This is a genomic window from Brevundimonas pondensis (assembly GCF_017487345.1).
GTDB classification, from domain to species: domain Bacteria; phylum Pseudomonadota; class Alphaproteobacteria; order Caulobacterales; family Caulobacteraceae; genus Brevundimonas; species Brevundimonas pondensis.
Genome location: NZ_CP062006.1, coordinates 2,542,533 through 2,596,953, shown reverse-complemented (window position 1 = coordinate 2,596,953; position 54,421 = coordinate 2,542,533). Strand labels below are relative to the sequence as shown.

The following is a 54,421-nucleotide window of genomic DNA, read 5'->3' as shown; positions in this document are numbered from 1 at the left end:
GCGCCGACTTCAACGGGGCGATGGCCAGGCTGCAAAGCACCATGGGCGTCATCGTCGACCGCTCCAGCGCTATCGGCGCCAGCGCCCATGAGATTTCACAGGCCTCCAACGACCTGTCGCGCCGCACCGAGCAGCAGGCCGCCGCCCTGGAAGAAACCGCCGCCGCCCTGGAGCAGATCACAGCCACTGTGTCGCGCTCGGCCGAGAACGCCGTCGAGGCGGGCGGCGTGGTTCAGGCCGCCCGCAGCGAGGCCGTCGAGGGCCAGGCCGTCGTCGGTCGCGCCGTCACCGCCATGGGCGAGATCGAACGTTCGTCCAACGAGATCGGCAACATCATCGGCGTCATCGACGAGATCGCCTTCCAGACCAACCTGCTGGCCCTGAACGCCGGGGTCGAGGCCGCCCGCGCGGGCGACGCCGGTCGCGGTTTCGCCGTCGTGGCTTCGGAAGTGCGAGCCTTGGCTCAGCGTTCGGCCGAGGCGGCCAAGGAGATCAAGACCCTGATCTCGGCCTCCAGCCGTCAGGTCGGCGAGGGCGTGCAACTGGTCGGCGACACCGGCGAGGCCCTGAAGCGCATCGGCGGTCAGATCGAGCGCGTCACCGCCATCACCGGCGAGATTGTCGCCTCGTCGCAGGAACAGTCCAGCGGCCTGCAACAGGTCAACACCGCCGTGGCCCAGATGGATCAGGTCACTCAACAGAATGCTGCGATGGTCGAGGAAGCCACCGCCGCCAGCCATTCGCTGGCCCAGGACGCGCGCGAACTGGATCGGATGATGGGGCAGTTCTCGCTGGAAGACGCGGCGATGGACGCGCGCGGTCAGCAGCGGATGCTGGAACGCGCGGTGGCCTGAGTCGGTCGCACGTCTGAATGAATGGCCCTCTCCGGTTCGCCGGAGAGGGCCTTTTCGTGTCAGGCCGCCTGTTGCAGCACCAGGGCGTCCAGCGCCTGAACCAGGTCGGCCAGGATGTCATCCTGATGCTCCAGACCGACCGACAGGCGGATCAGGCCGTCGGTGATGCCGGCGGTGACGCGGGCGTCAGGCGTCATGGCGGCGTGGGTCATGGTGGCGGGATGGGCGATCAGGCTTTCGACGCCGCCCAGCGACTCCGCCAGGGTGAAGATGTCCAGAGCCTCGATCAGGTCGCGCACGGCGTCCGTGCCGCCGTTCAGCTCGAAGCTGAGCATGGCGCCCGGTCCCGACTGCTGGCGTGCGGCCAGGACGTGGCCCGGGTGGGACTTCAGACCTGGATAGTGAACCGCCTTGACGGCCGGGTGCTGTTCCAGGGCGGCGGCGACCAGGCCGGCGGTGGCCTGCTGACGCTCGATGCGGGTGAACAGGGTCCGCAGGCCGCGCAGGGTCTGGTAGGCGTCGAACGGAGATCCCGTCACGCCCAGACAGTTGGCCCACCAGGCCAGTTCGGCATGATCGGCCGGATCGGCCGCGATCACGGCGCCGCCGACCACGTCGGAGTGGCCGTTGATGTATTTGGTGGTCGAGTGGACGACGATGTCGGCGCCCAGTTCCAGCGGGCGCTGCAGGGCGGGCGACAGGAAGGTGTTGTCGCACACCACCTTGGCCCCCACGGCATGGGCGCAGCGACAGACATCGGCCACATCCACGACGCGCAGCAGGGGGTTGGACGGGGTCTCGATCAGCACCAGCTTGGCGCCGTCGGCCAGCGCCGCGTCCAGAGCCTCTGCGTCATTCTGATCGACGAAGGCGACGCGGAAGTGGCCCTTCTTGGCGCGCGCCGCCAGCAGGCGGTGGGTGCCGCCGTAGCAGTCGTGCGGGGCGATCAGCAGTTCGCCGGGGTTCAGCAAGGAAAGCGGCAGATCGACCGCAGCCATGCCGGTGGCGGTGATGACGGCGCCGGCGCCGCCTTCCAGCTCGGCCAGAGTCTCGGCCAGGACGTCGCGGGTCGGGTTGCCCGAACGCGAGTAGTCGTAACGACGCTTCTGGTCGAAGCCGGCGAAGGAATAGTTGGACGACAGATAGAGCGGCGGCATGACCGCGCCGTGGGCCGTGTCCGTATCGACGCCCGAGCGGGCGGCGATGGTGCGGGGATCGGCAGGGCGGGCGCGGCTCATTGGTCGATGTCCTTCAGTACGGAAGTCAGGATGTCGGCGACCAGGGCGTCTTCCTTCAGGAAGGCGTCGTGGCCGTACAGGGAGGGGTGTTGTTCGAAGCGCCAGAGGTTGGGCAGGCGCGCGGCCAGCTCCCTCATGTCGTCGATGGGGCAGAGGCGATCGGTGGTGAAGCCGACCAGGGTGACCGGGGCGGTGATGGCCTCGGGCTCGACGCGGTGGCGGTCGATGGAGTCCGACAGGCTCAGCCAGCGCGAGGGCGTGGTGCGGTCGCGATAGGCCCGGCCGCGCGCTGTCAGATAGTCGCAGACGGGATAGGCTTGCCCTGCGTGGCTGGGGGCCTCGGAATCGAAGCGGTCGCCGAACTCGTCGGGGGTGCGATAGGTGGTCATGGCCAGTTCGCGCGCCAGACCCACGGCCTGATCGATGCGGCCGGTGTCGAGGCCCAGTTGCAGGATGCGGCGCTGGATGCCGCGCCAGGCGGTGGCCAGCGGGTGAGGGCGGTGGGCGGCGGACACCACCACCAGCTGCTCGGCCCAGTCGGGGAAGAGTTCGCCGAACGCCAGCGCGATCATGCCGCCGTAGGAACAGCCGATGAAGGCCGCGACCTTGTCCACGCCGAGGTGATCCAGCAGCAGGGCCAGCAGCCGCGCCTGATCCTGGGTGGTGATGGTCAGCGGGGTCCTGGCGTCCTTGACGCCTTCGCCGAACTCCGGGGCGAAATCAAAGGCCAGGACGCGGAAACGGGTCAGGTCGATGGGGGCGCGGACGCCCACGGCGCCCGACCACCAGCCCAGGCCCTTGGTCTCGGTGCGGTGGACATAGCGATCGGCCGAGATGCCGCCGGCCACCACGATCAGGGGGGCGCCGGCCTTGCCGTGCAGGCGGCCGACGACCTGCTTCTGGTTTAGCGTTCCGCCGAAATCGAGCTCGAAGCCGTCGGGGATGGGAACGACGACGTCATGGGCCCCGTCGCGCGACAGCAGCTCGGACGGACGGCGTGCGGAACCGGACCGACAGGCGGGCTCTTCGGCGGGGGCGATAGGGTCGATCAGGGCCAGGGTCATGGGTCTCGGTCACTCAGCAAAACAACTCGCCAAGGAACCCAAGCAGTGACAGACCGTGGAGCTTCGCCTCGTCGATGCTCCACCCATCTCTCGCGGTTTTCAGGTCGCCCTGAAAACCCCGCAGGAGTTGGCACCGTTTCGGGCGGAACCCGATGGTTGCCCCGGCGTCAAAGGGCCTAATCCCTCAGCCGGTCTTGATGAGTGACCTAACGTTGCGGTTGCGAAGGGCTCCGGTCAAGCGAAATAATTCACCCCATTTCAGGCTGAATGCCTAATTCGCCGGTGAGATCGCGCTTTTTTGGCGCTTCGGAGAAAAATTTGTTCTTTTCGGGGTTGACGCGGTGCGGGGTCGTGGAACACCCTGAGGCACGATCTTCAACCGGACGCCGCCTGTGCTCGACCACTTCGCCAGCATGATGATGACCCTGATCGCCGTCGCGGCGACGGGTCTCTTCGCGTCCATGATTACGACCACCGGTACCACCACCATGCCCTCGCGGGCGGGGACCGGATGATGCGCGCCGTCTAGGCGAAAAACGCAAAAACCGAACACCCCGCCCGGACCCCCGGGCGGGTTTTTTTATGGCCCGAACCGACACCGACCTCCCTGCCAGACCCCGCCTTCAGGATCACCCCGATGCCCGCTTCCGCCCTCGCTCTCGTCGCCGATAAACAGAAACCCCAGGCCGCCTTCGACGCCGAAGTCGTGGTGCTGAAATTCGGCTCCTCCGTCCTGCGCAACGCCGCCGAAGCCCCGGCCGTGGCCTCGGAAATCTACGGCCATGTCCGCGCTGGGCGTAAGGTGGTGGCGGTGGTTTCGGCCCTGTCGGGCCACACCGACCGCTTGTTGGCCGACGCCCGCGCCCTGGGCCTGGACCACGAGAACGAACTGCTGCCCGCCTATGTGGTGCTGGGCGAGGAGAAGGCGGCGGCCCTGGTCGCCATCGCCTGCGACCGGGTGGGGCTGGACGCGGTGGGTCTGTCGGTGCGGGAACTGGGTATTGTCGTCGAGGGGCCGGCGCAGCACGCCCGCCCGGTCAGCCTGAAGGGCGAGCGCCTGCACGACGCCTTGGCCGAGCATGAGGTGGTGGTGGTTCCCGGCTTCGGCGGCGTGCGGTCGAACGGTCGGGTGGCCCTGCTGGGGCGCGGCGGATCGGACCTGACGGCGGTGGTTCTGGCCGCCGAGCTGGGCCTGGATCGGGTGCGTCTGGTCAAGGATGTCGATGGCCTCTACGACCGTGATCCGGCCTCGGAAACGGGCACGCCGCTGCGTTACCGCCGGGCCAGTTGGGAGACGGCGCGCCAGCTGGGCGGGGCCCTGGTCCAGCACGACGCCATCGATCTGGGCATGCAGCACGGGGTGGAGATCGAGGTCGCGGCTCTCGGCCGCGCCGAGGGCACGGTGGTCGGCGAGCGCGGGGCGCCTCCCGGGCCGGTCCAGCCGAACGCGCCGCTGCGCGTGGCCGTGGCCGGCTGCGGCGTGGTCGGCGGCGGGCTGCTGAACCGCCTGCTGTCTGACAAGCGCTATGAGGTGGTCGGGGTTCTGGTCCGCAATCCGGCCAAGAAGCGCGACGTGTCAGCCCCCGCCGACCTGTTCACCAATGACGTAGAGGCCTTGCTGGCCCAGAAGCCGGACCTGCTGCTGGAGGCCCTGTCCGAAGGCGAGGCCGGGCACGCCCTGATCCGCCGCGCGTTGGAGGCCGGCTGCGACGTGGTCAGCGCCAACAAGCAGGCCGTGGCCCGCGACCCGGCGGGACTTCAGGCCCTTGCCGCCGCCAACGGCTGTCGCGTCGCCTGGTCGGCCTCGGTCGGCGGCGGGGCGCCCATGATCGAGACCCTGCGCGCCGCCCGCGCCGCCGGTCCCGTCGCGGGCTTCGAGGCGGTGCTGAATGGCACGGTCAACTTCATGCTGCAGCGCCTGGGCGAGGGCGCGGCCTTCGCCGACGCCCTGTCGGACGCCCGCGTGGCGGGCTTTGCGGAAGAAGACCCGTCCTCGGACCTGGAGGGCCACGACGCCGCCGCCAAGGTCAAGCTGCTGTCCTTTGAAGCTTTCGGCCGCGCGCCCGCCGATCTGCCGCGCGATGAACTGTCGGCCGAGACGCCGCTGGGCGACAGGCCGGTGCGTCAGATCGGCGCCTGCCATGATCGGGGCGGCGAACTGGACGCCTCGGTGCGGCTTGACGGCGATCTGAAAGACGCGCTGTTTCAGTCGCTGAACGGAGAGAGAAACGCCTTGAAGGTCTATGGTCAGGACGGCCGCGTCTGGACGTGCAAGGGGCGCGGCGCCGGGCGCTGGGCCACGACCGAGAGCGTTCTGGCCGATGTGGCCGATGTGGTGCGCGCCCGTCGCGCGGCGGCGGAGCTGGTCTGAACATGGCTGTCTTCACGCCCGTCACGCCGCATCAGGCCGCAGACTACCTCATGCGTTACCCCCTGGGCGATCTGGTCGCGCTGACGCCGATCGCCGAGGGTGTCGAGAACACCAACTACAGGCTGGAGACCACGTCCGGCGCCTATGTCCTGACCCTGTTCGAGGGGCGGACCGATGCGGCCTCGCTGCCGTTTTGCCTGGGGCTGACCCGGCATCTGTCGGCGCGCGGTTTCCCCACGCCGTCGCCGGTGGCGGACCACAAAGGCGAGATCATCGGCCATCTGAACGGCCGCGCCGCTGCCATCCTGAACTGGGCGCCCGGCGCCTGGAAGCGCCAGCCCTCGGACAAGGAGCAGTATCGCGCAGGTCAGGTGCTGGCCCTGTTGCATCTGGACGCCGCCGACTTTGCGCTGGAGCGCCAGAATCCGGTCGGACCCGAGGCCTGGGCCGCCCTGGCCGCGCGCTGCGACGGGCCGGCCAAGGGCGTCGATCGCAAGATGCTGGGGCAGATCAAGGCCCTGCTGCCGCGTCTGGCCGAGCCATGGAGCGATCCGGCCCTGCCGCGCGGGCCGATCCACGCCGACTACTTCCCCGACAACGTCCTGTTCGCCACCAACGAGCATGGAAAGTGCGACGTCGGCGGGGTGATCGACTTCTATTTCGGCTGCACCGACGTCCTGGCCTACGACTTGGCGATTGCGCTCAGCGCCTGGGGCTTCGACGCCGAGGGGCGGCCCATGCACTCGGCCCTGCGCGCCTTCCAGAAGGGCTATGAATCCGTGCGGCCCCTGACGCCCGCCGAGGCCGAAGCCCTGCCGGGGCTGGGGGCTGCGGCGGCGGTGCGCTTCACCCTGACCCGCCTGCACGACCGCCTGTTCCACGACCCCGCCAACCTGGTCACGCCCAAGGACCCCGCGCCCTTCTTCCGGCGGCTGGACTACTGGAAGGCGGCGGAGACGGTGTGAGGGAGGGCGGCTTCTCGTGGCTGGGGCGAGGGGTCGCTTTCGACCCGTTGCGGACGTTACCCTGGCTCGAGATCGAAGGTCTTTACGCCAAACGCCATCCGAGCAACTGACCCGAACCCAGCATTACATCCACGACGTCGCCGATCAGGCTGACCTCTTGTGATCTTCCGCTCGCTCGGAGAACGTCCAACTCGTGGCCGTTCGCCAGCCGAACTCGACGACCCCCTAGAGGAAGAAGGGCGACCACTTGCGCGGCCATGGTGATGGGGTGATGCCCGGCGGGGGTCTTCCTCGCCGTGATCTCGTGAAGCTTTATGGTAGCCATTGCGCTACTCCCACTGGTGGGTCCTGGAACGATCGGCAGATGAATATCTCGGAGCCAGAAGGCTTCCCGACGACGATCTAGCTGTGTGAAAAGGATGTGCGCATGAGCAGTCGTGAGCCCTGCCACAATTCAAGCGCAGGGGCGACGTGGCGCGAACACGCCATTTCCGCAACGGCGCATTCGTCCGAAAGACAGTCAACTTCGGTCGCGCCGATTAGCTCGCTCGCCAGACCCAAGCGAAATATGCGGTAGATATCCATAAGACAACTCCTGCCTTCAGGCGGGAGTGTGCGGCGTGCGTTACCGATCTCTTCCAGTCGCCGACGCCCGAATATTCTGGTCCGCGATATACCAACCATAGCATAATTTCCGGCTTAACCCGACACTATTTTGTTCACAGTCCATACCTCCTAATGCAGAGGCTGCTTTCGCGATTCATGCAACCAAGTCTGCTTTCCACCCCTTAGCTGTCGTTCACTCGGTCTGCCAGCAGTTCTCCATGCAACGATCTCGCCCCGCGGGATTTTGAGGCAGGGGGGCAGGCGAGGAGGCTGAAAATGGCGGCGCGTGCGGACGTTTGGCCGGAACTGACGGCGGCGCGGTTGTGGCCGACGATGGAGACGCTGCAGCTGTGGGCGCAGATCGTCGGCAAGACGCGGTTGTCGCAGACGCCCTGGCTCAACCACGGCTGGCATGTGACGCTGCGGGTGTCGGCGCGGGGGCTGACGACGGGTCTGATCCCGCACGGCGCGGTCGGCTTTTCGATGGAGTTCGACTTCATCGCCGGGGCCCTGGTCATCCGCGTCAGCGACGGAGGCGAGCGGCGGATCGTGCTGAAATCCGGGACGGTGGCCGACTTCTACGCCGGGGTGCAGGACGCCCTGACCGCCCTGGGCGTGGCCTGTCACATCGACCTGACGCCCAACGAAATGGCCGAGGCGACGCCCTTTCCGCTGGACGAGCAGTTTCGCACCTATGATCCCGAGGCGGCGCGTGACTACTGGCGAGCCCTGGTGCAGGTGAACCGGGTCTTCGGCCTGTTCCGCACGGGATTCCTGGGCAAGTGCAGTCCCATCCAGCTGTTCTGGGGGGCGTTCGATCTGGCGGTGACGCGGTTCTCGGGGCGGCGGGCGCCCTTGCATCCGGGCGGGGTTCCGAACCTGCCTGACGCAGTGACGCGCGAGGCCTATTCCCACGAGGTGTCCAGCGCGGGCTTCTGGCCCGGCGATCCGGGGCGCGAGCCGGCCTTCTACGCCTATGCCTATCCCGCGCCAAAGGGGTTCGAAGCGGCGCCCGTCTCGCCGGTCGCGGCTCATTGGGACGCGGGATTGGGCGAGTTCATTCTGCCCTATGCGGCGGTGCGGGCCGAGGATGATCCCGACGCCGCCCTGTGCGCCTTTCTGGAGACCACCTATCAGGCCGCCGCCGATCTGGCGGCCTGGGACCGGGAGGCGCTGGAGTGCCCGCGTGGGACGCCGCGTCACCCCCGATGGGTGGGCTAGGGCCTAGCTGGCGAAGCCCTTCACCGCCGCCAGGGCGGCTTCGGCCGTGTTGTCGATGATGGTCAGGCGCTCGGGCTGGTCGCCCAGGGCGCGGATGACGGGGGCGGGTTCCGGCTCGAAGCCCAGCACGTCCGAGACAAAGGCGCCGAACTTGGACGGGTGGGCGGTCGACAGGGCGACGACGGGGCCGTCGGCGCGATCCAGCTGACGCGCGGCGGCCAGGGCCACGGCGGTGTGCGGGCAGACGACGCGGCCCCAGGCGGCGTGGGCGTGGGCGATCTCGGCCTGGGTCGTCGCCTCGTCGATGGAGACGGCGGAGACCTCGGCTTTTAGCGCGGCCAGCAGGTCCGGCGGCAGGGTGACGGACCCGTCGCGGGCGAAGGTTTCGAACACGGCGCGGGTCGCCTCGGCGTCGCGGCCCGAAGCCTCATAGACCAGACGCTCGAAGTTGGACGGGGCCTGGACGTCCATGGAGACGCTGCCGCTTTCGACGGCGGGGCGGCGGGCATAGACGCCCTCGTTGAGGGCGCGGGCCAGGGCGTCATTCTGGTTGACGGCGGCGACGAAGCCCTTGACCGGCAGGCCCATCTTCTTCGCGGCGATGCCCGCGAAGGCGTCGCCGAAATTGCCGGTCGGCACGACGAAGGTGGCCGCCTGACCCAGCTGGGCCGTGGCCGAGACGTAATAGGGGATCTGACCCGCCAGTCGGCCCCAGTTGATCGAGTTGACCGACGACAGGCGGCGGCCGTCGCGCAGGGATTCCTCGGCCAGCAGACCCTTTACCAGACGCTGGCAGTCGTCGAAGTCGCCGCGCACGGCCAGGTTCAGGACGTTGTCGGCCTGGACCGTGGTCATCTGCTTGCGCTGCACCGGCGAGACGCGGTCCAACGGGTGCAGCACCACCAGATTGATGCGCTCGGCGCCCGCAAAGGCGCGCACGGCGGCGGCGCCGGTATCGCCGCTGGTGGCGGTCAGCAGGGTCAGCTTCTGGCCGGTCGCGGCCAGGGCCTCGTCCGACAGGGCGGCGACCAGCTGCATCGCCAGATCCTTGAAGGCGGCGGTCGGGCCGTGGAACAGCTCCAGCACGAAGAGGTCAGGCTCCAGTTCCACCAGAGGCGTCACCGCCGGGTGGTCAAAGCCCTTGGTCAGGCGCTCCAGCGCCCGGTCCAGCGCGCCGGACGGCAGGGCGTCGCCGATGAAGGGCGAAATCGCCTCTTTCGCCATCTCCGCATAGGTCCGGCCCGGACGCGCCGCGTCGGCGGGCAGGACCGGCCAGGCCTGCGGCATATAGAGGCCGCCGTCAGGCGCGATGCCGCGCAGCAGGGCGTCGGCGAAACTGGTCGGGGCGGCGTCGCCGCGCGTCGAAAGATAGCGGTCAGGGGAGGCGGTCATGTCGGGTCGTTTCTAGCTGTCAGTCTGTGCTTCGTCATGATTATTTTGCGTTTGCGAAGGGATTTTCGCGATTTTGCGCAACAAGATGGCGATCGCGGCCGTGCGTCGTCGTCGGGACTGGCGCATCGCCGCCGTCCGGTCCATGTCAGGGGCGATGAGACGCCGTTCCTTTCTGATCCGCGCGGGCGCGGCGGCTGTCGCTGTCGGCGGCGGCCTGTGGCTCAAGGACCATGTGATCTGGCGTCGGCCGACGCTGCGGTTTCCCGAGGGCGGGACCAGCGGCTGGTCGCCCTTCGTCGTCCATGACGCCGCCACGCCGACGGTGCGGGTGCGGATCGCCGGGCGCGAGGTCACGGCCCTGATCGACAGCGGGGCCCAGTATTCGGTGATCGACCGGCCTCTGGTCGAGGCCCTGGGTCTGACGACCTTCTTCGACATGCCGATGGTGGCCTACGGCGTCGGCGGCCAGCCGCAGGTGGGGTGCGGGGTGACGCTGGACATGACGGTCGGATCGCTGAACGTCGGCGGCCTGCGCGCCGCCATCCTCGACCTGGGGCCGCTGGCGCAGGCGGCGGGACTGGGCGCTCCCCTGGTGCTGGGGCAGGACATTCTGGGCGAGGCCGTGCTGGAGTTGGACCTGAAGCGCCGTCGCGTGCGTCTGGTTGATCCGGCGGGCTATGTCGTTTCGCCCGCCTTGCGGCCCGTTCCGGTCAAGCGCAGCGGCACGGCCCTGACCGCCGAGATCACGGTCGAGGGAGCGGTGATGCGGGCTGTGATCGACACCGGCTTCTCCTCCCTGATCGCCCTCAGTCAGGGCGCGGCCGAGACGGCGGGCCTGCTGGACGGACGACCCGAAACGGCAGGGGCCAGCATCGTCCTGGGCGGAGTGGCGCGGGCGCGGGTGATCGAGGCGAAGACGGTGACCTTCGGCGACGACCTGTGGCGCGGGGTGGCGACGCCCGTCTTCGCCAGTTCGCCCCTGCCCAACTATCCCGACGCCCTTCTGGGCGTGGCGGTCTTCAAGGACCGGCAAGCGACCCTGAATCTGGCGCGAGGCCGTCTGTACGTTTCGCCGATGATGGATCTGACCGTCGGTCAGATGTGAAGTTTTGTTACAATCTCGACCTTTGCGGTGCTTGTGATCGGCGGTAACGCAGCGAGTATGACTGTTGTCGTCCCAGGCGCGCCCGTTGCGGCGCCCCAAAGACTCGAGAGCCTGGACTTGCTGCGCGGCTTCGCCCTGTGCGGCATCCTGCTGGTCAACATCATCTCCATGGGCGGCATCTGGGAAGCCTATGTCCCGCAGACCGCGCCCAGTCTCGGCAATCCCGACTGGATGGCCTGGCTGGTGCAGCACGTCTTTCTGCAGGGTTCGATGCGGGGGCTGTTCACCCTGCTGTTCGGCGCGGGGATGCTGTTGATCACCCTGCGAGGCGGCGACGGCAAGGGGACGATCGAGGCGGCCGACGTCTATTTCCGGCGCTGCATGGCCCTGCTTGTGCTGGGGGTCGGCAATGTGACGATCCTGCTGTTCCCGGGCGATATTCTCTATGTCTATGGTCTGTCGGGCTTCTTTCTGTTCGCCTTCCGGGCGGCGCGCCCGCGTACCCTGATCCTGGTCTCGGTCCTGTTGATCGCCTTGCTGACGGGGATACAGGGCGCGAGCGCCTACAAACGGGCCGTCGAGACGCGCGAAGGCCGCGCCTTGGTTGAAAGCCACCTGCCGGTTGAACGCCTGAATCCGAAGCAGCGTGAGACGCTGGACGCCTATCAGGCGGCGGTCGCGGCGCGTCAGCCGTCTCGAGAGGCCCGTCTTGAGCAAACCGAGTTGCGCACTGGCGGTCCGGTCAGCCTGCTGAAGTGGAGCGTCCACACCTGGATCGACTACGCCGCCTCCAGCTACACCATCATCCTGGTCATGGAATGCGTGGCCTTCATGCTGCTGGGCATGGCTCTGTTCAAGCTGGGGGTGCTGACGGGCGCTCGCTCCTTGCGCTTCTATCTCCTGCTGACGGCGGCGGGGTATGCGGTGGGCCTGGCCATCAACGGCGCCCAGGCGGCCTCGCTCTGGCGCAATGACTTCTCACCCGAACTGTGGCTGACGCGCGGCAGCTATGAAGCGGGGCGTCTGGGCATGACCCTGGGCCATGTGGGCCTGATTCTGACCCTTTGGAAGTTGAACGCCTTCGGTTTCATCGGGACAGGGTTGAAAGCCATGGGGCGGATGGCGCTGAGCAGCTATCTGGCCCAGTCGGCGATTACGTCCCTGCTGTTCTATGGCTTCAATCTGTGGGGGCGCTTCGACTGGTGGACCCTGTGGGGGATCGCCGCCCTCATCTGGGTGGTGCTGGCGATCGGCAGCCTGATGTGGCTGCGTGTCTTCGCCTTCGGGCCGATGGAATGGGCGCTGCGGCTGGCGGCCTATGGCAAGGTTCCGCCGATCCGCCGCGCCCCCGCCGTTACAGTCCCTTGAAGGTGTCGCAGGCCGCCGGGTCGCCGGTCTGATAGCCGCGTTGCAGCCACTCGACCCGTTGGGCCGAGGAGCCGTGGGTGAAGCTTTCGGGCGAGACGCGACCGCCGCCGCGGCGTTGCAGGGTGTCGTCGCCGATGGCCTGGGCGGTCTTCATGCCTTCTTCCAGATCGCCGGGCTCCAGCGCCACCTGACCGTTCGACACGGCGGCGGCGTTGCGGGCCCAGACGCCGGCATAGCAGTCGGCCTGAAGCTCCAGAGCGACCGAATACTTGTTGCCCTCGGCCTGTGAGCGCGCCGCCTGCTGGGCGCGCTGAACCTGCTCGCTGGCGCCGGTCAGGGTCTGGACGTGGTGGCCGAACTCGTGGGCGATGACATAGGCCTTGGCGAAGTCCGCGCCCGAGGCCCCCAGCTTGGTCTCCATCTCGCGCCAGAACGACAGGTCCAGATAGACCTTCTGATCGGCGGGGCAGTAGAAGGGCCCCATGGCCGACTGACCCATGCCGCAGCCGGTCTGGGTCCCTTGTTCGTAGAGGACGGTGGTCGGCGGGGTGTAGCCGCGCAGCTTGGTCTTCCAGACGTCGTTGATATTGGTGCCGACGACTTCGACGAACTGACCGGCTTGATCCTCGGGAGTGCCCGTCTTGCCGGCCTGTTCGGACTGGCTGGCGCCGCCGAACTGGCTGGCGACCTGCTGGGTGGTGTTGGGGTCGATGCCGAAGACGAAATAGCCGATGGCCGCCAGCACCAGAACCCCGATGCCGCCGCCCGCCACCGCGCCGCCGCCCATGCCGCGCCGGTCCTCGATGCCGCCGCCGCGCCGTCCGCCCTGCCAACGCATGATGTCGTCTCCGCCCTTAATCCTTGCCCGAAGCTAGGCGAAAACGCGGGGGGCAGGGAAGGGATGCAATTGTAACGGGCGGTCAGTTCGGGCGGCGGTCCAGCCAGGCGTCGATCTCGGCAGCGCCGCGCACCACCTCTTCGCGCCGGGCGGTCTGGGCCTCGCGGGCCTGCCGTTCCTGCTCCAGCGTGCGCGGGGCATAGGCGGTTTGCGGGGGCAGGGGCGAGGCCGGCTGGCGCGCAGCCTCCAGGCGCTGGATCGTCAGTTGGGTCTGTAGCCGCTGCTGCTGGGCCAGGGCCTCGCGTTTGGCGGCCTGATTGCGCAGGCGGTCCATCTCGATCCGGTGCTGGTCGGCGATGGCTGAGCCGGGGTCGTAGCCGGGCGGCGGCGGACCCGGCCAGCCTGGCCAGGTCTGGGCGGTCGCGGCCAAGGGCAGGGCGGCCATCAGCAGGGTGATGAGGGTCAGGCGGCGCATGACGGCTAAATGGGCGCCCGTCCGCCCGGAACCAAGCGTGGCCCTAGATGGCGAAGCTGACGCCGCAGCCGCAGCTGGAGGAGGCGTTCGGGTTACGCACCACGAACTGCGCGCCCGCCAGTTCATCGACGAAGGCGATCTCCGAGCCCTTGAGGAAGGGGATGGAGACGGGGTCGATCACCGCCGCCTGACCGTCGCGACGCACGACCAAGTCATCGGCCTCGGGCGCATCGACCAGTTCCAGCCGGTACTGGAAGCCCGAGCAGCCGCCGCCGTCGACGGCGACGCGCAGCATGACCGGCTTGCCCTCGACCTCGGCCAGCTTGGCCAGACGTTTCGCCGCGCTCTCGGCCAGAAGGATGCCTTCCGGGGCGCGGGGGGAAACCGAAAGCGACAGGTCGCGGACTGATTCTGTGGATTGGACGGTGCTCACGGCTCTCTATATGAGGAGCTGACAGGCGTTCGCAAAGGCCTGTGTCGCAATAGAAGTGCTGTCCGCCTTGAGCCAGACCCGCGCGTCCTTCGCTGAAGACCCCGCCGCCAGCCGCGGCCGTCATGTTTTCGAGCCCGCCAGCCGCACTCGCACCCCCTTCGCCCGCGACCGCGACCGCATCATTCACGCAACGGCGTTTCGTCGTCTGAAAGAGAAGACCCAGGTCTTCGTGGCGCACGAGGGCGACCACTATCGCACCCGTCTGACCCACAGTCTGGAAGTGGCCCAGATCGCCCGGTCGCTGGCTCACGCCCTGCGGCTGGACGACGATCTGGCCGAGACCATCGCCCTGGCTCACGACCTGGGCCACCCGCCCTTCGCCCATGCGGGCGAGGACGAACTGCAGGCCCAGATGGCCGACTACGGCGGCTTTGACCACAACGTCCAGAGCTTCCGCGTCATCACCGAGCTGGAAGTCCGCTATCCCAAGTTCCCGGGCCTGAACCTCAGCTGGGAAACGGTCGAGGGCGTCATCAAGCACAATGGCCCGGTGATGCATCACCTGGACGACCCGGCGTGGAAGACGGTCGCGGCCTACGCCCCCGGCGGGGCGGCGAACTGGGACCTGAGGCTCGACACCTTCGCCTCGCTGGAGGCCCAGTGCGCGGCCATCGCCGACGACATCGCCTATAACAACCACGACGTGGACGACGGGGTGCAGGCGGGCCTGTTCACCCTGGCCGATCTGGCCGAGGTGCCCCTGATCGGGCCGTGCCTGGCCGAGGTGCGCCGCGACTGGCCTGCGCTGGACGACCGCATGGTGCGTCTGGAGGCCGTGCGCCGCATGATCGGCATCATGGTCGACGACGTTTTGGCCGAGACCGAGCGTCGGCTGGCCGAGCATCGCATCGTCACCGTCGAGGATGTGCGGATGGCGCCGCAGATGATGGTGCAGTTCTCGCCGGGCATGATGGCCGATCTGGGCGTGCTGCGCCGCTTCCTGTTCGAGCGGATGTATCGTCACTACCGGGTCAACCGCACCCGCAGTCAGGCGCGCCGCGTCCTGTCGCAGCTGTTCCACCTGTTCATGGAAGAGCCCGAGGTCATGCCGCCCGAATGGTCGGCCCCGGCGATGTCGGATGACCCGGTCAAGCGGGCGCGGGCGGTGTGCGACTACATCGCCGGCATGACCGACCGCTACGCCATCGAGGTGCACGGCAAGCTGTTCAGTCTCGACCTGGCGCTTGATCTGTGATTCGAAAGCGGCCACGGGCGGGCTAGACTGATGCTTCTCCGCGCCGATTCGCGCGGGGCCGATCCAGAAAGCGCGACCCATGTCCTACGACGACGATCACCGAGGCAACCCCAACGCCGGCCGCGAGCGGGGGGCCTATACGCCGCCCACCGACGACGACCTGCCGTTCGAGCGTCGCAGCTATGATCCGCGTCGCGCCCCCGCCGCCAAGTCGCCGCCGATCACCCTGATCATCAGCGCCATCGTCCTGCTGCTGCTGATCGTGGCCGTGGTGGTCTTCTATCGTTCGGGCGTGCGCTCCTCGACCGACGCCCCGCCCGCTGTCGGCACGCCGGTCGAAAGCATGAAGGTCGAGGCGCCGCTGGACGCCCAGCCGATCGACCCGGAAGCGGGCGTGCGCGTCTATCGCGACGGCGGCGAGGCGGCGGACGCCATCCCCACCTTCACCCCTGGCCCCGAAGCCGTCGAGCCGCGCCCCGCGCCTGCGCCCATCGCCCCGCCGGTCGCCGCCACCGCCCTGCCGCCGGCTGCCCCCGCCGTTGTCGCGCCCGCGCCGGTCGCTCCGGCCAAGCCGGCGCCCGTGACCCCGGCCCCCGCGCCCAAGGCGACGCCTGCTCCGGCCGCTCCCGCCGCCGGTGGTTCGTCGGGCGTGCAGATCGGCGCCTTCTCCTCGACCGCCATCGCCGATCGCGAATACGCCGCCGTCGCCTCGCGCTTCGGCCAGTACGCCTCGGGCGCGGAAAAGCGCGTGCAGGAAGTCACCGCCGCCAACGGCTCGACCGTCTATCGCACCACCTTCACCGGCATGAGCCGTGATCGCGCCGTCGCCTTCTGCAACGCGCTGAAGGCCGCTGGCCGCGACTGCATCGTCCGCTAAGACGAGCGGGAAAGAAGACGCATGACCTCCGCCGCCATCTACGGCTGTTCCGGCCACAGGCTGACGGCGGAGGAGCGCGCCTTCTTCGCCGAAGTCCGCCCCTGGGGCTTCATCCTGTTCCGCCGCAACGTGGACAGCCCCGATCAGGTCAAGGCCCTGGTCGAGGACCTGCGCGACAGCGTGGGCCGCGCCGACGCCCCGGTCCTGATCGATCAGGAGGGCGGCCGGGTGCAGCGCCTCGGCCCGCCGTACTGGCCGAAATACCCGCCCGGCTCGGCCTATCTGAAGGCGGTCAACGACCCTGCGGCGGCGCGCGAACTGGCGCGTCTGGGGGCGCGTCTGATCGCCCACGACCTGCGCGAGCTGGGCATCACCGTGGACTGCGTGCCGGTGCTGGACGTACCGGTGCCGGGCGCCCACGACATCATCGGCGACCGCGCCTATGCGCAGGACCCCGCCACCGTGACCCGGCTGGGCCGGGCGGCTGCGGAAGGCCTGCTGGCGGGCGGCGTCCTGCCCATCATCAAGCACATCCCCGGCCACGGCCGCGCCTTCGCCGACAGCCACCACGACCTGCCGGTGGTCGAGACCGACCTTGAGACGCTGGATGCCTGGGACTTCGCCCCGTTCAAGGCCCTGTCGGACATGCCGATGGCCATGACGGCCCACGTCGTCTTCACCGCCGTCGACGCCAGGCGCCCGGCCACGACGTCCAAGAAGGGCCTTCGCCTGATGCGCGAGCATCTGGGCTTCTCCGGCCTGATCATGTCCGACGATCTGTCGATGAAGGCCCTGTCGGGAACCCTGACCGAGCGCGCCGAACAGTCGCTGAAGGCGGGCTGCGACGTCATCCTGCATTGCAACGGCGACCTTGGCGAAATGCGTCAGGTGGCCGAGGGAACCGGCAAGCTGAAGGGTGAGGCCAGACGCCGCGCCGAGGCGTCGCTCAACCGCATCGTCCACACGCCCGAACCGCTGGACGTGGCCGAGGCCCGCGCCCGGCTGGAGGCGGCTCTTTCTGGCCGGTTCGAAGCCGCCAAGGGGCCGGATGTGGGCGAGGCGCAGGCCTAGGTGATGGATCAGGCGTTCCAGCCCAACCTGGACTTCGCCGCCGTCGATGATGCTGACGCCGCCGAGGCCTTCGTCGTCGATCTGGAAGGCTATGAAGGACCTCTGCACGTCCTGCTGGCGCTGGCGCGCACGCAGAAGGTGGACCTGCTGAAGCTGTCCATCACCAAGCTGGCGGAACAGTATCTGGCCTTCGTTCACGAGGCCCGGCGGCGCAACTTCGCCATGGCCGCCGACTATCTCGTGATGGCGTCCTGGCTGGCCTATCTGAAGTCGCGTCTGCTGCTGCCCCGCACCGAAAAGGGCAAGGCCGAGGAGCCCCCGGCCGAGGAAATGGCCGCCGCGCTGGCGTTTCGCCTGCAGAAGCTGGAGGCCATGCGCCGCTCGGTCGAGGCCATCACCAGCCGCCCGCAGCTGAAGCGCGACGTCTTCACCCGCGGCGACCCGGAAGCCACCGTCATCATCCCCTCGGACCGCGTGGACGCCAGCCTCTATGAGCTGATGGCCGCCTATGTCGCCCAGCGTCGGCGCGAGGAGCGCCGCAACTATGCGCCCGGCCAGCGGGTCGAGGCTTTCCAGCTGGAGGCCGCGCGCGACTGGCTGCGCTCCATGATGCCGCGTCTGGCCGACTGGACCCCGCTGGATCAGGTGGCGCCGGCCCGTCAGGACGAAGACGGGGAGGGGCCCAGCCAGGCCAGCTATACCGCCTCCACCCTGTCGGCCAGTCTGGAGCTGGTGAAGGAGGGGGCCATGGACGTGCGTCAGGCCGAGGCCTTCGCTGACCTCTTCCTCAAACGCCGGGGCTTCGGCCAACCGCTGGAGCTGACGCCGTGAGCCTGACCTTCACCCCCGACGAAACCGAGATCGAACGCCGGGTTGAGGCCCTGTTGTTCGCCGCCGCCGCCCCATTATCTGCGGCCGAGATCGCGCGCCGTCTGCCCGAGGGCGCGGACGCGGGCCGGGCCATCGCCGCCCTGCGCCAACGCTATCAGGGGCGGGGGGTCGAGCTGGAATGCGTCGCCGACCGCTGGCGCTTCCGCACCGCCGCCGACCTCGGCTTCCTGATGACCGAGGAGCGCGAGGAGCCGCGTCGCCTGTCCAAGGCGGCGCTGGAGACCCTGGCCATCATCGCCTATCACCAGCCCTGCACCCGCGCCGAGATCGAGAGCGTGCGCGGCGTCTCCCTGTCCAAGGGCACGCTGGACCTGTTGCTGGAGATGGACTTCGTGCGGTTGCGCGGGCGTCGGCGCACGCCGGGTCGGCCCGTCACCTACGCCACGACCGACCGTTTCCTCGAGCATTTCAGCCTGGCCAGCCTCTATGACTTGCCGGGCGTGCAGGAGATGAAGGCGGCGGGTCTGCTGGACCTGTCGATCCCCGTGGGCTTCGAGGTCCCCGATCCGACCCGCGGCGGCGAGAGCGAGGGCGAGGACCTTCTGACCGCGTTGGATGACGGATCGCCCGAGTTCGCCCAGGATTTCGTCAGCGAGGACTGAGAGTCGCGCCGCGAACAGCGACGCATCGCCACGGTCAAGGCGGAACTGGCGATAAATGCTGGATTTTCAGAGTCTTGGCGGTCGGTTTCCGCGTCTTGACCTTCCGTCCCCCGGCCTATAGGTTCCGCGCCGAATTCAGACCTTCTCGGCGTTCTCGCCGGGCGCTGGGCGAAGCAACCATGTCTCCTACGAAGGAATCGCGCGAAGAGGCGATCGCACGCCTCACCAAGAGCGCATCCGAGCTTGAGGCGCGGACGGCCAACGCCCGGTCGGCGGAAATCTCGGCGCATGCCGTGACGAGCCAGGCCTACAAGATCATCGCCGAGCTGCTCGGCGGCGTGATCGTAGGGATTGCTATTGGATTCGGCGTCGACCGTGTATTCGGCACGGCGCCTTGGGGTTTGATCGGCGGGGTCCTGTTGGGCTTCGCCTTGTCGTTGTGGATGGCGCGCCGGACGGCCAATCGGCTGATGGCGCAGGCTAAGGCGGCGGGGATACAGGCTGAGGCCATCCCCTTCGAGGAAGCCGGCGAAGAAGACTAAGGAGCGAAAGGCCCCATGGCCGATCCGATTCACCAGTTCCAGATCCAGAAGGTCGTGGACCTTCCTGACGTCACGCTGCCCGGCGTCGGCGTGGTTGATCTCGCCATCACCAATTCGCATATCGCCATGACCCTGGGCTTTGTCCTGGTCGTGGGCTTCCTGGCCATGGTCACCTCGGGCGCCAAGGTGGTGCCGGGTCGTCTTCAGGCGGCGGGCGAGAGCCTGTTCGGCATGATCGACAACCTGACCGACTCGATCATCGGCCACGAGGGGCGCAAGTACTTCCCCTTCATCTTCACCCTGTTCACCCTGATCCTGGTGATGAACATCCTCGGCATGTTCATGACCTTCACCGCCACCTCGCAGCTGGCCGTGACGGTGACCTTCGCGATCCTGACCTTCGGCCTGGTGCTGGTGGTCGGCTTCGCCAAGAACGGTCTGGGCTTCTTCAAGCTGTTCTGGCCGATGGGCGCGCCGCTGGCGCTGCGCCCGGTCGTCGGCGCGATCGAGTTCGTTTCCTTCCTGCTGCGTCCCGTCACCCTGGCCCTTCGTCTGTTCGGCAACATGCTGGGCGGTCACGTGGCGCTGAAGATCTTCGCTGGCTTCGTGGTGTCCCTGGGCGCCCTGGCCATGGGCGGCGGTCTGAACCTGCTGGCCTTCCCGGTCGCCGCCCTGTCGCTGGGCATGGTGGTCGCGCTGACGGCTCTGGAATTCCTCGTGGCCTTCCTTCAGGCTTTCGTTTTCGCCGTTCTGGCCTGCATCTATCTCAATGATGTGGTCAACCTGGACCACGCCCACTAAGGGCAGGACCAGTTTCTTAAACCCCAACCATCCAACACCAACTCTAGGATACACATCATGGACGCTGAAGCCGCCAAGTACATCGGCGCCGGTCTGGCTACCCTCGGCATGATCGGCTCGGCCGTCGGCGTGGGCAACATCTTCGGCCAATTCCTGTCGGGCGCCCTGCGCAACCCGTCGGCCGCCGCCGGCCAAGTCGGCAACCTGTTCGTCGGCGCCGCCCTGGCGGAAGCCCTGGGCATCCTGGCCTTCGTGCTGGGCGTCCTGATGATCTTCGGCTGATCGGTTCACCCGAACGCCTTTTCGAGTCGGCGCCGTCGGGCCTCAGGTCCGCGGCGCCGCCTTCATTCTGATTTTCGACAGCACGGTTATGGCCACGACACCTACCCCCAATGCTGCGATCCCGCCTTCGGTTGAGGCGGATCTGCACACCGAGACGGCGGTTCCGGAAGCCCATCACGAATCGGGCGGCCTGCCGCAGTTCGACTTCGCCCACTGGGGCGGGCAGATCGTCTACCTGCTGTTCCTCTTCGTCATCCTCTACATCCTGATCGCCAAGGTCTTCGCGCCGCGTCTGCGCCGTGTCCTGGACGAGCGGGCTGAAACCATTTCGTCGGCTGTCGCCACCGCCCGGTCGGTCCAGGCCGAAGCCGCGACGCAGGCCGAAGCCGCCAAGGCCGAGGTCGTAAAGGCTCGCACCGAGGCTCGCGCCACCGCCGTGGCCGCCAGGGCGCGCGTCACCGAAGACGCCCAGAAGCGTCAGGCCGAGGAAGAAGCCGTCGTCTCGGCGCGCATCGCCGAAGCCGAGGCCGCCATCGCCAAGACCCGCGACGGCGCCATGGTCCATGTCTCGACCGTCGCCTCTGACACGGCTCACGCCATGATCGAGCGTCTGACGGGCAAGGCTCCGACCGCCGCCGAAGTCGCCGCCGCCCTCAAGGGAGCCGCCTGATATGAACATGTTCATGGAGCCGGGCTTCTGGAGCCTGGGCAGCGCTGAGCTGTGGGTCCTGATCGGCCTTCTGGTCTTCATCGGCATCGTCGTCGCCGCCGGCGTGCCGAAGATGGCCGCCAAGGCCCTGGACGACAAGGCCGCCAAGATCCAGTCGGAACTGGACGAGGCCGCCCGTCTGCGTGCTGAAGCCGAAGCCATGCTGGCCCAGATCCGCCAGGAGAAGGCTGAGGCCGAGGCCCAGGCCGCCGACATGCTGGCGGCCGCCGAAGCCGACGCCCGCCGCATCGAAGCCGAGGCCAAGGCCAAGCTGGAAGAGACCCTGGCCCGTCGTCAGGCCCTCGCCGAGCGCCGCATCGCCCAGGCCGAGGCCCAGGCCACGGCCGAGGTCAAGGCCGCCGCCGCCGACCTCGCCGCCAAGGCCGCACAGGACATCCTGACGGCTCGCCTGGCGACCGCCAAGGCGGACCCGCTGATCGACTCCGCCATCGCCCAGATCGGCGACAAGCTGAACTGATAGCGGTCGGAAGCGACAAGCAAATCAGGCCCCGCCGGCGACGGCGGGGCCTTTTGCATTGTAGCGGTGCGCCTTGATCAGTGAGCGGGCGCGCCGTGGATGAAGCCGCCAGCGCGCTTCTCGCGGGCCAGAAGGCGGGCGAAGACATTGCCCATCACCCCGCCGAAGATCATGTGGGTGATCAGCATCCAGGCGAAGGTGCCGAAGCCGGCGCTGCCCGAGAAGGTCCGCGGATCGCCCATCATGCTGATGATCAGCATCATCGCCACCCAGGCCGCCACGGCGAAGAGTATGCCCTTGGTTTCGGGCGTATTGGTCGGCAAGCGGGGGTAGATGAAGGCGAACAGCGGGCCCATGATCAGGGACCCGATCACGAAGTGGATCGCCCACCCCGCCACCAGATTGTCCCCGAGCTGGAACATGCGGGCGACGATTTCGGGGAACGGGTCGAACACCTTGGCGAACAAGAGGTTCGCCGCCTCAAGAATGGAAACCGCGACGGTCGCAATGAAGCCGGCGGCGATTCCCTGTTTTACGCGTGACATCATGAGAAAAGCGCCTCCCAACGCCATCTGCTTTTGACTACGCGAGGGAAGCATACGCCGTTCGGCGCGAACGCGAGCGTCGCCCCTTTCACATTACCGTGTGCGTCGAAGCGTCGCTGTTAGCGGAAGGCGCGGCGCAGAAGGCGGCGGGCGCGTTTGCGGACCCGGATCAGCTGGCGCGACGGACGCTTGCGCAGCACGACCTTTTCGGCGCGCAGCGCCTGCTGCCAGAAGACCGGCGCGATCTCGGGCTTCTTCCGCATCAGACGACGGAAGGGATAGACCCACTTGGGCCGGGCATGCTGGGCGCGGATGAACTGCCGCTTGGCCCACCAGGAATTGCGCAGCAGCAGGACCAGGCCCAGGGCGATGACCGGCACGCCGCCGGGGCCAGGCAGGGGGGCGATCAGGATGCCCAGGCCGATGATCAGGAAGCCCAGGGCCATCATCCCCAACCGCTTCGCACGACGCAGCAGTCCGGGCCTCGAGCGAGGCCGGCTTTCGGCGCGGAAGGGGATCAGAGCGAGGGTCACGGGCGTCACGGTCGGGGAGAGGAGCGACCGCCCTGAGCGAGGGCTGTCAGCCTATCCTAGACATGGACGACAAGGCCGAACCGTGGCGTCGCCATGAAGCTTTCGTAAGTGAGCGCTGAAAAGCAAAACGCCGTGTCCCGAAGGACACGGCGCTTCACATCGGACTTCGATCAGACGCCTATTCGGCGGCGATATTGGAGCCTTCCGGGGCCGACCAGCGCAGACGCGGCGCGCGGGCGGCGCGGGTCTCGTCCAGACGCCGCAGGGGCGCATGGAAGGGCGCGCCCTTGAAGCGTTCGACCTCGCCGGCCTTCGCCGCCTCGGCCAGCAGACGCATGGCGTGGATGAAACGGTCCAGCTCCTGTTTGGATTCCGTCTCGGTCGGCTCGATCAGCATGGCCCCATGCACCACCAGCGGGAAGTACATGGTCATCGGGTGGAAGCCCTCGTCGATCATCGCCTTGGCGAAGTCGAGCGTGGTGATGTCCGTGCCCTTCAGCCACTCGTCGTCGAACAGGGCCTCGTGCATGCACGGACCCTCGGGGAAGGCCGGGCTCATCAGGTCCTCGAGGCGGGCCTTGATGTAGTTGGCGTTCAGGACGGCGTCCTCGGCCACCTGACGCAGGCCGTCCGAGCCGTGGCTCATCATGTACGACAGGGCGCGTACATACATGCCCATCTGCCCCTGGAAGGCGCACAGACGGCCGAAGGCCTGCGCGGCCTCGTCTTCCTCACGCTCGACCAGCTTGTAGCCGTCACCAGTGTTCACGACCCAAGGCGCGGGGGCGAAGGGGGCCAGGGCCTCCGACAGCACGACCGGACCGGCGCCCGGACCGCCGCCGCCGTGCGGCGTCGAGAAGGTCTTGTGCAGGTTGATGTGCATGGCGTCGACGCCCAGGTCGCCCGGGCGCACCCGGCCGACGATGGCGTTGAAGTTGGCGCCGTCGCAGTAGAAGTAGGCGCCCGCTTCGTGGGTCAGGCGGCTGATCTCCAGGATGTCGCGCTCGAACAGGCCGCAGGTGTTCGGGTTGGTGACCATGATGGCCGCCACGTCCGGACCCAGCTTGGCGGCCAGGTCGGCCACGTCCACGCGACCGTCGTCGGTCTGGGCGACTTCGACCACCGAATAGCCGACGAAGGCGGCGGTGGCCGGGTTGGTGCCGTGGGCCGAGGTCGGGACCAGGACCTTGCGGCGCTGCTCGTGCTCGCCCTTGGCCTCGTGGGCGGCGCGGATGGCCATCAGGCCGCACAGCTCGCCGTGCGCGCCCGCCTTGGGCGACAGGGCGACGGCGGGCATGCCCGTCAGCGTCTTCAGCCAGTGGGCCAGCTGGTCCATCAGCTCCAGCGCGCCCTGAACCGTCGACTGCGGCTGCAGCGGGTGGATGTCCGAGAAGCCCGGCAGGCGCGCCATCTTCTCGTTCAGGCGCGGGTTGTGCTTCATCGTGCACGAGCCCAGCGGATAGATGGCCAGGTCGATGGCGTGGTTCTTCTGGCTCAGGCGCACATAGTGGCGCATGGCCTCGGGCTCCGACAGGCCGGGGAGGCCGATCGGGTCCTTGCGGACCAGGTCGCCCAGGTCCGAGCCGTCCGTGGAAGGCTTGGGCAGGTCGACGCCGGTCTTGTTCCAGCCGTCGCCTTCAAAGATCAGGGCTTCGTCTTGCAGCAGGCCGCGCGCGCCCGTCAGGGTCGGGTGCTTGTAGTCGTTGTCGGGCAGGGCGTTCGGGGTGGTCGGACGGCCGACAGTGTTCATCGTGCTCATGGTTCCAAACTCCCTTTAGGCGGCCAGGACCTTGGCGAGCGAAGCCGCCAGGATCTTGATGTCGGCGTCCAGCGTGGTCTCGGTCGCTGCGACCAGCAGGACGTCGTCGAGGCCCGCTTCCGGGGCCAGGCGGCTGTAGGGCACGCCGGCCAGGATATGATGGTCGGCCAGGGTCTGCACCACGTCAGCGGCGTTCTTGGGCAGCTTGACCGCGAACTCGTTGAAGAAGCGCGGGGTCAGGATCTCGACGCCCGGAATGGCGGCCAGGGCGTCACGCGTGGCGACGGCCTTCTCGTGGTTCAGCAGGGCCATCTGACGCAGGCCTGTCTCGCCCAGCAGGCTCATGTGGATGCTGAAAGCCAGGCAGCACAGGCCCGAGTTGGTGCAGATGTTCGACGTGGCCTTGTCGCGGCGGATGTGCTGCTCGCGCGTGGACAGGGTCAGGACGAAGCCGCGACGGCCGTCGGCGTCGACGGTTTCACCGCAGTAGCGGCCCGGCGTCTGGCGCAGCAGCTTCTCGCGAGTGGCGAACAGGCCGATGTAGGGGCCGCCGAAGTTCAGGGCGTTGCCGATCGACTGGCCCTCGGCCGCGACGATGTCGGCGCCCATTTCGCCGGGCGACTTCAGCAGGCCCATCGACACGGCTTCCGTCACCACGACGATCAGCAGGGCGCCGGCGGCGTGGGCGGCCTCAGCGATCTTGGTCACGTCGGTGGCGGTGCCGAAGACGTTGGGGGTCTGGACGACGACGCAGGCCGTGTTCTTGTCGATGGCGGCGATGACGGCGTCTTCGGCGTCAACGGCGGCGGTCAGAGCTTCAGTCTCGACGCCGACGGCGTGAACCACGGTCTCGGTCGCCTTGACGTAGTGCGGGTGCACGCCGCCCGAGATGACGGCCTTGTTGCGGCGGGTCACGCGGGTGGCCATCAGCACGCCCTCGGCCATGGCGGTCGAGCCGTCATAGAGGGAGGCGTTGGCGACTTCCATGCCGGTCAGGTTCGCGACCTGGGTCTGGAACTCGTACAGGTACTGCAGCGTGCCCTGCGCGATTTCCGGCTGATAGGGGGTGTAGCTGGTCAGGAACTCCGACCGCTGGATCACGTGATCGACCGTGGCCGGGACGTGGTGCTTGTAGGCGCCGGCGCCGCAGAAGAAGGGCACGGTTCCGGCCGTGGCGTTCTTGCCGGCCATGGCCGAGAGGGCGCGTTCGACCTCCAGCTCGCCGGCCACGCGGGGCAGGTCGACAAAGCCGTCGCGGCGCGCGGCCTGCGGCACGTCGACAAACAGGTCGTCGATGGATTTGGCGCCGATGGCGGCCAGCATGGCATCACGGTCGTCGGGCGTCAGGGGGAGGTAGCGCATTACAAGTCCTCGGCGGCATCCCGGAGGGTCGCTGGCGCGACGCTCCGGGAGCGCTTAAGCGGCGGGGAATCCGGCGATCCCGGATCGGCGCGCCGCGCCGTCCGGGGACGACGGCGGGTCTTAGAGGGTGGTCAGGTAGGCGTCGTAGGCGGCCTGATCCATCAGGGCTTCGACGGCCGAGGCGTCGGCGACCTTGATCTTGGCGAACCAGCCTTCGCCTTCCGGGTCGGCGTTGACGGTTTCCGGGGCCGAGGCCAGGGCTTCGTTGCCCTCGATGACCTCGCCGGCGACCGGGGCGTAGACGTCCGAGGCGGCCTTGACCGATTCCACGACGGCGAAGCTGTCGCCGACCGAGACGGTCTTGCCGGCTTCCGGCGTCTCGACGAACACCACGTCGCCCAGGGCGTCAGCGGCGTGCTTGGAGATGCCGACCGTGGCGACGTCGCCCTCGAGGCGAACCCACTCGTGATCCTTGGTGAAGCGCATTTCGATCTTCCTCATGCGGCCGAAGCAGCCTGTTTAACTCGTCATCCTCGGCCTTGTGCCGAGGATCCAGACCCCCCGCGTGGGGAAGTCGTGATCCGACGGCGGGCGTCGGTGTTTCTGGATCCTCGGGACAGGCCCAAGGATGACGGAAGGGGAGGGTGTTACGCCTTCGGCTTCCGATAGTAGCGGGTGGCCACGAAGGGGGTGGCGACGACTTCGGCGGCGGCGGGTTTGCCGCGCACGATGACTTTCAGGTCCGTTCCCAGGGCGGCGAAGGCCGGCGGCACGTAACCCATGGCGATGTTGTGCCCCAGGGTCGGCGAGGGGCCGCCCGAGGTGATCTTGCCGATCAGGTTTCCGTCCATGTCGGCGATTTCGGCGCCTTCACGGGCCGGGGCGCCTTCCTTGACGTGCAGGCCGATGCGGATGCGCGACGGACCCTCTGCCAGCTGCTTCAGGATGGTCTCGGCGCCGTTGAAGTCGGCGGCTTCCTTGCGCGACTTGGACAGGGCGAAGGTCAGTGCGCCCTCGACCGGGCTGGTCGAGGCGTCGATGTCGTGGCCGTGCAGCGGCAGGCCGGCTTCCAGACGAAGGCTGTCGCGGGCGCCCAGGCCGATCGGCTTCACGCGGGCGTCTTCCAGCAGCAGGTTCCAGACGCGCTCGGCGTCGGCGTTCGGCACCGAAATCTCATAGCCGTCCTCGCCGGTGTAGCCCGAGCGCGAGACGAAGCAGTCGACGCCGAACAGCATCAGACGGGCCGAATCCATGAAGCCCATCTCGCCCAGAGCGGGTTCGTGCTTGGCCATGACCTCGGCGGCTTCCGGCCCCTGGATGGCCAGCAGGGCGCGGTCGTCCAGGATCACCAGCTTGGCGTCGCCGGCCAGATTGGCGTTCAGGAAGGCGAAGTCGGCGTCCTTGTTGCCGGCGTTGACCACGACATAGAGGCCGTCATGGTCGGGCTTGCCCGCCATCAGGTCGTCCATGATGCCGCCCTCGGCGTTGAGCAGCAGGGAATACTTCTGCTTGCCGGCCTTCAGGATTTCATAGTCGCCGGGGACGAAGCGCTGGAACTGGGCAATCGCGTCGTCGCCGGTGATGCGGGCCTGGCCCATGTGCGAGACGTCGAACAGACCGGCGTGTTCGCGGGTCCAGCGGTGCTCGGCCAGAACGCCTTCGTACTGGACCGGCATGTCATAGCCGCCGAAGCCGACCATGCGGGCGCCAAGGGCGCGGTGCGCCGCGTTGAGGGGGGTGGTCTTCAAGGCCTGGTCGCTCATCGAGCATCCTCCGGTCGCGGGTTGCGGCGATAGCTTCGCCGTCGTCGCGCCCCCGCTGTCCTGAAGCCTGAGAGATTCCGACCGTCGCCCAGAGGACGAACAGCCTTGCTCCGTCGGCGCGCCCCCAGACTCTTGGGAATCCTGGGCGACTTTCCAGCGTCCGTGCGCCTTCGCGGTCCTTTTGCCTGAGCGTTTCCGGGGCGGTTGCGCCTTCGGCCCCGACGGCCGCTGCGCGACCGCCGATCTCTCCCGCGAGAGCGTGTGACCTAAGGCCCCGACTCCGGGCCGAAGTCAAGCGGCGCCGGGCTTGCCGCGAACGATGCGACAGGTCATGAGGGGCCGAACTGCTCTCGTGACAGGATTGAAGCGCCATGACCGCCCGCACCGACCTCGCCGCCCACCTGGCCTCGCTCAACCTGCCGCAGGGCCTGACCCAGACCCTGACGGTTGCCGCCGCCGCCTGCGTCGAGATCCGCAAGATCGTCTCCGGCGGGGCCCTGGTCGGCGCCCTGGGCGCATCGGGCGCGGTCAACGTCCAGGACGAGGAGCAGAAGAAGCTCGATGTCATCTCCAACGACGTCCTGACGGAAATGCTGCTGGCCTGCCCGTCCGTGGCGGGTGTGGCGTCCGAGGAAATGGACACGGTCCAGCCGGCGACGAATGTGGCGGGCGAATACCTGGTCCTGTTCGACCCGTTGGACGGCTCGTCCAACATCGACATCAACGCCCCCGTCGGCACCATCGTCTCGGTGCTGAAGTCGCCGTCGGCCACGCCGACCGAGGCCGACTTCCTGCAATCGGGTCGTCATCAGGTCGCGGCCCTCTACTGCCTCTATGGCGGCCAGACCATGTTGGTGCTGACCACGGGCCAGGGCGTGGCGGGCTTCACCCTGTCGCACGACGGCCAGTGGCTGATGACGCATCCGGCGATCACGGTCCCGGCGGACACCAAGGAGTTCGCCATCAACATGTCGAACCAGCGCCACTGGGCCGAGAGCGTGCAACGCTACGTCGACGGCTGCCTGGCGGGCGCTGACGGCCCGCGCGGCAAGAATTTCAACATGCGCTGGGTCGCCGCCATGGTGGCCGACGTGCACCGCATCCTGATGCGCGGCGGGGTTTTCCTCTATCCGTGGGACAAGCGCGAGCCGAACAAGCCGGGCAAGCTGCGCCTGATGTACGAAGGCAATCCCATGGCCTTCCTGATCGAACAGGCGGGCGGCAAGGCCACGACGGACGGGACACAGGCCATTCTGGACGTGACCCCGACCGAACTGCACCAGCGCATCCCGGTGGCGCTCGGTTCGGCCAACGAGGTCGATCAGATCGCGGCGGCCTGAGCCATGAGGATCACCGCTTCAGACGCCCTTCTGGTCATCGACGCCCAGAACGATTTCTGCGAGGGCGGGGCCCTGGCGGTGCAGGGCGGGGCGGCGATCATGCCCCTGATCAACCGCCTGGCCGAGCGCTTCGACACGGTGATCGCCACCCAGGACTGGCACACGCCGGATCAGATCAGTTTCGCCTCCAATCATGCGGGTGCGACGCCTTTCACCGAGATCGAGGTCGCCTACGGCCCGCAGATGCTGTGGCCGGACCACTGCGTGCAGGGGACGCCAGGTGCGGATTTTCATCCGCATGTTGCGCCCGCCGTGACCAAGGCCCTGGCCGTGGTCCGTAAGGGCCATAACCCGTTGGTGGACAGCTATTCCGCCTTCTATGAAAACGACCGTCGCACCGCGACGGGACTGGCGGGTCTGCTGCGCGAACGGGGCGTGACGCGCCTCTTCCTGTGCGGTCTGGCCTACGACTACTGCGTCCGCTTCACCGCCGAGGACGCCGTGCGCGAAGGCTTCGAGGCCGTGGTGATTGAGGACGCCTGTCGGGCCATTGCGCCGGACACGGCCGCCGCCGCCAAGGCGAGCTTCGCCGCGCTGAGGGCCGCCGAGATGTCGGTCGCGTCGCTTCTCGGCTGATCCTTCTGCGCTCCGCTCGCCGGAGGATGACGGAAGGGATTCAGTGGGCCGCCGCGTAGGCCTCGACTTCGGCGATGCGCGCCGCCTTGTCAGCGTCGCTCAGGAAGCTGCCCTCGAAGCTGTTCTTCGCCAGTTGCGTCACCTGTTCGCGGGTCAGGCCGACCGCCGTGGCCAGCTGGACGTAGTTGGCGTTCACATAGCCGCCGAAATAGGAGGGGTCGTCCGAGTTCAGGGTGACGTGCAGGCCGCGGCGCAGCATCTCGGGGAGGGGGTGGTCCTTCAGGTCCTTGACCACGCACAGCTTCAGGTTCGACAGGGGGCACACGGTCAGCGTCATCTGTTCGGCGGCCAGACGGGCGATCAGGGCCTCGTCCTCCATCGAGCGGTTGCCGTGGTCCATGCGGTCGATTTCAAGCAGGTCCAGAGCTTCACGCACATATTCGGGCGGGCCTTCCTCGCCGGCGTGGGCGCACAGTTTCAGGCCCAGGTCGCGGGCGGCGGCGAAGACGCGCTGGAACTTGGACGGCGGGTGGCCGACCTCCGACGAATCCAGCCCGACGCCGATGAAGTGGTGCAGGTAGGGCTTGGCGGCCTCCAGCGTGGTGAAGGCTTCGTCTTCCGACAGGTGGCGCAGGAAGCTGAGGATCAGGCCGCTGGTCACGCCCAGTTCCGCCTTGGCCCGCTCCATGCCCGCGATCAGGCCCTCGACCACCACATTGAAGGCCACGCCCCGGTCGGTGTGGGTCTGGGGATCGAAGAAGATCTCGGCGTGGCGGACGTTGTCGGCGGCGGCGCGCTGGAAATAGGCGAAGGCCAGATCCTCGAAATCCTGGCGCGTCAGCAGCACGGCGGCGCCCGCGTAATAGATGTCGAGGAAGTCCTGCAGGTTCGAGAAGTCATAGGCCGCACGTACGGCCTCGACGCTGTCGTAGGGGATGGCGACGCCGTTGCGCTGCGCCAGCTCGAACATCAGTTCGGGCTCGAGCGAGCCCTCGATGTGCAGGTGCAGTTCGGCCTTGGGCAGGCCGGCGATGAAGGCGTCGAGGGACATGGGGGGAGGCTCCTTGGCGGTCACCTCCCCTTATCACATTACATCCGCTCGGGCGTCTCGATGCCCAGCAGGTCCAGCGCCGTCTCCAACTGGTGCAGGCTGGCGGCGGCCAGGGCCAGGCGCGAGCCCTTGGTCGCCGCGTCGGGGGCGACCAGGATTGGGCAGGCGGCGTAGAATTTCGAGAAGCTCTGGGCCAGGCGATAGGCGTGCTCGGCGATCAGGTTGGGCGAACGCTTGTCATAGGCGTCCGCCGTGGCCGCGTCGAAGGCGTCCAGCGTCAGGGCCAGATCGCGCTCGGCCGGTTCGGCGACGACGATGGGGGCCATCTCGACGCCCTGATCCGCCGCCTTGCGCAGCAGGGATTTCACCCGCACGGCCTGATACAGCAGATAGGGGCCGGTCTTGCCCTCGAAGCTCATGAAGCGGTCGAGATCGAAGACGTAGCTGGTGGTGCGGTTGTTCGACAGGTCGGCGAATTTCAGCGCCGCCACCGCCACCTTGCGGGCGATGTCCTCGAACTCGGCTTCCGGCAGATCGTCGCCCAGCTTGGCCTCGTGCAGACGCTCGCGCGCCTTGTCGGTGGCCATGGTGATCAGGTCGTGCAGCTTCAGCACGCCGCCCGCGCGGGTCTTGAACGGCTTGCCGTCGGCGCCGTTCATGGTGCCGAAGCCGAGGTGCTCCAGCGACTTTTCGGGGGCGTAGCCGGCCAGATAGGCGGCCCGGAAGACCTGTTCGAAATGCTCGGCCTGACGCTCGTCGACGACGTAGAGGATCAGGTCGGGACCGATCGACTTCTTGCGGTCGAGGATCGTGGCCAGGTCGGTCGTGCCGTACATGGCCGAGCCTTCCGACGACACCACCAGCAGGGGCGGCGGGCTGGGGGCCTCGATGACCGAGCCGTCGGCCAGCTTCTTCTTGCGGGTCTCGCCGGGCCTGGCGACGTGGACCACCTGGGCGCCGTCGTCCTCGACCAGCAGGCCGGTCTCCTTCAGGTGCGCCAGCATTTCCGGCATCAGGGGATCGGCGTCGCTCTCGCCGTTCCACAGGTCGAAGGTGACGTCCAGAGCGCCGAACTCGCGCTTCAGCGCCGTGCGGCTGACGGCGACGAAGTGGGCCCACAGGGCGCGGTAGCCGGGACGGCCGTTCTGCAGTTCAGCCGTGGCCTTGCGGGCGCGGTCGCGGAAGGCGGGGTCTTCCTTGGCCTTGGCGGCGGCCTGCGGATAGAGGCGTTCCAGATCCTCCAGCGTGACCGGGCTCTCGGCGGGGAAGGGACCGTCGCCGTCGGCCATGAAGGCGTCGGCCAGGTTCTCGTCGCCGCAGGCGGTGATCAGCAGGCCCATCTGGAAGCCCCAGTCGCCGAAGTGGGCGTCGCCCCATACGGTGTCGCCGCGGAAGCGGAACAGCCGCTTCAGGCTCTCGCCGATGATGGACGAGCGCAGGTGGCCGACGTGCATCGGCTTGGCCACGTTGGGACCGGCGTAGTCGATGACGACCTTGCGCGACGGCGTGTTCAGCGAGGCGCCGGCCAGCGCGGTGTCGGCGGCGACCTCGGCGGCGCGCTGGGCCAGGGCGGCGTCGGAGAGCTTCAGGTTGATGAAGCCGGGACCGGCGACCTCGACCGATGACAGGCGCGGATCGGCGGCCAGACGTTCAGCCACCTTGGCCGCCAGTTCACGCGGATTGGCCTTCAGCGCCTTGGCGGCGGCCAGGGCGCCGTTGGACTGGAAGTCGGCCAGGTCGGGGCGGTCGGAGGCGACGACGCGGGCCAGGGCGGCGTCCACGCCTTCGGCGGCGAAGGCGGCGGCGACCGCTTCGCTGAGAGAGGTCTTGAGATCGGTCATGTGCTTAGGGGTTCGGTTGGGTCTGGCCGGCGGTGACGCGGAAGCGGCTGCCCGAACGGTTGAAGTCCGCCATCTCGGGCGTGATCTCGAAACCCACCAGGATCTCGAAATTATTGCCGCTGGTCGTGGCTTCGGCGCGAGGGATGACGATGGTCTGGGCCTGCTGGACCGAGGCCGTGGCCTGGCCTTCGAAATTCACCGGCAGGTCGAAATACTCCTTGGCCAGAACAGCCGTGTTCCGCTCGGTCACCGCCACCCAGTAGCGATAGGTGCGCTGGTCGCCGCTGGCCTGGGCGCCCTTGCCGAGGTTGAACAGGATATTCATGTCGACGCGGATGGGGTCGGCTTCGCGATAGACGCAGTCGGCGCTCACGCCTTCGATCTCGCCGGTGAAGCCGACGCCGGCGACCGACGGGCGGCTGAAATCGGCCAGTTCGACATAGCGGGCGGCGTCGTAGAGCACTTTCACATAGGGGCAGGGGCCTGCGTTGGCGCGGCGACTCAGCGGCGCGATGCGGGTGGGGCGAGCCTGGGGCTCTTCCTGCGCTTGCTGTTGACCCTGTCCTCGCTGTCCGCGGCTTTGGGCGACGGCGGACTGAGGAATCAGCATGGCCGCGACGGAGAGGGCGGCGAAGGCGGTCAGGACGCGACGCATCAATTTCATTTCCGGCAAGCGAAAGGGAGCGCGCGACAGTCGGCGCCGACCGGTGCACGCTTGATGCTGATAGCGGCTAAAGCGAGGCGCGGCAAACGCGACCACGCAACCGGTGGCGGGAAGGGACGCGAGCGACTAGGTTCCGGCCATGAACGCGCCCGTACCGCCCTCGAGTTTTGACCGCCGCCCCCTGAACGTGCGTCTGGCCACGCCGCGCGGCTTCTGCGCCGGGGTGGACCGGGCCATCCAGATCGTCGAGCGCGCCATCGAGAAGTTCGGCGCCCCCGTCTATGTGCGCCATGAGATCGTTCACAATCGCCATGTCGTCGAGCGGCTGAAGGGCATGGGCGCCGTCTTCGTCAAGGAGCTGGACGAATGTCCCGACGACCGGCCGGTGGTCTTCTCGGCCCACGGCGTGCCCAAGTCGGTGCCGGCGACGGCGCGGTCGCGCGAGATGCTGTTTCTCGACGCGACCTGCCCCCTGGTGTCCAAGGTCCACGTCGAGGCAGAGCGCCATCATGCAGCCGGGCGTCACATCATCCTGATCGGTCACGCTGGCCACCCCGAGGTCGTCGGCACCATGGGCCAGTTGCCGCCGGGCGCCATCAGCCTGGTCGAGACCGTGTCGGACGCAGAGACCTTCCAGCGGCCCGGCGATCAACCCCTGGCCTATGCGACCCAGACGACGCTGTCGGTGGACGACACCGCCGACATCCTGGCGGCGCTGAAGCGGCGCTTTCCGGAATTGCCAGACCCGCACAAGGAAGACATCTGCTACGCCACCACCAATCGTCAGGAGGCGGTCAAGCGCCTGGGCGAGGGCTGTGAGCTGGTGCTGGTGGTGGGCTCGAAAAACTCGTCCAACTCGGCGCGTCTGGTCGACGTGGCGCTGAAGGCCGGGGCGAACGACGCGCGCCTTGTCGATGACGCCAGCGACGTGGACTGGTCGTGGTTCGACGGCGTGACCACGGTCGGCGTCACCGCCGGGGCCTCGGCCCCTGAACCTCTGATCGAGGCCCTGATCGACGCCATCCGCGCCCGGTTTGACGCGGTCGTGACCGAGGACGACGGCGCACGCGAAACCGTCTCGTTCAAATTGCCGCGCGCCCTGACGGCCTAAGCGCGCTCCATCACCAGGCAGGTCGAGGTGGCGGTGGCGTAGAGCGTCCCGTCCAGGCCGCGCAGGTCGGCCTCGGAGAAGGCGGCGCGACGACCAGACTGAACAATTCGCCCCTCGGCGCGAACCGGAACCCCGGCCTTCAGCGCCTTGTGGAAGACGGTCTTCAATTCCAGCGTCGTATAGGCCTGCCCCGGCTTCAGCATGGAATGGACTGCACAGCCGCAGGCCGAATCGAGCAGGGTCGCCATCCAGCCGCCGTGCACCGAGCCGATGGGGTTGTAGACGGCCAGCGTCGGCTCGCCCTCGAAAGCCACACGACCTTCGGCCAGCTCGGTCAGGTGAAAGCCCACCGTCCCGGCGATCGGGGCCGGGGGCAGGCGGCCATCCAGCATCAGGCGAAGCTGGTCCAGTCCCGACAGGGCGGCGAGATCGGGCGTATCTGACGGGGGGCTCATGGGACTATCCGCAAATGAAAAGGACGCGCCGGCCTCGCGGCCAGACGCGTCCTATTATCGGCCTGGGCGGCGACGAGCCCCTAGAGGCCCGGCAGCTTGAAGCGGCTGTCGCGGCGCGGCGTGATCGCAATGCCCTCGCGGCCGCCGGTCAGGGCTTGCAGGCGGGCGTGCTCGGTGCTGGCGTCGATGGTGCGGGCGGTGTCCGAGCCCTGGCTGACGGTCGGCGCCTGGGTGGCGGGATCGTTCTTGCGCCAGAACAGGATGCGGTTGGCCCAGCTCTCTTCCTTGTGGGCCAGGTCGCCAAACTCGTCGTCGACGACATAGCGGGCCAGCGGATCGGCGCGATCGGCGCCAGCCTGGGCGACCAGGACCTGTTCGCCGCCGGTGCGGGTCACGGCCTGGCGCTGGCCGAGCAAGATCTGGCGGGCGGCGCTTTCCGGCGCCAGTTCCTGCGGGCGCGGCTGGCCGGGCGCCGGCGGGGTCAGGCCGTATTCAGGCGGCACCGAAAGCGGGGCGCTGGCCACGGTGACGAACTCGTCCGGCACGACCTTGGCCAGGCCGATGCTCTGTTTCATGCTCTGGCAGGCCGTCAGGCCGAGGGCGGTGGTGGCGAGAAGGGCCACGGTAGCGGCGTTACGAATACGCATAAGGTCAGCTCGGCTCCGGGAGGCGCGCCCTGCGGCGCTGGCTCGGGACGATAACGAAGAGGGGGTGATTACGACTTTTCGTGGGCCGCGCCAACCTTGGTGCGGCGTTCCGACAGGAAGCTGTCGAGGATCAGCAGGACGACGCCCACGGTGATGCCTGCGTCGGCGATGTTGAAGATCCACGGGAACAGGCCCGTCCCCGAGAAATCGAGGAAGTCCACGACCCCGCCGAAGCGGATGCGGTCAAAGACATTGCCCAGGGCGCCGCCCATGACCAGACCGATCGCGGCGACCATCAGCTTGCGATCCGAACGGGTGGCCCAGAAGGCCAGGGCGCCGGCGACCAGAATCGAGAAGGCGCTGAGGATCCAGCGCCCGGCGCCGCCGCCGAACAGGCCGAAGCTGACGCCTGTGTTCAGGACATAGGTCAGGTTGAACACCGGCGGCATGACCTCGGCGATGCGATAGCCGTCAGGGATCTGCGAGATGTGCGCCGCGTCGATGGCGTTCAGGACCATGGCCTTGGTCAGCTGATCCAGGACGATGACCACGAGGGCGAGGCCGTAGGCGGCGTAGGCGAAGCGAGAGATTTTCATGCTGAAAGCCGGTTAGCAGGAAGCAGGGCGAGGGCGAAGAGGGAAAGCGACGACGCCGCCAATGACGGGCAGGGGTCTCTGCGGCCTTTCCCCGGACGTGGCGACGGCTATAACCGGCATATGACCCTGCCTCACGCCCTGCCTCGCCTGTCCGCCGTCGCCGACGACTATGACATCCTGCTGTGCGACGTCTGGGGGGTGATTCACAACGGTCGCGAAAGCTGGCCCGTGGCCTGCGAGGCCCTCACGAAGTTCAATGAAAAGGGCGGCCACGTCGTCCTCATCTCCAACTCGCCGCGCCCCTCGTCGGACGTCGTGGCGCAACTGGATGCGCTCGGCGTGCCGCGCGACGCTTGGAAGGCCTTCGTCACCTCGGGCGACGCCACCCGCGCCGAACTGGCTCGCCGCGCCCCTGGCCCGGCCTGGATCATCGGCCCCGACCGCGACTTTGTTCTCTACGAAGGTCTGAACCTGACCAGCGCCCATGACGCCTCGGACGCCGCCTTCCTGTCGGTCACTGGCCTGTTCGACGACGCGACCGAGACGCCCGAGGACTATCGCCAGCGCCTGATTCCCGCCGTCGAGCGTGATCTTGAGCTGATCTGCGCCAACCCGGATCGCATCGTGCAGAAGGGTGACAGCATCATCTATTGCGGCGGCGCCATCGCCGACCTCTACGAGGAAATGGGCGGGCGTGTGATCATGGCGGGCAAGCCTTTCGGCCCCATCTATGAACTGGCCCTGCGCGAGGCCCAGGTCCTCATGGGGCGCCCCGTCGATCGGTCGCGCGTCCTGTGCATCGGCGACGGCGTCATCACCGACGTTCTGGGCGCCGCCGAGCAGGCCCTCGACTGCCTGTTCATCGCCCAGGGCATTCACGGCGACGCCGCCAAGGGGGCGGACGGGACACTGGACGCCGCTCGCGCCGCCGAATTGCTCCGCGCCGAGACGACCTTCGCCCGCTACGCCGCGCTCGAACTGGCATGGTGAGGCTCGCCATTTCGTCGCACCTGGCTTAAAGCCCGCCCATGGTCGAATACGTCACACAGCATCCGTCGGGCGGTTACATCCTCGACGAACTCCACGTCGGCATGGCCGCGCAGAAGACCGTCCACGTCACCGAGGACCGGATTCGCCTGTTCGCCGAGGCGTCGGACGACTTCAATCCGGTGCACCTGGACGAGGAGTTCGCCTCCAAGACCGCCTATCGCGGCCGCATCGCCCACGGCCTGCTCAGCGCCGCCTTCGGCTCGGCGGTGGTGGGGACCATCCTGCCGGGCGCCGGGTCCATCTATATTTCCCAGACCCTGGCCTTCCACTTCCCGGTCCGCATCGGCGACTCGGTTCGCATCGTCATCACCGTGATCGAGATGGAGACCGACAGCGCCCGCGTCGAGCTGCGTTGCGAAGGCTTTGTCGGCGACAAGCTGATCATGGACGGGGTCGCCGTCGTGCGCGTGCCGCGTCGGCGCAAGCCCTCGGCGCGCTGAGCCTCCGGCGTGGCTTCCGGGGTGGTTGAGGTCATCCGCGGCTGGCGCGACCTGCCGGCGTCGCAGCGCGGGGCGGCGGTGGCCGTCGGCGCCTTTGACGGCGTTCATCGCGGCCATCAGGCGGTCATCGCCTCGGCTCGCGAGGCGGCTCAACGTCTGGGCGCGCCCCTGGCCGTGGTCAGCTTCGATCCGCATCCGCGCCGCCTGTTCCAGCCCGAGGCCGCGCCGTTTCGTCTGATGACGGCGGAGCAGATGGCCCGCGCCCTGGCGCCGCTGGGGGTCGAGCGCCTCTATCTGATCCCCTTCGACCGGGAGATGGCGGGGATGACGGATGAAGAGTTCGCCCGTCGCGTCCTGTCGGAAGGCTTGGGCGTCGTCCACGCCGCCGTCGGCTTCGACTTCACCTTCGGCAAGGGCCGTTCCGGCTCGCCCGCCTTGCTGCGCACCTATGGCCAGACTCTGGGCTTCACCGTCTCCGTCACCGACCGCATCGACGACGCCTCGGGGCTGAAGCTGTCGTCGTCCGCCGTGCGCGAGGCGTTGAAGGCCGGGGACATGGACCGCGCCGCCGCCATCCTGGGCCGCCCCTTCGCCATCCAGGGCGAGGTGATCCACGGCGACAAGCGCGGCCGCACCATCGGCGTGCCGACCGCCAACGTGGCCATGGGCGACTACATGCGCCCGGCCTATGGCGTTTACGCCACGCGCACCCGCCTGCCGGACGGGCGGGTCATCAAGGGCGTCGCCAACCTGGGCGTCCGCCCCATGTTCGAGATCGAACAGCCCCTGTTGGAAGTCTGGCTGCTGGACTTCCATGAGAGCCTTTACGGCCAGGCGCTGGAGACCGAACTGGTCGCCTTCCTGCGCGGCGAGATGAAGTTCGACGGGCTGGACGAACTGAAGGTCCAGATCGAGGCGGATGCGGCGGCGGCGCGGGCTGTGCTGGGCTGAAGCGGTGGCTTTCGACCCTAAGTGAAACTTGGTTGATCTAGGCTGATGACGAATGACCACACGTCGCGGAGGGCCTGATCCAGAGTTTCTCTCACAACGTCGGTTTGAACTTCGCACCGCCACTTCGAGGGATACGGATCAGAAAAGATGAGGCTGGCTCCTCTGACCTCCACCAATAGGATGGTATAGCCGCTCATGTTGATCGACCCATCCTGACCGCGATCCAACTCCTCCTTCAAGCCGATCAGGTCGCTGAGTAGGCCGACCACATCAGTTGGGTAGTAGCCGAACGCTTGACCGCCGACATGGTAGGTCATGTCGTATTCGAGCCCCTCGGTAATAGCATAAATGCGAGACCAGTCAGGCTGCTCTTGGGGCGAAGCTCCACCGCCGCTGGGAAGCTCAGGATCGAACGATACCGTGAAGGTGGTCATTGGGGGATGATGATCTGGATAGTGACTGCTTACCACCCTTAGTGGACCTTGCGGGGCAGCGTCTCGCAACGCCGCCGCCCCTCACGACAACCGGTCGCGGAACTCCGTCCAGTCGAACTCTCTGATCATCCGCAACTCGTCCGTGGCGCTGTTCCACAGGGCGATGGACGGCAGGGGCACGCCGTTGAAGGTGTTGGTCTTCACCATCGAATAGTGGGCCTGGTCGAGGAAGGCGAGGCGCGTTCCGGGCACGGGGCGTTCGGCGAAGACGTAGTCGCCGATGATGTCGCCGGCCAGGCAGGACGGGCCGCCCAGGCGCACAGTGACGCCGTCCTCGGGCTCATGCAGCATGGCGGGGCGGTAGGGGGCCTCGATCACGTCCGGCATGTGGCAGGTGGCCGACAGGTCGGTGATGGCGATGGGCATGCCGTTGTCGAAGACGTCGAGGATCTCGCCGATCAGGATGCCGGCGTCCAGGGCCACGGCCTCACCCGGCTCCAGATAGGCGGTGACGTCGTAACGCTGCTGAATGTCGTTCAGGAAGGCCACCAAGTCTTCGATCTGATAGTCGGCGCGGGTGACGTGGTGGCCGCCGCCCAGGTTGATCCATTTCACCCCGCCCAGCAGCGGGGCCAGCTTGGGCTCGACCGCCGCCCAGATGCGCGACAGCGGCAGGAAATCCTGTTCGCACAGGGCGTGGATGTGGATGCCGTCGATGCCGACCATCTTTTCCGGCGTCAGCTGCGACACGGGATAGCCCAGACGCGAGCAGGGCTGGGCCGGGTCGTATTTGGCGACCTCGCCTTCGGAATGCTCGGGGTTCAGCCGCAGGCCGATCTCGAAGGTCTCGCCTTCAGCCCGCGCGGCGGCGATCAGGTCGGCGAAGCGCGTCACCTGATCCGGCGAGTTGAAGATGACGTGGTCGGACAGGCGCAGGATCTCGGGCAGATCCTCGGCCTTGTAGGCGGGCGAATAGGTGGTCAGCTCGCCCTTGTAGAACTCACGCGCCAGCCGCGCCTCCCACAGACCGGAGGCGCAGACGCCGTCGAGGTACTCCCCGACGACGTCCGCCAGCGACCACATGGAAAAGGCCTTGAGGGCCAGCAGCACTCGAGCGTTGCCCCGGTCACGCACGTCTTTCAGCGTGGCCAGATTGCGCCGCACCGCGGCCTCGTCCACCACGAAGGCGGGCGAGGCGACGCGGTTCAGATCAAAATGAGCAAAGGCTCCGGGATCGCCGGCCTGGGTTTCCATGTCGTCTTTTACTCAGGTCTTAGAAAGCGAGAGGAGCGTCCAGCTCTTCGACGGTCCACGGCAGGCCATGCTTGTTCAGCATGTCCATGAAGGGATCGGGGTCCAGCTGCTCCATGTTGAAGACGCCGTCGCCCTTCCAGGCGCCAGTCAGCATCATGGCCGCGCCGATCATGGCCGGAACGCCCGTGGTGTAGCTGACAGCCTGGTTGCCGGTTTCGGCATAGGCGGCTTCGTGGTCGCAGATGTTCTTGACGTAGAAGGTCTTGGCGACGCCGTCCTTTTCGCCGGTGGCGATGGTGCCGATGTTCGTCTTGCCCTTGGTGATCGGACCCAGCGACGAGGGTTCCGGCAGCAGGGCCTTCAGGAACTCGATCGGGATGATCTCGCGGCCCTGGAACATCATCGGCTCGATCGAGGTCATGCCGATGTTTTCCAGCACTTCCAGGTGCTTCAGGTAGCTGTCGCCGAAGGTCATCCAGAAGCGGATGCGTTTGATTTCCGGGTAGAACTTGGCCAGGGATTCCAGTTCCTCATGGTACATGAGGTACATGTTCTTCTGACCCACGCCCTCGAAATCGAAAGCCTGCTTGTGCGACAGGGCCGGGCCCTCGACCCACTGGCCGTTTTCCCAGTGACGCGAGTTGGCGGTCACTTCGCGCAGGTTGATTTCCGGGTTGAAGTTGGTGGCGAAGGGCAGACCCGTGTCGCCGCCGTTGCAGTCCAGGATGTCGAGCGTGTCGATCCGGTCCAGCAGGTGCTTCTTGGTGTAGGTGGCGAAGACCGACGTCACGCCCGGGTCGAAGCCCGAGCCGAGCAGCGCCATCAGGCCGGCTTCCTTGAAGCGCTCCTGATAGGCCCACTGCCACTTGTATTCGAACTTGGCTTCGTCGCGCGGCTCATAGTTGGCCGTGTCGAGGTAGTTGACGCCGGCGGCCAGGCAGGCGTCCATGATCGACAGGTCCTGATAGGGCAGGGCCAGGTTGACCACCAGAGCCGGCTTGACCGACTGGATCAGGGCCGTGGTCGCGGCGACATCGTCGGCGTCGATGGCCGCCGTGTCGATGGTCACGCCAAAGCGCGACTTCACGGATTCAGCGATGGCGTCGCACTTGGACTTGGTGCGGCTCGCCAGGGTGATATGCGAGAAGATGTCCGCATTCATCGCCATCTTGTGGACCGCGACGGAGCTGACGCCGCCTGCACCGATAACCAGCACCCTGCTCATGTGTGGCTTCTCCCGAAGTCTGAAACTGCTTTGGCGACACCGCCGCCGCTATAAAGGGCGGGGCTCTTAACACGATGATGACAGGATCGCTAACGGTCGCGTGTCGCAGGGGTTGCCGGGCTCAGCCCTCGGCCTTCTCGGCGATGGCCATCAGGGCGTCGTGCAGGGACTTGCCCTTGGCGTCGACGACGTCGGCGATGCGCCACATGGGGCCTTCCCTGACCAGCTTGAGCGTCTGCTGATGGGTCTGGCCGTGGTTGGTGAAGGCCACTTCGGCGGTGGCCGCCTTGTCGCCGTCGGGCGTCATCTTCAGCGCGGTCAGGGCGAAGCCGTCGGCGTCCTGACAGGCGCAGATCGGATCATAGTTCAGATAGGGGACTTCGTTCTTGGCCTCGGCCTCGCGGAAGTCGACGCCGATCAGGGCGTTCATGGTGCGCGAATACAGCGGGTCGCGACCGGGGCTGATCGCCGCCGCGGCGGGATCGTTGGCCACAGGCGCGGCGGCGTCTGCATAGAGGGCGCGGGCGAAAGCCTCGGCGCTCTGCTCGCCGGCGGCATAGATGGTCGCCCGCCCGGTCAGCGGCGCTTCGGCCGGGGCGGGCGCCTTGTCCTCGGCGGGAGAGCAGGCCGTCGCCGTCAGGGCCAGCACCGTCGCCGTCACCAAGACTTGAATACGCATGCCAACGGCTCCTTGCCTGTCATTTCCTGGACGACGCGGTGACCGCAGGGTCGCTAGTGATCCTGGCAATAGATGTCATGCATGACGGCGCCCATGTTCATGGTGAAGGCGCTGACGCCGATTGTCCCGGCCAGCAGCCACAGCGAAAGGCTCACGCCCCAGAGGGCTTTCGAGCGGGGTGTCGTCGCAGTCCGGACCATTCAAAGCCTCCCGTCAACCTCGAGTGAGGACTATCCGGTCAGCCGCGCCTAAAGACAAGCTTTGGCCGCGCGGGGATGGCGCGCGGGTGGCCTCCTCTGCTAGACGGTTTCAACCATGACCGTTCGCGTGATCCGTCCGATTTCGATTAGCCGCCCGGCGTAGCGCCAGGGCTGGTCAGCCCCGCGCACGTCGGGATCGAATATCGCCGATGCCGTTCAACGGCCTTCACGCTAGACTGCGTTCGCGCCGCCTCCTCGGCGCCCGCGCAAAAGACAAAGATTACCCCATGGCCGACGCCACCAACGACACCGCCTCCGACGCAGCTGGCCGCGACTATCGCGACACCGTCTTCCTGCCCGAGACGCCCTTCCCCATGCGGGGCGGCCTGCCCAAGAAAGAGCCGGAAATCCTGGCCCAGTGGGGCGACCTCTATGGCCATCTGCGTGCGACGCGTCAGGCCCAGAAGGCGCCGCTCTATGTGCTGCACGACGGTCCGCCCTACGCCAACGGCGACATCCACATCGGCCACGCCCTGAACAAGACGCTGAAGGACTTCGTGGTCCGCTCGCGCTTCCTGCTGGGCTATGACGTCGACTACGTGCCGGGCTGGGACTGCCACGGCCTGCCGATCGAGTGGAAGATCGAGGAGCAGTTCCGCGCCAAGGGCCGCCGCAAGGACGAGGTGTCGAAGGAAGAGTTCCGCACCGCCTGCCGCGAGTACGCCGGAAAATACATCGACCTGCAGCGCGACCAGTTCCTGCGCCTGGGGATCACCGGCGACTTCGCCAACCGCTACGCCACCATGGACTTCACGTCCGAGGCGGCCATCGTCGCCGAGTTCCACAAGTTCAAGAACACGGGCCAGCTGTATCGCGGCTCCAAGCCCGTCATGTGGTCGCCGGTCGAGCGCACGGCCCTGGCCGACGCCGAGGTCGAGTATCACGACCACGTCTCGCCCACGATCTGGGTCAAGTTCCCGGTGGTCGGCGCGACCGACAGCCATCCGGATGACCTGCTGTCCTTCCGCGCGGCCACGCCCTCGGTGGTGATCTGGACGACCACGCCCTGGACCATCCCGGCCAACCGGGCCATCAGCTACGGCCCCGAGATCGCCTATGGCCTCTATGAGGTCACGGCGCTTGAGGAGGGCCTGGACTACGAGCCCTGGGCCAAGCCTGGTGACCGCTTCATCATCGCCGACAAGCTGGCCGAGGACGTGTTCAAGGCCGCCAAGATCAGCGGCTTCACCCGCGTCGACGCCATCAACCCCTCGGGTCTGGAATGCGCCCACCCGCTGGCGGCGCTGGACAGCGGCTACGGCTTCTCGGTGCCCCTGCTGGCGGGCGACCACGTCACCGACGACGCCGGCACCGGCTTCGTCCACACCGCGCCGGGCCACGGCGCGGACGACTACGCGGTCTGGCTGGCCCACGGCCACCGCGAGGTGCCGGAGACGGTCGATCCCGACGGCGCCTATTACGACCACGTCCCCCTGTTCGCGGGGCTGAAGGTGCTGGAAACCGAGGGCAAGAAGACCGGAAAGTTCGGTCCCGCCAACGGCACGGTGATGGAAAAGCTGATCGAGGCCGGCAATCTGCTGGCGCGCGGCCGGATGGAGCACTCCTATCCGCACTCCTGGCGTTCGAAAGCCCCGATCATCTTCCGCAACACGCCCCAGTGGTTCATCCGAATGGATGAACCACTAAACTCCAAGAATTCGGGGTTCATCCGCATGGATGAGGCGCTGGACGACGACAACACCCTGCGCGACCGGGCCCTGAACGCCATCGACGCCACCGCCTTCCACCCGGCGGCGGGCAAGAACCGCATTCGTTCGATGGTCGAGGGCCGTCCCGACTGGCTGATCAGCCGTCAGCGCGCCTGGGGCACGCCCCTGGCCATGTTCGTGGACAAGCAGACCGGCCAGCCCCTGCACGACCCCGAGGTCGACGCCCGCATCGTCAAGGCCGTGGCCGAGGGCGGGGCCGACGTCTGGTTCTCGGCCCCCGACGCCGACTTCCTGGGCGCGCACGATCCCGAGCGGTTCGAGAAGGTCACCGACATCCTCGACGTCTGGTTCGACAGCGGCTCGACCCACGCCTTCACGCTGGACCCGCGCACGGCGGCGAACGGCTATGCGGGCGACCGCCCGTCGCACTGGCCCGCCGATCTCTATCTGGAAGGCTCGGACCAGCATCGCGGCTGGTTCCAGTCGTCGCTGCTGGAAGGTTGCGGCACGCGCGGTCGCGCGCCGTTCAAGGCCGTCCTGACCCACGGCTTCACCCTGGATGAAAACGGGGAGAAGATGTCGAAGTCGCGGGGCAATACCACCGACCCCCTGACCATCATCAAGGAGTCGGGCGCCGACATCCTGCGTCTGTGGGTGGCCCTGGTCGACTATTCGGACGACCAGCGCATCGGCAAGCAGATCCTGCAGACCACGGTCGACGCCTATCGCAAGCTGCGCAACACCGTCCGCTATCTGCTGGGCGCGCTGAACGGCTTCGACGAGACCGAGCGCCTTGATCGTTCGGAGATGCCGCCGTTGGAGCAGTTCATCCTGCACCGTCTGTGGGAACTGGATGGTCAGGTGCGTCAGGCCTATGAGGAATACCGCTTCCAGGATGTGATCCGTCCGGTGCTGGAGTTCTGCTCGGGCGACCTGTCGGCGCTCTACTTCGACGTGCGCAAGGACAGCCTCTATTGCGACCGTCCTGACAGCGTCCGCCGCCGCGCCGTGCGCACGGTGATGGACGAGGTCTTCAGCCGCCTGACCGCCTGGCTCGCCCCGCTGACGCCCTTCACCATGGACGAGGCCTGGACGACCCGCTTCCCGGACGCCGGCACCAACTGCGCGCGGGTGATCCCGCAGACGACCGATACGTGGCGACATGATGCCGAAGCCCGTCGTTGGGCCGGGGTCAACACGGTGCTGGAAGTGGTCAACGAGGCGCTGGAAGCCGCGCGTCGCGACAAGCTGATCGGCGGCGCCCTGGACGCCTGGCCGGTGGTCACGGCCCCGGCTGAGCTGTTGGCGCCTTTCGAGGGTCTGGACGCCGCCGAGGTCTTCCGCACCTCGGGCGCTGAGCTTGTGGTCGGCGGCGACGCCGTCACCGTCGAGGTCAAGCTGGCCGACCATCCCAAGTGCGCCCGCTCGTGGCGCCGCGTGCCGGACGTCGGATCGGACGCCGACTACCCCGACCTGTCGGCCCGCGACGCCGACGCCGTCCGCTGGCTGGACGCGCAGAAGGCTTAAGGGATCAGGCCCCACCGTTTCGACGGAGGGGCCTTTTTCTTTCCTTCCCATTTCATGGGGAAGGGGGACCACGAAGTGGTGGAGGCGACGACGCCGCCCTCCTGTCCTGCATCGCGTAGCGCCGCCCCCTCCGTCACGTCGCTTTCAGCGCCGCGCCACCTCCCCATGGAATGGGGAGGAAAGAGGAACCGCGCGTTCCTCAACTCGCGTCATGAAAGATCAGCCCCAACGTAATCCGCTTGCCCGATCGCACCGTGCTGACGCCGTGGCGCATCTGCACGCGGTAGTCGCCGCGCGTTCCGGCGACGGGACGTTCGCGCACGGCGAAGATCACCGCCTCGCCCTGTTTCAGCGGCACGACATGGGCCTGTGACTGCGAGCGGGGCTTCTGCTCGACCAGCACGAACTCACCGCCCTCGAAATCGGCCGGATCGCTGAGCAGGATGGCCGCCTGCAACGGGAAGACCAGATCGCCGTAGAGGTCCTGATGCAGCCGGTTGTAGTCGCCGGGGCCGTAGCGCAGCATCAGCGAGGTCGGCCGCGTCTGGCCCGCCGCGCGGCATTGCGCGGTCAGCTCGTCGAGGCTGTCGGGGAAGCCCGGCCGATCCAGCCGCGCCGCCCAGTCGTTAGCGATGAGGGCCAGACCTTCATAGAGCCGCGCTCGCAGCCGGGGCAGGGGATCGGGCAAGGGGGTGGCGAAATACTGATACTCGCCCTGCCCGAAGCCGTGGCGCTGCATGACGATGCGGCTGCGGAACCGCTCGGGTTGGTCGTAGAGGGCTTGCAGGGCCTCGCAGGTCGTGGGCGTCAGCAGCGGTCCGACCACGGCCCAGCCCCGGGCGTTCAGATCATCGGCGATACGGGGCCAGTCGAGGGGAGAAGCAGCGTCGGTCATGGGCGCCATAGACAGCGACCCGCGCGGCCTGTCTGGCGGCTTTCGGCTGCGGGATCAGAACCGGCGGCGCTGCTCGGCCGACTTCAGCGTCGAACGGACGAACTCGGTGGGCGGGTCGGTCTCGGCAAGGACGGCTTCCTTGATGGCGCGGGGCTCGCCGAACAGGTGGCCCTGGCCCATGGCGACGTCCAGCTCGAGGATGTCGACGACCTGTTTCTCGCTCTCGACCTTTTCGGCGATCAGTTCGAGGCCGTAGCGGCGGGTCAGGGGGGCGAAGTCGGCGGCCTGGATGTCGGGCTGGGTGGCCAGGGGCGCGGCGCCGTCCAGATCCAGCAGCTGTTCGATCAGCAGGTCGGCGGCGATCTTGATGAAGCGCACGTCCGAGCGTTGCAGGTCGGCGAAGTCCAGATCCAGGGTCTGCACCTTGTCGATGGAGAAGCGGAAGCCCAGGTCGGCCAGCTTGGCCATGTTGCGGGCCTCGGACGCGCCGCGCGCTTCGAACGTCGCCTGGCCCAGCTCGAAGATCAGGGCGTCCTTCAGGTCGCGGTTCTGGCTGAGGAAGTCGAGGAACTGAGGGAAGAAGGTCTCGTCGCCCAGCGAGGCCAGGGAGATGTTGCAGAAAACCCCGACCTTGCGGTCCTGACGCGCCAGTCGGCGCACGATCTGGGCGCAGCGGAACAGCAGCAGGTTGTCGATGGCGGGCAGCAGGCCTTCGCCCTCGGCCACCGAAAGATACTCGGCCGGCATCATGACCCGGTTCGACGGGTCGCGCAGGCGGGTGAAGCTCTCGTAGAAGACGGTCCGGCGCTGCGGCAGGGTGACGACCGGCTGCAGATAGAGGTCGATGCGGTTTTCAGTCAGGGCGTCGTGGACGGTCTTCAGCAGGGTGTTCGACTGGACCTGACGACGGCCCTCATAGGTGTCGGCGGTGATGGGCGAGGAGGCCAGACGCTCGTCGATCGAGTCGCTCATCTGCTGGACCAGGCCCTCCAGCATCCGCACTTCGCCGGTCAGGGCCTCGGTCCTGGACAGGGCGCCGCTCTCGATGGCTTCGGCCAGCTCGGTCAGGGCGCCTTGCGTCGACTCCATGGCGTCGGCCAGCAGGCGGTGCGCCTCGCGGACCTTGGCGATCTCCTTGCGCAGGGCGCGGCGGTCCAGGATGCCGGCGATCACGGCGTGCAGCCCGACCAGAACCCCCAGTGCGCCCAGCACCCCGGCCGCGCCCGGGCCCGCGCCCAGACCGGCGCGCCAGATCGCCGCCCCGATGGTCAGGGCGATGAACAGGTAGCCGAAGAACAGAAAACCGCCGGTGATCTTGCGCATGGGGCCGGTGTCGAGCCGCCTTTCCCTTATGGAATCGGCCGAGTATCGGTCTAACTAGAGATAACGGCTAGGGTTGGGACACAGAAATCCGGCCCCAAGGGAGGTTAACGCATGGAATTGTTCGATCTGAGCGGCAAGGTCGCCATCATCACCGGCTCCTCGAAGGGCATCGGCAAGGCCATCGCCGAACGTCTGGCCGAGCACGGCGCCCGCGTCGTCATCTCCTCGCGCAAGGCCGGGCCGTGCGAGGACGTCGCGGCCGCCATCAATGACAGACATGGCGTTGGCCGCGCCATCGCCATCCCCGCCAACATCGCCTCGAAAGAAGACCTGCAGCGGCTGGTGGACGAAACCAACAGCGCCTTCGGCCAGATCGACATCCTGGTCTGCAACGCTGCGACCAACCCCTACGCCGGGCCGATGGCGGGCATCGCCGACGACCAGTTCGAGAAGATCCTTCAGAACAACGTCATCTCCAACCACTGGCTGATCCAGATGATCGCGCCGCAGATGCTGGAGCGGAAGGATGGCGCGATCCTGATCATCTCCTCCATCGGGGGCTTGCGCGGGAACGCCCTGATCGGCGCCTACAACATCTCCAAGGCCGCCGACATGCAGCTGGCGCGCAATCTGGCGGTGGAATACGGGCCGTCGAACGTGCGAGTGAACTGCATCGCCCCAGGCCTGGTCCAGACCGATTTCGCCAAATACCTGTGGGAGAACCCGGAACTGCTGAAGACGGTGACCGAGCCCGCCCCTCTGAAAAGGATCGGCCAGCCTGATGAAATCGCGGGCACGGCGGTCTATCTGTGCAGCCCTGCCTCGGCCTATGTGACCGGACAGACCCTGGTTGTGGACGGCGGACTGACGATTGCCTGGTGAGCGTGAAAACAAGGTCTCCTTCCTGCAGGACCTGAACTGGCGGCTGGAAGCCGTGGCTTTCAAGGTCCTGTTCGCCTTCCTGCGCGCGCTGGGCGTCGAGGGGGCCTCCGGTTTCGGCGGCAAGCTGCTGCGCTGGCTCGGGCCGCTGACCGGCACGCACAAGACAGTGACGCGCAACCTGCGCATCGCCTTCCCCGACATGGACCCCGCCGTGCGCGAGCGGCTGGCCGTTGACCAGTGGGAGCAGACCGGTCGCACCTTCGCCGAACTGGCGGTCATGGATCGCCTGACGCCGGAGAGCGGACGCATCGACATCGTGGGGCTGGAGCGGCTGCACGCCGTGCGCGACAGCGGCAAGCCGGTGGTCCTGATCTCGGGCCATCTGGCCAATTTCGAGGTCATGGCGGCGGTCATCATGGCGGCGGGCGTGCCGTGCCAGGTCACCTATCGCGCGGCCAACAACCCCTATGTCGACGCCCTGATCCGCCAGAGCCGCGAGCGTTACGGCATCAAGCTGTTCGCCCCCAAGGGCGACGGCACGCGTGAGCTGATGGCGGGGATGAAGCGCGGCGAGTCCATCGCCCTGCTGGTCGATCAGAAATACAGCCAGGGCCCCGAGGTCGAGTTCTTCGACCAGCCGGTCAACGCCTCGCCGGGCGCGGCAAGGCTGGCGCTGAAGTTCGGCACGGTGATCCAGCCGCTGTCAGTGGTGCGCCTGCCCGGCGTGCGTTTCCGCGTCACCGCGCATGAACCGATCACCGTACCGGATACCGGCGACAAGGCGGCCGACGTCGTGGCGGGCGTCCAGGCGGTCAACCGCTTCGTCGAGGAACGGGTGCGCGAGCATCCGGTGGACTGGTTCTGGGTCCACAAGCGCTGGCCGCCCAAGGTCTATGAGGCGCTGAAGGCTTCCTAGGGCTAGTCGATCACGGCGTCGTCGGCGCGTCGGAACGGGCCGGCGTAGTGTTCGCGCTGCGTGCGACGTCGATCCGGGCCGAAATAGTCGCCGCCCCGGATGAAGGCGCGGGGACGCATGATCACCGCCTCTATGCGAGCCAGAAGCGCCGGGGCGTTCACCGGCTTGGTGACGAACTCGGTCACGCCGGCGTCGCGCGCCTCGGTCACGTGCCGCTTCTCGGAATGGCCGGTCATCATGATGATGGGCAGGTAGGGGTTGGGGCTGTCCTCCGCCTTGCGGATCATCTGGGTGAAGGTCACGCCGTTCACCGGCAGCATGCGGAAATCCACGATGGCCAGGTCGGCGGGGCGAACCCTCAACGCCTCCAGGGCGGCTGAACCGTCCTCGACCTCGCGCACACGGCCCACGCCGATGGACTTGAGCATGGCCGATACGATGGCCCGCATGTTCGGATTGTCGTCGGCGAGGAGGATGTCGAGCGAGTTCAGGGCGGACATGGGAAATGACACGATCTGGCAGCCGACAGGCCGCCATGAGGGATAGGGGTTGTCGGGTTCAGGCGTCGCGGGCGGCGGCCATGAACTCCAGAGGGCTGGCGTAGGCCTCTTGCCGTTCCACTGACCAGTAGCGCAGGGCCGCCAGCGGAATGGGCACGCCGCTGACCGCGCAGGTCACATAGGCGCCCGGGCGCAGGACAGCGAACTCGCCGTCGCCGTAATGCAGGGTGGCGGGCGAGGGCGAAACGGGAGGCGAAGCAGGCGTCGTCATGACCAAATGATTGGCATGGCTCGCGACGCGAGACGAGGGGCGAATCGCTGTCATCTGAAAGAAGCGGACGAACGGAGACGCCGATGCCCCGCCGACACTCCCTGCCGACCGCCCTGGCCCTGTCGGGGATCCTGGCCGCCAGTCTGGCGACGGGGCCGGTCGCGGCTGAACCGGATCAGGCCCGGCCGACGATCCGCGACCTGGGTCGGGCGCCCGGCGTCCTGTCGCCGGGGCCGCTGAACGCCATCACCGACGTGGCGGGGGTGCGTGTGGGGCAGGTGACGCTGCGGTCGGGCGACAGCGTCCGCACCGGGGTGACGGCGATCCTGCCGCACGGCGGCGACCTGTTCCGCGACAAGGTTCCGGCGGGGCTGTCGGTGGCCAACGGCTTCGGCAAGCTGGCCGGGGCTACTCAGGTGCAGGAGCTGGGTGAGATCGAGACGCCCGTCGTCCTGACCAATACCCTGTCGACAGCGCGAGGGATCGACGGAATCCTCGACTGGACACTGAAGCAACCGGGGCACGAGGACATCCGCTCGGTCAACGCCGTGGTGGGCGAGACGAACGACGGCGGGCTGAACGACATCCGCGCGCGCGTCGTCACCGCCGCCGACGTGGTGCGAGCCATCGAGACGGCGACGCCGGGCCCGGTCGAGCAGGGCGCGGTCGGCGCCGGAACCGGCACCATCGCCTTCGGCTTCAAGGGCGGCATCGGCACCAGTTCGCGCAAGCTGCCCGCCAGCCTCGGCGGTTTCACCGTGGGCGTGCTGGTGCAGTCGAACTTCGGCGGGGTGCTGAGCATGGACGGCACGCCGATCGGGGTGCCCCTGGGCCGCTACTACCTGCGTCAGGAGATCGAGGCCGAGCGCGCCGACGGCTCGATCATGATCGTGGTGGCGACCGATGCGCCCCTATCGGATCGCAATCTGGAGCGGCTGGCCGACCGCGCCTTCGCCGGTCTGGCGCGGACGGGGGCGGCCTTCTCCAACGGGTCGGGCGACTACGCCATCGCCTTCTCCACCCATGAGGGTGTGCGGCGGACGCCGGAACGGCGGGCGGGTCAGGCGACAGTGGCCGATTGGCCCAATGACCGGATGTCGCCCCTGTTCGTCGCCGTGGTGGAAGCGACCGAGGAGGCCATCCTCAACTCCCTGCTCAAGGCCGAGACCACGACCTCGATCATCGGCGGCCAGACGGTGACGGTCGAGGCCCTGGACGTCGAGGCGGTGAAGGGGCTGTTGGCGGCGGGACGCTAGGTTTCCTCTACCTACTCATCCCCGCCTCCACGGGGATGAGCGGGAAGAGTCAGAACAGGTCGCCCTGGCCCGGAGGCGGCGCCTTCGGGCGCGACGCCGGCTTGGGCGGGGGCGGCGTGATCGGAGCCGAACGAGGCGTCGCCCCCTCGCCGTCGATGGTCGCGCCCTTGGCCCCGTCGCCGAAGACGATCCGCACCGCCTGCCCCGGCGACAGGGCGGCGGCCGAGGCGATCATGGCGCCGGCCTCATCCTCGATGCGGGCGAAGCCGGGCTTGGGCCGTTTGGGGTCCAGCGTGGCCAGGGCCCGTGACAGGGCGGCCAGCCGGGTCTCGTCGCGATCCAGCCGCCGCTTCATCGCCGGGCAGAAACGGTCGGCATAGGCCGCCAGACGGTCGCCGCGTCGTTCGATGGCCCGGTCCAGCAGACCCTTGGACAGACGCCCGCCGACCACGGCCAGCTGGCGCTCGTGCACGGCGACGTTGCGGTGCAGGCCTGAGCCTAGACGGCTGGCGGCATGGTCCAGACGTTGCTGCGGCAGGGCCAGCAGGTCCTCGGGCCGGGCGGGCAGGCCGCGCGCGGCGGCGCGCAGGCGGGTGCGGCGGTCCTCCAGCAGGCGTGAACCGGCCCGCGCCAGACGGCCCTCCAGATCGGTCAGGGCCCAGCGCAGGTCGGCCAGGACCGGGGTGGCGATCTCGGCGGCGCCGGTCGGGGTTGGGGCGCGGCGGTCGGAGACGAAGTCGATCAGGGTGGTGTCGGTCTCGTGCCCCACGGCCGAGATGATGGGGATGCGGGCCTCGGCCACGGTGCGGGCCAGGGCTTCGTCGTTGAAGCACCACAGGTCCTCGACCGAGCCGCCGCCGCGCGCCACGATCAGCAGATCGGGCCGGGGGATCGGCCCGTCCGGCCTCATGGCGTCGAAACCGCGAATGGCGTTGGCCACCTGACCGCTGGCGGCGTCGCCCTGCACCACCACGGGCCAGACGATGACGCGGCACGGCCAGCGCTCGGCGATGCGGTGCAGGATGTCGCGGATCACGGCCCCGGTCGGGCTGGTGATGACGCCGATGGTCGCGGGGAAGGTCGGCAGGGGCTTCTTGCGGCCCGGCTCGAACAGGCCCTCGTCGCGCAGGCGCGCCTTCAAGCGTTCCAGCTGGGCCAGCAGGGCGCCCGCGCCCGCCGGCTCCATGCTCTCGATGACGATCTGATAGGAGGACCGGGCCGGGTAGGAGGTGATCTTGCCGGTGACGATGACTTCCAGCCCGCTTTCCGGCTGGGCGCCCAGGCCCTTGACCACGCCCTTCCAGATCACGCCGTCGATGGCCGCCTTGTCGTCCTTGAGCGTCAGATAGACGTGGCCCGAGGCGTGGCGGTTCACCTTGGAGATTTCGCCGCGCAAACGAACGTGGCCGAAGCGATCCTCCAGCGTCCGCTTCAGCGCGAAGCTGAGCTCCGAGATCGACAGGGGCGGGTTGTTGTCGCGCGCGGCGGCCGGCGCCTCGGCAGGGCCTTCAAAAGCATAGTCGTCGTCGGAGATCATGGCCCGACCTTAGCCCGTCTTGTCGCAGGCGGGAACGGGGCGAGGGCGCACCCGTTAGCTTGACCATGGAACCTGCCGATCCGCCCGGAACCGACCCGACTGAGCGCGCCCCGCGTGAGCAGCAGATGTCGCGCCGCAGCAATGCGCCTTCGGTCAGTCCGTGGCTGATCCTCTTCGCCATCGTCCTGCTGGGGGCGGTGATCTACGTCCTGTCGGCGGTTCTGTAGGCCGCTAACCCTTTCCCCCGCTTGACCCGGACGGCGGGGGCGGTCATTGCGCGCGTATGAACATTCTGCTCGTCGGATCCGGAGGGCGTGAACACGCCCTGGCCTGGAAGATCGCCCAGTCGCCGCTGGTCACGCGGCTTGTCGCCGCGCCCGGCAATCCCGGCATGGCGAAACACGCCGAGCTGAAGCCGGGGATCAAGGCGACCGACGCCGACGCCCTGGCCGCCCTGGCGCGCGAGATGAAGGCGGACCTGGTCGTGGTCGGCCCCGAATCGGCCCTGGCGGAAGGGCTGGCCGACCGTCTGAACGCGGCGGGCATCCCCTGCTTCGGCCCGACGGCCAAGGCGGCGCAGCTGGAAACCTCCAAGGCCTTCTCCAAGGCCTTCCTGCAACGTCATGGCATCCCGACGGCGGGCTACGGCGTCTATGAGGACGTGGCCGAGGCCAAGGCGGCGCTGAACCAGTATTCGGCGCCCTATGTCATCAAGGCCGACGGTCTGGCGGCGGGCAAGGGCGTGGCCATCAGCCCTGACAAGGCGGACGCCGAGGCCGAGATCGAGCGGATGCTGGGCGGACGCTTCGGTTCGGCCGGATCGCGCGTCGTGATCGAGGAGTTCATGGACGGCGAGGAGGGCTCGCTGTTCGCCCTGTGCGACGGCCAGCGCGCCGTCCTGTTCGGCGGGGCGCAGGACCACAAGCGCGCCTTCGACGGCGACCTGGGGCCCAATACGGGCGGCATGGGCGCCTATTCCCCGGCGCCGGTCTTCACCCCCGAACTGGTGCAGCAGGCCGACGAGCGCGTGGTCCAGCCGACCATCCGCATGATGGCCGCCGAAGGCGCGCCCTATCGCGGCGTCCTCTACGCCGGCCTGATGGCGACGAACGAAGGCCCCAAGGTGGTCGAGTTCAACGCCCGCTTCGGCGACCCGGAATGTCAGGTGCTGATGATGCGCTTTGACGGCGACATCGTGCCGCTGCTGCTGGCCTGCGCGCGCGGCGACCTGACCAAGGCCCCGACGCCCCGGTTCAAGGACGGGGTGGTCATCACCGTGGTCCTGGCGGCCAAGGGCTATCCCGACAGCCCGCTGGAGGGCTCGGTCATCCGCGGCGCCGATCAGGACTTCGGCCCCCATGTCCAGGTCTTCCACGCGGGAACGAAGAAACGCGAGGACGGGGTTCTGGTCGCGGCGGGCGGTCGCGTGCTGAACGTTTGCGCTCGCGGCGCCGACATCGCCGAGGCGCGCGCTCGCGCCTATGAAGCCATCGCCAAGATCGACTGGCCCGGCGGTTTCCATCGCACCGACATCGGTTGGCGGGCGCTGGAGCCGCGTTAAGCGGCTCCGGGAGAAATGGAGGCCGCGTTAAGCGGCTTCTAGGTCATGG

At 67.9% G+C, this 54,421-nt stretch carries 56 protein-coding genes and 2 riboswitches (2 of these 58 only partly in view); of the genes, 28 read left to right on the top strand and 28 right to left on the bottom strand.

What is annotated here, in order from left to right:
• On the top strand, positions 1 to 854 hold the 3' end of the coding sequence (locus tag IFE19_RS12955; RefSeq protein ID WP_207822942.1) for a methyl-accepting chemotaxis protein. 967 nt of this gene lie to the left of the window's left edge; the window shows 854 of its 1,821 coding nt (coding positions 968–1,821); its start codon lies off the left edge, out of view; its stop codon occupies positions 852 to 854.
• 59 nt (positions 855 to 913) lie between these two features.
• On the opposite strand, the gene metB is transcribed toward IFE19_RS12955, so the two are convergent.
• The gene (gene metB / locus IFE19_RS12950) at positions 914 to 2,092 is read right to left on the bottom strand and encodes a cystathionine gamma-synthase (RefSeq protein WP_207822939.1); all 1,179 of its coding nucleotides are present in this window, start codon (positions 2,090 to 2,092) and stop codon (positions 914 to 916) included.
• Complete coding sequence (metX, locus tag IFE19_RS12945; RefSeq protein WP_207822937.1) at positions 2,089 to 3,156, bottom strand: homoserine O-succinyltransferase MetX; 1,068 nt, start codon at positions 3,154 to 3,156, stop codon at positions 2,089 to 2,091. Before metX ends, metB begins: the two co-directional genes overlap by 4 nt.
• Before the next feature lie 80 nt (positions 3,157 to 3,236).
• Positions 3,237 to 3,360, bottom strand: a riboswitch (SAM riboswitch).
• A gap of 433 nt (positions 3,361 to 3,793) precedes the next feature.
• Here metX and IFE19_RS12940 point away from each other — a divergent pair.
• The 3 genes from IFE19_RS12940 to IFE19_RS12930 all read left to right on the top strand — a co-directional run bounded on the left by IFE19_RS12940 (position 3,794) and on the right by IFE19_RS12930 (position 8,319).
• Complete coding sequence (locus tag IFE19_RS12940; protein ID WP_207822935.1) at positions 3,794 to 5,527, top strand: amino acid kinase family protein; 1,734 nt, start codon at positions 3,794 to 3,796, stop codon at positions 5,525 to 5,527.
• A 2-nt stretch (positions 5,528 to 5,529) separates the two neighbouring features.
• Entirely contained in the window at positions 5,530 to 6,492 is a 963-nt protein-coding gene (locus IFE19_RS12935; RefSeq protein WP_207822934.1) for a homoserine kinase, read from the top strand.
• A gap of 882 nt (positions 6,493 to 7,374) precedes the next feature.
• Positions 7,375 to 8,319, top strand: coding sequence for a DUF5996 family protein (locus tag IFE19_RS12930; protein ID WP_207822932.1), 945 nt, complete (start codon positions 7,375 to 7,377; stop codon positions 8,317 to 8,319).
• A 3-nt stretch (positions 8,320 to 8,322) separates the two neighbouring features.
• On the opposite strand, the gene thrC is transcribed toward IFE19_RS12930, so the two are convergent.
• The gene (gene thrC, locus IFE19_RS12925) at positions 8,323 to 9,711 is read right to left on the bottom strand and encodes a threonine synthase (RefSeq protein WP_207822930.1); all 1,389 of its coding nucleotides are present in this window, start codon (positions 9,709 to 9,711) and stop codon (positions 8,323 to 8,325) included.
• Positions 9,712 to 9,865: 154 nt separating this feature from the next.
• Between thrC and IFE19_RS12920 the strand changes: the two genes are divergently transcribed.
• Both IFE19_RS12920 and IFE19_RS12915 read left to right on the top strand, forming a co-directional pair.
• Entirely contained in the window at positions 9,866 to 10,816 is a 951-nt protein-coding gene (locus tag IFE19_RS12920; protein WP_207822929.1) for a pepsin/retropepsin-like aspartic protease family protein, read from the top strand.
• Between the two features lie 57 nt (positions 10,817 to 10,873).
• Positions 10,874 to 12,184 carry a DUF418 domain-containing protein gene (locus tag IFE19_RS12915; protein WP_207822927.1) on the top strand — a complete coding sequence of 437 codons (1,311 nt, stop codon included), beginning with the start codon at positions 10,874 to 10,876 and terminating at the stop codon, positions 12,182 to 12,184.
• On the opposite strand, the gene ypfJ is transcribed toward IFE19_RS12915, so the two are convergent.
• The 3 genes from ypfJ to IFE19_RS12900 form a co-directional block, all read right to left on the bottom strand.
• A complete protein-coding gene (ypfJ, locus tag IFE19_RS12910) occupies positions 12,171 to 13,022 on the bottom strand; it encodes a KPN_02809 family neutral zinc metallopeptidase (protein WP_207822925.1) in 852 nt (283 codons plus the stop codon). The two genes, IFE19_RS12915 and ypfJ, sit on opposite strands and share 14 nt — an antisense overlap.
• Before the next feature lie 82 nt (positions 13,023 to 13,104).
• Complete coding sequence (locus IFE19_RS12905) at positions 13,105 to 13,497, bottom strand: DUF2756 domain-containing protein (RefSeq protein ID WP_207822923.1); 393 nt, start codon at positions 13,495 to 13,497, stop codon at positions 13,105 to 13,107.
• 43 nt (positions 13,498 to 13,540) lie between these two features.
• The gene (locus IFE19_RS12900; RefSeq protein WP_225910505.1) at positions 13,541 to 13,894 is read right to left on the bottom strand and encodes a HesB/IscA family protein; all 354 of its coding nucleotides are present in this window, start codon (positions 13,892 to 13,894) and stop codon (positions 13,541 to 13,543) included.
• Positions 13,895 to 13,997: 103 nt separating this feature from the next.
• On the opposite strand from IFE19_RS12900, the gene IFE19_RS12895 reads away from it, so the two are divergent.
• The 10 genes from IFE19_RS12895 (at position 13,998) to IFE19_RS12850 (ending at position 21,438) form a co-directional block, all read left to right on the top strand.
• On the top strand, positions 13,998 to 15,185 hold the full coding sequence (locus IFE19_RS12895) for a deoxyguanosinetriphosphate triphosphohydrolase (protein ID WP_207822919.1): 1,188 nt from the start codon (positions 13,998 to 14,000) through the stop codon (positions 15,183 to 15,185).
• A gap of 79 nt (positions 15,186 to 15,264) precedes the next feature.
• Positions 15,265 to 16,062 carry an SPOR domain-containing protein gene (locus IFE19_RS12890; protein WP_207822917.1) on the top strand — a complete coding sequence of 266 codons (798 nt, stop codon included), beginning with the start codon at positions 15,265 to 15,267 and terminating at the stop codon, positions 16,060 to 16,062.
• 21 nt (positions 16,063 to 16,083) lie between these two features.
• Entirely contained in the window at positions 16,084 to 17,133 is a 1,050-nt protein-coding gene (nagZ, locus tag IFE19_RS12885; RefSeq protein WP_207822915.1) for a beta-N-acetylhexosaminidase, read from the top strand.
• A 3-nt stretch (positions 17,134 to 17,136) separates the two neighbouring features.
• Positions 17,137 to 17,964, top strand: coding sequence for a segregation and condensation protein A (locus tag IFE19_RS12880; RefSeq protein WP_207822913.1), 828 nt, complete (start codon positions 17,137 to 17,139; stop codon positions 17,962 to 17,964).
• Positions 17,961 to 18,626 carry an SMC-Scp complex subunit ScpB gene (gene scpB / locus IFE19_RS12875; RefSeq protein WP_207822911.1) on the top strand — a complete coding sequence of 222 codons (666 nt, stop codon included), beginning with the start codon at positions 17,961 to 17,963 and terminating at the stop codon, positions 18,624 to 18,626. The genes IFE19_RS12880 and scpB overlap by 4 nt, the downstream gene beginning before the upstream one ends.
• Positions 18,627 to 18,721: 95 nt before the next feature.
• A complete protein-coding gene (locus IFE19_RS12870) occupies positions 18,722 to 19,168 on the top strand; it encodes an AtpZ/AtpI family protein (RefSeq protein ID WP_225910271.1) in 447 nt (148 codons plus the stop codon).
• A 15-nt stretch (positions 19,169 to 19,183) separates the two neighbouring features.
• Positions 19,184 to 19,969, top strand: coding sequence for a F0F1 ATP synthase subunit A (locus IFE19_RS12865; RefSeq protein WP_207822909.1), 786 nt, complete (start codon positions 19,184 to 19,186; stop codon positions 19,967 to 19,969).
• 57 nt (positions 19,970 to 20,026) lie between these two features.
• Entirely contained in the window at positions 20,027 to 20,251 is a 225-nt protein-coding gene (locus IFE19_RS12860) for a F0F1 ATP synthase subunit C (protein WP_207822907.1), read from the top strand.
• Between the two features lie 88 nt (positions 20,252 to 20,339).
• Positions 20,340 to 20,921 carry a F0F1 ATP synthase subunit B family protein gene (locus IFE19_RS12855; protein WP_207822905.1) on the top strand — a complete coding sequence of 194 codons (582 nt, stop codon included), beginning with the start codon at positions 20,340 to 20,342 and terminating at the stop codon, positions 20,919 to 20,921.
• Position 20,922: 1 nt separating this feature from the next.
• Complete coding sequence (locus tag IFE19_RS12850) at positions 20,923 to 21,438, top strand: F0F1 ATP synthase subunit B (protein ID WP_207822904.1); 516 nt, start codon at positions 20,923 to 20,925, stop codon at positions 21,436 to 21,438.
• Between the two features lie 77 nt (positions 21,439 to 21,515).
• Here IFE19_RS12850 and IFE19_RS12845 read toward each other — a convergent pair whose 3' ends face one another.
• The 6 genes from IFE19_RS12845 to gcvT all read right to left on the bottom strand — a co-directional run bounded on the left by IFE19_RS12845 (position 21,516) and on the right by gcvT (position 27,400).
• Positions 21,516 to 21,986: a DUF6789 family protein gene (locus IFE19_RS12845; protein ID WP_207822902.1), complete on the bottom strand. Its 471-nt coding sequence runs from the start codon at positions 21,984 to 21,986 to the stop codon at positions 21,516 to 21,518.
• Positions 21,987 to 22,102: 116 nt separating this feature from the next.
• Positions 22,103 to 22,516: a PGPGW domain-containing protein gene (locus IFE19_RS12840; protein WP_225910270.1), complete on the bottom strand. Its 414-nt coding sequence runs from the start codon at positions 22,514 to 22,516 to the stop codon at positions 22,103 to 22,105.
• Between the two features lie 178 nt (positions 22,517 to 22,694).
• A complete protein-coding gene (gene gcvPB, locus IFE19_RS12835; RefSeq protein ID WP_207822900.1) occupies positions 22,695 to 24,275 on the bottom strand; it encodes an aminomethyl-transferring glycine dehydrogenase subunit GcvPB in 1,581 nt (526 codons plus the stop codon).
• Positions 24,276 to 24,290: 15 nt separating this feature from the next.
• Positions 24,291 to 25,637, bottom strand: coding sequence for an aminomethyl-transferring glycine dehydrogenase subunit GcvPA (gene gcvPA, locus IFE19_RS12830; protein ID WP_207822898.1), 1,347 nt, complete (start codon positions 25,635 to 25,637; stop codon positions 24,291 to 24,293).
• A gap of 120 nt (positions 25,638 to 25,757) precedes the next feature.
• Positions 25,758 to 26,123, bottom strand: coding sequence for a glycine cleavage system protein GcvH (gene gcvH / locus IFE19_RS12825; protein ID WP_207827627.1), 366 nt, complete (start codon positions 26,121 to 26,123; stop codon positions 25,758 to 25,760).
• Positions 26,124 to 26,284: 161 nt separating this feature from the next.
• Positions 26,285 to 27,400 carry a glycine cleavage system aminomethyltransferase GcvT gene (gene gcvT / locus IFE19_RS12820; RefSeq protein WP_207822896.1) on the bottom strand — a complete coding sequence of 372 codons (1,116 nt, stop codon included), beginning with the start codon at positions 27,398 to 27,400 and terminating at the stop codon, positions 26,285 to 26,287.
• Positions 27,401 to 27,563: 163 nt separating this feature from the next.
• Positions 27,564 to 27,662, bottom strand: a riboswitch (glycine riboswitch).
• 109 nt (positions 27,663 to 27,771) lie between these two features.
• Here gcvT and IFE19_RS12815 point away from each other — a divergent pair.
• Both IFE19_RS12815 and pncA read left to right on the top strand, forming a co-directional pair.
• On the top strand, positions 27,772 to 28,740 hold the full coding sequence (locus IFE19_RS12815) for a class 1 fructose-bisphosphatase (protein WP_207822894.1): 969 nt from the start codon (positions 27,772 to 27,774) through the stop codon (positions 28,738 to 28,740).
• Positions 28,741 to 28,743: 3 nt separating this feature from the next.
• Positions 28,744 to 29,376, top strand: coding sequence for a bifunctional nicotinamidase/pyrazinamidase (pncA, locus tag IFE19_RS12810; protein ID WP_207822892.1), 633 nt, complete (start codon positions 28,744 to 28,746; stop codon positions 29,374 to 29,376).
• Positions 29,377 to 29,416: 40 nt separating this feature from the next.
• Here pncA and IFE19_RS12805 read toward each other — a convergent pair whose 3' ends face one another.
• Genes IFE19_RS12805 through IFE19_RS12795 form a run of 3 tightly spaced genes read right to left on the bottom strand, consistent with a single transcriptional unit; the run spans position 29,417 to position 32,923 of the window.
• On the bottom strand, positions 29,417 to 30,427 hold the full coding sequence (locus IFE19_RS12805; RefSeq protein WP_207822890.1) for an adenosine deaminase: 1,011 nt from the start codon (positions 30,425 to 30,427) through the stop codon (positions 29,417 to 29,419).
• Positions 30,428 to 30,465: 38 nt separating this feature from the next.
• Positions 30,466 to 32,268, bottom strand: coding sequence for an arginine--tRNA ligase (argS, locus tag IFE19_RS12800; protein ID WP_207822888.1), 1,803 nt, complete (start codon positions 32,266 to 32,268; stop codon positions 30,466 to 30,468).
• A 4-nt stretch (positions 32,269 to 32,272) separates the two neighbouring features.
• A complete protein-coding gene (locus IFE19_RS12795; protein WP_207822886.1) occupies positions 32,273 to 32,923 on the bottom strand; it encodes a Tat pathway signal sequence domain protein in 651 nt (216 codons plus the stop codon).
• 148 nt (positions 32,924 to 33,071) lie between these two features.
• On the opposite strand from IFE19_RS12795, the gene ispH reads away from it, so the two are divergent.
• Entirely contained in the window at positions 33,072 to 34,043 is a 972-nt protein-coding gene (gene ispH, locus IFE19_RS12790) for a 4-hydroxy-3-methylbut-2-enyl diphosphate reductase (RefSeq protein WP_207822884.1), read from the top strand.
• Here ispH and IFE19_RS12785 read toward each other — a convergent pair.
• From IFE19_RS12785 to lspA, 3 genes are all read right to left on the bottom strand, one after another.
• Entirely contained in the window at positions 34,040 to 34,498 is a 459-nt protein-coding gene (locus IFE19_RS12785) for a PaaI family thioesterase (RefSeq protein ID WP_207822883.1), read from the bottom strand. The two genes, ispH and IFE19_RS12785, sit on opposite strands and share 4 nt — an antisense overlap.
• Positions 34,499 to 34,578: 80 nt before the next feature.
• Entirely contained in the window at positions 34,579 to 35,145 is a 567-nt protein-coding gene (locus tag IFE19_RS12780; protein WP_207822881.1) for a DUF3035 domain-containing protein, read from the bottom strand.
• 68 nt (positions 35,146 to 35,213) lie between these two features.
• Complete coding sequence (gene lspA / locus IFE19_RS12775) at positions 35,214 to 35,741, bottom strand: signal peptidase II (protein ID WP_207822880.1); 528 nt, start codon at positions 35,739 to 35,741, stop codon at positions 35,214 to 35,216.
• 120 nt (positions 35,742 to 35,861) lie between these two features.
• On the opposite strand from lspA, the gene IFE19_RS12770 reads away from it, so the two are divergent.
• Genes IFE19_RS12770 through IFE19_RS12760 form a run of 3 tightly spaced genes read left to right on the top strand, consistent with a single transcriptional unit; the run spans position 35,862 to position 38,182 of the window.
• Entirely contained in the window at positions 35,862 to 36,731 is an 870-nt protein-coding gene (locus IFE19_RS12770) for a TIGR01459 family HAD-type hydrolase (protein ID WP_207822878.1), read from the top strand.
• A 38-nt stretch (positions 36,732 to 36,769) separates the two neighbouring features.
• On the top strand, positions 36,770 to 37,231 hold the full coding sequence (locus tag IFE19_RS12765) for a MaoC family dehydratase (protein ID WP_207822877.1): 462 nt from the start codon (positions 36,770 to 36,772) through the stop codon (positions 37,229 to 37,231).
• A 21-nt stretch (positions 37,232 to 37,252) separates the two neighbouring features.
• Positions 37,253 to 38,182 carry a bifunctional riboflavin kinase/FAD synthetase gene (locus IFE19_RS12760; RefSeq protein WP_207827625.1) on the top strand — a complete coding sequence of 310 codons (930 nt, stop codon included), beginning with the start codon at positions 37,253 to 37,255 and terminating at the stop codon, positions 38,180 to 38,182.
• 17 nt (positions 38,183 to 38,199) lie between these two features.
• Here the strand turns inward: IFE19_RS12760 and IFE19_RS12755 are convergent, their stop codons facing one another.
• The 4 genes from IFE19_RS12755 to IFE19_RS12740 all read right to left on the bottom strand — a co-directional run bounded on the left by IFE19_RS12755 (position 38,200) and on the right by IFE19_RS12740 (position 41,774).
• Positions 38,200 to 38,616: a hypothetical protein gene (locus IFE19_RS12755; protein WP_207822875.1), complete on the bottom strand. Its 417-nt coding sequence runs from the start codon at positions 38,614 to 38,616 to the stop codon at positions 38,200 to 38,202.
• 81 nt (positions 38,617 to 38,697) lie between these two features.
• Positions 38,698 to 39,870 (bottom strand): carboxynorspermidine decarboxylase, encoded by a 1,173-nt coding sequence (locus IFE19_RS12750; protein ID WP_207822874.1) that lies wholly within the window; start codon positions 39,868 to 39,870, stop codon positions 38,698 to 38,700.
• A 19-nt stretch (positions 39,871 to 39,889) separates the two neighbouring features.
• Positions 39,890 to 41,095 carry a saccharopine dehydrogenase family protein gene (locus IFE19_RS12745; protein ID WP_207822872.1) on the bottom strand — a complete coding sequence of 402 codons (1,206 nt, stop codon included), beginning with the start codon at positions 41,093 to 41,095 and terminating at the stop codon, positions 39,890 to 39,892.
• A gap of 121 nt (positions 41,096 to 41,216) precedes the next feature.
• Positions 41,217 to 41,774, bottom strand: coding sequence for a DUF3828 domain-containing protein (locus IFE19_RS12740; protein ID WP_207822871.1), 558 nt, complete (start codon positions 41,772 to 41,774; stop codon positions 41,217 to 41,219).
• 487 nt (positions 41,775 to 42,261) lie between these two features.
• Between IFE19_RS12740 and ileS the strand changes: the two genes are divergently transcribed.
• The gene (ileS, locus tag IFE19_RS12735; protein ID WP_207822869.1) at positions 42,262 to 45,231 is read left to right on the top strand and encodes an isoleucine--tRNA ligase; all 2,970 of its coding nucleotides are present in this window, start codon (positions 42,262 to 42,264) and stop codon (positions 45,229 to 45,231) included.
• 199 nt (positions 45,232 to 45,430) lie between these two features.
• On the opposite strand, the gene IFE19_RS12730 is transcribed toward ileS, so the two are convergent.
• The gene (locus IFE19_RS12730; RefSeq protein WP_404822130.1) at positions 45,431 to 46,126 is read right to left on the bottom strand and encodes a 2OG-Fe(II) oxygenase; all 696 of its coding nucleotides are present in this window, start codon (positions 46,124 to 46,126) and stop codon (positions 45,431 to 45,433) included.
• A 54-nt stretch (positions 46,127 to 46,180) separates the two neighbouring features.
• Complete coding sequence (gene tipF / locus IFE19_RS12725) at positions 46,181 to 47,449, bottom strand: flagella assembly cyclic-di-GMP phosphodiesterase TipF (protein ID WP_207822865.1); 1,269 nt, start codon at positions 47,447 to 47,449, stop codon at positions 46,181 to 46,183.
• Positions 47,450 to 47,560: 111 nt separating this feature from the next.
• Here tipF and IFE19_RS12720 point away from each other — a divergent pair, with 111 nt between their 5' ends.
• Positions 47,561 to 48,331, top strand: a complete 771-nt coding sequence (locus tag IFE19_RS12720; RefSeq protein ID WP_207822863.1) for an SDR family NAD(P)-dependent oxidoreductase — start codon at positions 47,561 to 47,563, stop codon at positions 48,329 to 48,331.
• The gene (locus IFE19_RS12715) at positions 48,321 to 49,247 is read left to right on the top strand and encodes a lysophospholipid acyltransferase family protein (RefSeq protein WP_207822861.1); all 927 of its coding nucleotides are present in this window, start codon (positions 48,321 to 48,323) and stop codon (positions 49,245 to 49,247) included. The genes IFE19_RS12720 and IFE19_RS12715 overlap by 11 nt, the downstream gene beginning before the upstream one ends.
• Positions 49,248 to 49,249: 2 nt before the next feature.
• Here the strand turns inward: IFE19_RS12715 and IFE19_RS12710 are convergent, their stop codons facing one another.
• Together IFE19_RS12710 and IFE19_RS12705 are read right to left on the bottom strand one after the other, a co-directional pair.
• Positions 49,250 to 49,747 (bottom strand): response regulator, encoded by a 498-nt coding sequence (locus IFE19_RS12710; RefSeq protein ID WP_207822859.1) that lies wholly within the window; start codon positions 49,745 to 49,747, stop codon positions 49,250 to 49,252.
• A 58-nt stretch (positions 49,748 to 49,805) separates the two neighbouring features.
• Complete coding sequence (locus tag IFE19_RS12705) at positions 49,806 to 50,018, bottom strand: DUF2093 domain-containing protein (protein ID WP_207822857.1); 213 nt, start codon at positions 50,016 to 50,018, stop codon at positions 49,806 to 49,808.
• Positions 50,019 to 50,101: 83 nt separating this feature from the next.
• Here IFE19_RS12705 and IFE19_RS12700 point away from each other — a divergent pair, with 83 nt between their 5' ends.
• Complete coding sequence (locus tag IFE19_RS12700) at positions 50,102 to 51,274, top strand: DmpA family aminopeptidase (RefSeq protein ID WP_207822854.1); 1,173 nt, start codon at positions 50,102 to 50,104, stop codon at positions 51,272 to 51,274.
• A 49-nt stretch (positions 51,275 to 51,323) separates the two neighbouring features.
• On the opposite strand, the gene xseA is transcribed toward IFE19_RS12700, so the two are convergent.
• Positions 51,324 to 52,811, bottom strand: coding sequence for an exodeoxyribonuclease VII large subunit (gene xseA, locus IFE19_RS12695; RefSeq protein WP_207822852.1), 1,488 nt, complete (start codon positions 52,809 to 52,811; stop codon positions 51,324 to 51,326).
• 59 nt (positions 52,812 to 52,870) lie between these two features.
• Between xseA and IFE19_RS12690 the strand changes: the two genes are divergently transcribed.
• Both IFE19_RS12690 and purD read left to right on the top strand, forming a co-directional pair.
• On the top strand, positions 52,871 to 53,038 hold the full coding sequence (locus IFE19_RS12690) for a hypothetical protein (protein ID WP_207827732.1): 168 nt from the start codon (positions 52,871 to 52,873) through the stop codon (positions 53,036 to 53,038).
• 56 nt (positions 53,039 to 53,094) lie between these two features.
• On the top strand, positions 53,095 to 54,372 hold the full coding sequence (purD, locus tag IFE19_RS12685) for a phosphoribosylamine--glycine ligase (protein ID WP_207822851.1): 1,278 nt from the start codon (positions 53,095 to 53,097) through the stop codon (positions 54,370 to 54,372).
• 38 nt (positions 54,373 to 54,410) lie between these two features.
• On the opposite strand, the gene IFE19_RS12680 is transcribed toward purD, so the two are convergent.
• On the bottom strand, positions 54,411 to 54,421 hold the 3' end of the coding sequence (locus IFE19_RS12680) for a murein L,D-transpeptidase catalytic domain-containing protein (protein ID WP_207822848.1). 694 nt of this gene lie beyond the right edge of the window; only the last 11 of its 705 coding nucleotides appear in the window; its start codon lies beyond the right edge, outside the window; its stop codon occupies positions 54,411 to 54,413.

Bases quoted from the DNA above. Each gene is read 5' to 3' on its own strand.
- metB (WP_207822939.1), bottom strand. From the start codon at position 2,092: ATGAGCCGCGCCCGCCCTGCCGATCCCCGCACCATCGCCGCCCGCTCG.
- metX (WP_207822937.1), bottom strand. From the start codon at position 3,156: ATGACCCTGGCCCTGATCGACCCTATCGCCCCCGCCGAAGAGCCCGCC.
- IFE19_RS12940 (WP_207822935.1), top strand. From the start codon at position 3,794: ATGCCCGCTTCCGCCCTCGCTCTCGTCGCCGATAAACAGAAACCCCAG.
- IFE19_RS12935 (WP_207822934.1), top strand. From the start codon at position 5,530: ATGGCTGTCTTCACGCCCGTCACGCCGCATCAGGCCGCAGACTACCTC.
- IFE19_RS12930 (WP_207822932.1), top strand. From the start codon at position 7,375: ATGGCGGCGCGTGCGGACGTTTGGCCGGAACTGACGGCGGCGCGGTTG.
- thrC (WP_207822930.1), bottom strand. From the start codon at position 9,711: ATGACCGCCTCCCCTGACCGCTATCTTTCGACGCGCGGCGACGCCGCC.
- IFE19_RS12920 (WP_207822929.1), top strand. From the start codon at position 9,866: ATGAGACGCCGTTCCTTTCTGATCCGCGCGGGCGCGGCGGCTGTCGCT.
- IFE19_RS12915 (WP_207822927.1), top strand. From the start codon at position 10,874: ATGACTGTTGTCGTCCCAGGCGCGCCCGTTGCGGCGCCCCAAAGACTC.
- ypfJ (WP_207822925.1), bottom strand. From the start codon at position 13,022: ATGCGTTGGCAGGGCGGACGGCGCGGCGGCGGCATCGAGGACCGGCGC.
- IFE19_RS12905 (WP_207822923.1), bottom strand. From the start codon at position 13,497: ATGCGCCGCCTGACCCTCATCACCCTGCTGATGGCCGCCCTGCCCTTG.
- IFE19_RS12890 (WP_207822917.1), top strand. From the start codon at position 15,265: ATGTCCTACGACGACGATCACCGAGGCAACCCCAACGCCGGCCGCGAG.
- nagZ (WP_207822915.1), top strand. From the start codon at position 16,084: ATGACCTCCGCCGCCATCTACGGCTGTTCCGGCCACAGGCTGACGGCG.
- IFE19_RS12880 (WP_207822913.1), top strand. From the start codon at position 17,137: ATGGATCAGGCGTTCCAGCCCAACCTGGACTTCGCCGCCGTCGATGAT.
- IFE19_RS12865 (WP_207822909.1), top strand. From the start codon at position 19,184: ATGGCCGATCCGATTCACCAGTTCCAGATCCAGAAGGTCGTGGACCTT.
- IFE19_RS12860 (WP_207822907.1), top strand. From the start codon at position 20,027: ATGGACGCTGAAGCCGCCAAGTACATCGGCGCCGGTCTGGCTACCCTC.
- IFE19_RS12855 (WP_207822905.1), top strand. From the start codon at position 20,340: ATGGCCACGACACCTACCCCCAATGCTGCGATCCCGCCTTCGGTTGAG.
- IFE19_RS12850 (WP_207822904.1), top strand. From the start codon at position 20,923: ATGAACATGTTCATGGAGCCGGGCTTCTGGAGCCTGGGCAGCGCTGAG.
- IFE19_RS12845 (WP_207822902.1), bottom strand. From the start codon at position 21,986: ATGATGTCACGCGTAAAACAGGGAATCGCCGCCGGCTTCATTGCGACC.
- gcvPB (WP_207822900.1), bottom strand. From the start codon at position 24,275: ATGAGCACGATGAACACTGTCGGCCGTCCGACCACCCCGAACGCCCTG.
- gcvPA (WP_207822898.1), bottom strand. From the start codon at position 25,637: ATGCGCTACCTCCCCCTGACGCCCGACGACCGTGATGCCATGCTGGCC.
- gcvH (WP_207827627.1), bottom strand. From the start codon at position 26,123: ATGCGCTTCACCAAGGATCACGAGTGGGTTCGCCTCGAGGGCGACGTC.
- gcvT (WP_207822896.1), bottom strand. From the start codon at position 27,400: ATGAGCGACCAGGCCTTGAAGACCACCCCCCTCAACGCGGCGCACCGC.
- IFE19_RS12815 (WP_207822894.1), top strand. From the start codon at position 27,772: ATGACCGCCCGCACCGACCTCGCCGCCCACCTGGCCTCGCTCAACCTG.
- pncA (WP_207822892.1), top strand. From the start codon at position 28,744: ATGAGGATCACCGCTTCAGACGCCCTTCTGGTCATCGACGCCCAGAAC.
- IFE19_RS12805 (WP_207822890.1), bottom strand. From the start codon at position 30,427: ATGTCCCTCGACGCCTTCATCGCCGGCCTGCCCAAGGCCGAACTGCAC.
- argS (WP_207822888.1), bottom strand. From the start codon at position 32,268: ATGACCGATCTCAAGACCTCTCTCAGCGAAGCGGTCGCCGCCGCCTTC.
- IFE19_RS12795 (WP_207822886.1), bottom strand. From the start codon at position 32,923: ATGCGTCGCGTCCTGACCGCCTTCGCCGCCCTCTCCGTCGCGGCCATG.
- ispH (WP_207822884.1), top strand. From the start codon at position 33,072: ATGAACGCGCCCGTACCGCCCTCGAGTTTTGACCGCCGCCCCCTGAAC.
- IFE19_RS12785 (WP_207822883.1), bottom strand. From the start codon at position 34,498: ATGAGCCCCCCGTCAGATACGCCCGATCTCGCCGCCCTGTCGGGACTG.
- IFE19_RS12780 (WP_207822881.1), bottom strand. From the start codon at position 35,145: ATGCGTATTCGTAACGCCGCTACCGTGGCCCTTCTCGCCACCACCGCC.
- lspA (WP_207822880.1), bottom strand. From the start codon at position 35,741: ATGAAAATCTCTCGCTTCGCCTACGCCGCCTACGGCCTCGCCCTCGTG.
- IFE19_RS12770 (WP_207822878.1), top strand. From the start codon at position 35,862: ATGACCCTGCCTCACGCCCTGCCTCGCCTGTCCGCCGTCGCCGACGAC.
- IFE19_RS12765 (WP_207822877.1), top strand. From the start codon at position 36,770: ATGGTCGAATACGTCACACAGCATCCGTCGGGCGGTTACATCCTCGAC.
- IFE19_RS12755 (WP_207822875.1), bottom strand. From the start codon at position 38,616: ATGACCACCTTCACGGTATCGTTCGATCCTGAGCTTCCCAGCGGCGGT.
- IFE19_RS12750 (WP_207822874.1), bottom strand. From the start codon at position 39,870: ATGGAAACCCAGGCCGGCGATCCCGGAGCCTTTGCTCATTTTGATCTG.
- IFE19_RS12745 (WP_207822872.1), bottom strand. From the start codon at position 41,095: ATGAGCAGGGTGCTGGTTATCGGTGCAGGCGGCGTCAGCTCCGTCGCG.
- IFE19_RS12740 (WP_207822871.1), bottom strand. From the start codon at position 41,774: ATGCGTATTCAAGTCTTGGTGACGGCGACGGTGCTGGCCCTGACGGCG.
- ileS (WP_207822869.1), top strand. From the start codon at position 42,262: ATGGCCGACGCCACCAACGACACCGCCTCCGACGCAGCTGGCCGCGAC.
- IFE19_RS12730 (WP_404822130.1), bottom strand. From the start codon at position 46,126: ATGACCGACGCTGCTTCTCCCCTCGACTGGCCCCGTATCGCCGATGAT.
- tipF (WP_207822865.1), bottom strand. From the start codon at position 47,449: ATGCGCAAGATCACCGGCGGTTTTCTGTTCTTCGGCTACCTGTTCATC.
- IFE19_RS12720 (WP_207822863.1), top strand. From the start codon at position 47,561: ATGGAATTGTTCGATCTGAGCGGCAAGGTCGCCATCATCACCGGCTCC.
- IFE19_RS12710 (WP_207822859.1), bottom strand. From the start codon at position 49,747: ATGTCCGCCCTGAACTCGCTCGACATCCTCCTCGCCGACGACAATCCG.
- IFE19_RS12705 (WP_207822857.1), bottom strand. From the start codon at position 50,018: ATGACGACGCCTGCTTCGCCTCCCGTTTCGCCCTCGCCCGCCACCCTG.
- IFE19_RS12700 (WP_207822854.1), top strand. From the start codon at position 50,102: ATGCCCCGCCGACACTCCCTGCCGACCGCCCTGGCCCTGTCGGGGATC.
- xseA (WP_207822852.1), bottom strand. From the start codon at position 52,811: ATGATCTCCGACGACGACTATGCTTTTGAAGGCCCTGCCGAGGCGCCG.
- purD (WP_207822851.1), top strand. From the start codon at position 53,095: ATGAACATTCTGCTCGTCGGATCCGGAGGGCGTGAACACGCCCTGGCC.